This is a genomic window from Pseudomonas sp. GW821-FHT05D12, assembly GCF_059419825.1.
In genome coordinates this window covers 1-55206 of sequence record NZ_JBWKSN010000021.1, presented here as the reverse complement: position 1 = coordinate 55206, position 55206 = coordinate 1, and the positions used below count along the sequence as shown (strand labels likewise).

Annotated in this window: 56 protein-coding genes and 2 pseudogenes (1 of these 58 only partly in view); 36 read left to right on the top strand and 22 right to left on the bottom strand. The window is 62.5% G+C overall.

Annotated elements, in window-relative coordinates; genetic code table 11:
- Positions 1-203, top strand: partial view of an AraC family transcriptional regulator gene (locus tag AC07SI_RS28620; protein ID WP_065908474.1) — the final stretch only. Its footprint begins 796 nt before the window's first position; 203 of the gene's 999 nt are visible here — the last part of the coding sequence; its start codon lies beyond the left edge, outside the window; the stop codon is at positions 201-203.
- Between the two features lie 139 nt (positions 204-342).
- On the opposite strand, the gene AC07SI_RS28615 is transcribed toward AC07SI_RS28620, so the two are convergent.
- A complete protein-coding gene (locus tag AC07SI_RS28615) occupies positions 343-1218 on the bottom strand; it encodes a LysR family transcriptional regulator (RefSeq protein ID WP_106802633.1) in 876 nt (291 codons plus the stop codon).
- 114 nt (positions 1219-1332) lie between these two features.
- On the opposite strand from AC07SI_RS28615, the gene AC07SI_RS28610 reads away from it, so the two are divergent.
- From AC07SI_RS28610 to catA, 3 genes are read left to right on the top strand one after another with little or no spacing between them, the layout of a single operon-like run.
- Positions 1333-2460 (top strand): muconate cycloisomerase family protein, encoded by a 1128-nt coding sequence (locus AC07SI_RS28610; protein WP_065908429.1) that lies wholly within the window; start codon positions 1333-1335, stop codon positions 2458-2460.
- A 12-nt stretch (positions 2461-2472) separates the two neighbouring features.
- Complete coding sequence (gene catC, locus AC07SI_RS28605; protein ID WP_201145871.1) at positions 2473-2763, top strand: muconolactone Delta-isomerase; 291 nt, start codon at positions 2473-2475, stop codon at positions 2761-2763.
- 41 nt (positions 2764-2804) lie between these two features.
- A complete protein-coding gene (gene catA / locus AC07SI_RS28600; RefSeq protein WP_065908436.1) occupies positions 2805-3734 on the top strand; it encodes a catechol 1,2-dioxygenase in 930 nt (309 codons plus the stop codon).
- Positions 3735-3839: 105 nt separating this feature from the next.
- Here the strand turns inward: catA and AC07SI_RS28595 are convergent, their stop codons facing one another.
- Entirely contained in the window at positions 3840-4313 is a 474-nt protein-coding gene (locus AC07SI_RS28595; RefSeq protein WP_003176072.1) for an Lrp/AsnC family transcriptional regulator, read from the bottom strand.
- A 143-nt stretch (positions 4314-4456) separates the two neighbouring features.
- On the opposite strand from AC07SI_RS28595, the gene kynU reads away from it, so the two are divergent.
- Together kynU and AC07SI_RS28585 are read left to right on the top strand one after the other, a co-directional pair.
- Entirely contained in the window at positions 4457-5707 is a 1251-nt protein-coding gene (gene kynU / locus AC07SI_RS28590) for a kynureninase (protein ID WP_495006983.1), read from the top strand.
- A gap of 137 nt (positions 5708-5844) precedes the next feature.
- Positions 5845-7251, top strand: coding sequence for an amino acid permease (locus tag AC07SI_RS28585; RefSeq protein ID WP_201145869.1), 1407 nt, complete (start codon positions 5845-5847; stop codon positions 7249-7251).
- Here the strand turns inward: AC07SI_RS28585 and AC07SI_RS28580 are convergent.
- A complete protein-coding gene (locus AC07SI_RS28580) occupies positions 7197-8087 on the bottom strand; it encodes a LysR substrate-binding domain-containing protein (RefSeq protein WP_495006982.1) in 891 nt (296 codons plus the stop codon). The genes AC07SI_RS28585 and AC07SI_RS28580 overlap by 55 nt on opposite strands.
- A 120-nt stretch (positions 8088-8207) precedes the next feature.
- On the opposite strand from AC07SI_RS28580, the gene AC07SI_RS28575 reads away from it, so the two are divergent.
- The 5 genes from AC07SI_RS28575 (at position 8208) to AC07SI_RS28555 (ending at position 13470) form a co-directional block, all read left to right on the top strand.
- Positions 8208-8972 carry a sulfite exporter TauE/SafE family protein gene (locus AC07SI_RS28575; protein ID WP_495006981.1) on the top strand — a complete coding sequence of 255 codons (765 nt, stop codon included), beginning with the start codon at positions 8208-8210 and terminating at the stop codon, positions 8970-8972.
- 122 nt (positions 8973-9094) lie between these two features.
- Positions 9095-9685, top strand: a complete 591-nt coding sequence (mdaB, locus tag AC07SI_RS28570) for an NADPH:quinone oxidoreductase MdaB (protein WP_495006980.1) — start codon at positions 9095-9097, stop codon at positions 9683-9685.
- A gap of 30 nt (positions 9686-9715) precedes the next feature.
- Positions 9716-10612: a LysR family transcriptional regulator gene (locus AC07SI_RS28565; RefSeq protein WP_065908448.1), complete on the top strand. Its 897-nt coding sequence runs from the start codon at positions 9716-9718 to the stop codon at positions 10610-10612.
- Positions 10613-10715: 103 nt separating this feature from the next.
- Entirely contained in the window at positions 10716-11609 is an 894-nt protein-coding gene (locus AC07SI_RS28560) for an NAD-dependent epimerase/dehydratase family protein (RefSeq protein ID WP_065908450.1), read from the top strand.
- 415 nt (positions 11610-12024) lie between these two features.
- A complete protein-coding gene (locus tag AC07SI_RS28555; RefSeq protein ID WP_106802641.1) occupies positions 12025-13470 on the top strand; it encodes a SulP family inorganic anion transporter in 1446 nt (481 codons plus the stop codon).
- A 23-nt stretch (positions 13471-13493) separates the two neighbouring features.
- Here AC07SI_RS28555 and AC07SI_RS28550 read toward each other — a convergent pair whose 3' ends face one another.
- A complete protein-coding gene (locus AC07SI_RS28550; RefSeq protein WP_495006979.1) occupies positions 13494-13874 on the bottom strand; it encodes a lysozyme inhibitor LprI family protein in 381 nt (126 codons plus the stop codon).
- A gap of 248 nt (positions 13875-14122) precedes the next feature.
- Between AC07SI_RS28550 and AC07SI_RS28545 the strand changes: the two genes are divergently transcribed.
- The 4 genes from AC07SI_RS28545 to AC07SI_RS28530 are packed head-to-tail and all read left to right on the top strand — an operon-like array spanning position 14123 to position 18208.
- Positions 14123-15472: a GntT/GntP/DsdX family permease gene (locus AC07SI_RS28545; protein WP_106802642.1), complete on the top strand. Its 1350-nt coding sequence runs from the start codon at positions 14123-14125 to the stop codon at positions 15470-15472.
- Positions 15473-15484: 12 nt separating this feature from the next.
- A complete protein-coding gene (locus AC07SI_RS28540; protein WP_065908458.1) occupies positions 15485-16345 on the top strand; it encodes a MurR/RpiR family transcriptional regulator in 861 nt (286 codons plus the stop codon).
- 1 nt (position 16346) lies between these two features.
- A complete protein-coding gene (locus AC07SI_RS28535) occupies positions 16347-17810 on the top strand; it encodes an N-acyl-D-amino-acid deacylase family protein (RefSeq protein ID WP_495006978.1) in 1464 nt (487 codons plus the stop codon).
- A gap of 29 nt (positions 17811-17839) precedes the next feature.
- Positions 17840-18208, top strand: coding sequence for a glyoxalase superfamily protein (locus tag AC07SI_RS28530; protein WP_495006977.1), 369 nt, complete (start codon positions 17840-17842; stop codon positions 18206-18208).
- A gap of 235 nt (positions 18209-18443) precedes the next feature.
- Here AC07SI_RS28530 and AC07SI_RS28525 read toward each other — a convergent pair.
- Both AC07SI_RS28525 and AC07SI_RS28520 read right to left on the bottom strand, forming a co-directional pair.
- Positions 18444-19040 (bottom strand): annotated as a pseudogene (locus AC07SI_RS28525) (methyl-accepting chemotaxis protein); the annotation flags it as partial.
- A gap of 258 nt (positions 19041-19298) precedes the next feature.
- Positions 19299-20363, bottom strand: a pseudogene (locus AC07SI_RS28520) (methyl-accepting chemotaxis protein); the annotation flags it as partial.
- A 277-nt stretch (positions 20364-20640) separates the two neighbouring features.
- Between AC07SI_RS28520 and bamJ the strand changes: the two are divergent.
- Positions 20641-21258, top strand: a complete 618-nt coding sequence (gene bamJ / locus AC07SI_RS28515) for a BamJ family beta-barrel-assembly machinery protein (protein WP_065908463.1) — start codon at positions 20641-20643, stop codon at positions 21256-21258.
- 120 nt (positions 21259-21378) lie between these two features.
- On the opposite strand, the gene AC07SI_RS28510 is transcribed toward bamJ, so the two are convergent.
- From AC07SI_RS28510 to AC07SI_RS28500, 3 genes are all read right to left on the bottom strand, one after another.
- On the bottom strand, positions 21379-21636 hold the full coding sequence (locus AC07SI_RS28510) for a PA4570 family protein (RefSeq protein WP_003194088.1): 258 nt from the start codon (positions 21634-21636) through the stop codon (positions 21379-21381).
- Positions 21637-21795: 159 nt separating this feature from the next.
- Positions 21796-22137 (bottom strand): zinc ribbon domain-containing protein YjdM, encoded by a 342-nt coding sequence (locus AC07SI_RS28505; RefSeq protein ID WP_073521882.1) that lies wholly within the window; start codon positions 22135-22137, stop codon positions 21796-21798.
- A 169-nt stretch (positions 22138-22306) separates the two neighbouring features.
- Complete coding sequence (locus AC07SI_RS28500; protein WP_065908467.1) at positions 22307-23275, bottom strand: polyprenyl synthetase family protein; 969 nt, start codon at positions 23273-23275, stop codon at positions 22307-22309.
- Positions 23276-23514: 239 nt separating this feature from the next.
- Here AC07SI_RS28500 and rplU point away from each other — a divergent pair, with 239 nt between their 5' ends.
- From rplU to AC07SI_RS28465, 7 genes are all read left to right on the top strand, one after another.
- A complete protein-coding gene (rplU, locus tag AC07SI_RS28495) occupies positions 23515-23829 on the top strand; it encodes a 50S ribosomal protein L21 (RefSeq protein ID WP_007950961.1) in 315 nt (104 codons plus the stop codon).
- A gap of 34 nt (positions 23830-23863) precedes the next feature.
- A complete protein-coding gene (rpmA, locus tag AC07SI_RS28490) occupies positions 23864-24121 on the top strand; it encodes a 50S ribosomal protein L27 (protein WP_003205738.1) in 258 nt (85 codons plus the stop codon).
- A gap of 194 nt (positions 24122-24315) precedes the next feature.
- Positions 24316-25539: an Obg family GTPase CgtA gene (gene cgtA / locus AC07SI_RS28485; RefSeq protein ID WP_010206489.1), complete on the top strand. Its 1224-nt coding sequence runs from the start codon at positions 24316-24318 to the stop codon at positions 25537-25539.
- 111 nt (positions 25540-25650) lie between these two features.
- Positions 25651-26769, top strand: coding sequence for a glutamate 5-kinase (proB, locus tag AC07SI_RS28480; protein WP_005791305.1), 1119 nt, complete (start codon positions 25651-25653; stop codon positions 26767-26769).
- 15 nt (positions 26770-26784) lie between these two features.
- On the top strand, positions 26785-27249 hold the full coding sequence (locus AC07SI_RS28475) for a CreA family protein (RefSeq protein ID WP_048722903.1): 465 nt from the start codon (positions 26785-26787) through the stop codon (positions 27247-27249).
- Positions 27250-27350: 101 nt separating this feature from the next.
- Positions 27351-27833, top strand: coding sequence for a glutathione peroxidase (locus AC07SI_RS28470; RefSeq protein ID WP_065908472.1), 483 nt, complete (start codon positions 27351-27353; stop codon positions 27831-27833).
- Positions 27834-28549: 716 nt separating this feature from the next.
- Entirely contained in the window at positions 28550-29653 is a 1104-nt protein-coding gene (locus AC07SI_RS28465; protein ID WP_495006976.1) for an NADH:flavin oxidoreductase, read from the top strand.
- Here the strand turns inward: AC07SI_RS28465 and AC07SI_RS28460 are convergent.
- Positions 29622-30824 carry a glycosyltransferase gene (locus tag AC07SI_RS28460; protein ID WP_315416710.1) on the bottom strand — a complete coding sequence of 401 codons (1203 nt, stop codon included), beginning with the start codon at positions 30822-30824 and terminating at the stop codon, positions 29622-29624. The two genes, AC07SI_RS28465 and AC07SI_RS28460, sit on opposite strands and share 32 nt — an antisense overlap.
- Before the next feature lie 54 nt (positions 30825-30878).
- The gene (cysZ, locus tag AC07SI_RS28455) at positions 30879-31643 is read right to left on the bottom strand and encodes a sulfate transporter CysZ (RefSeq protein WP_065908480.1); all 765 of its coding nucleotides are present in this window, start codon (positions 31641-31643) and stop codon (positions 30879-30881) included.
- 294 nt (positions 31644-31937) lie between these two features.
- Here cysZ and trxB point away from each other — a divergent pair, with 294 nt between their 5' ends.
- Positions 31938-32900 (top strand): thioredoxin-disulfide reductase, encoded by a 963-nt coding sequence (gene trxB / locus AC07SI_RS28450; protein WP_016976180.1) that lies wholly within the window; start codon positions 31938-31940, stop codon positions 32898-32900.
- 188 nt (positions 32901-33088) lie between these two features.
- Here the strand turns inward: trxB and AC07SI_RS28445 are convergent, their stop codons facing one another.
- The 6 genes from AC07SI_RS28445 to AC07SI_RS28420 form a co-directional block, all read right to left on the bottom strand.
- Positions 33089-33427, bottom strand: a complete 339-nt coding sequence (locus AC07SI_RS28445) for a HopJ type III effector protein (RefSeq protein WP_120449880.1) — start codon at positions 33425-33427, stop codon at positions 33089-33091.
- Positions 33420-33716, bottom strand: coding sequence for a DUF1244 domain-containing protein (locus AC07SI_RS28440; RefSeq protein WP_065908484.1), 297 nt, complete (start codon positions 33714-33716; stop codon positions 33420-33422). Before AC07SI_RS28440 ends, AC07SI_RS28445 begins: the two co-directional genes overlap by 8 nt.
- 65 nt (positions 33717-33781) lie before the next feature.
- On the bottom strand, positions 33782-34186 hold the full coding sequence (folX, locus tag AC07SI_RS28435; RefSeq protein WP_065908486.1) for a dihydroneopterin triphosphate 2'-epimerase: 405 nt from the start codon (positions 34184-34186) through the stop codon (positions 33782-33784).
- Between the two features lie 2 nt (positions 34187-34188).
- A complete protein-coding gene (gene folE, locus AC07SI_RS28430; RefSeq protein ID WP_025858052.1) occupies positions 34189-34749 on the bottom strand; it encodes a GTP cyclohydrolase I FolE in 561 nt (186 codons plus the stop codon).
- A 20-nt stretch (positions 34750-34769) separates the two neighbouring features.
- The gene (gene folM, locus AC07SI_RS28425; protein ID WP_065908491.1) at positions 34770-35480 is read right to left on the bottom strand and encodes a dihydromonapterin reductase; all 711 of its coding nucleotides are present in this window, start codon (positions 35478-35480) and stop codon (positions 34770-34772) included.
- A gap of 57 nt (positions 35481-35537) precedes the next feature.
- Complete coding sequence (locus AC07SI_RS28420; protein ID WP_065908493.1) at positions 35538-36098, bottom strand: antibiotic biosynthesis monooxygenase; 561 nt, start codon at positions 36096-36098, stop codon at positions 35538-35540.
- Positions 36099-36310: 212 nt separating this feature from the next.
- Here AC07SI_RS28420 and AC07SI_RS28415 point away from each other — a divergent pair, with 212 nt between their 5' ends.
- Positions 36311-37267 (top strand): MerR family transcriptional regulator, encoded by a 957-nt coding sequence (locus AC07SI_RS28415; protein ID WP_495006975.1) that lies wholly within the window; start codon positions 36311-36313, stop codon positions 37265-37267.
- Between the two features lie 2 nt (positions 37268-37269).
- Here AC07SI_RS28415 and AC07SI_RS28410 read toward each other — a convergent pair whose 3' ends face one another.
- Together AC07SI_RS28410 and AC07SI_RS28405 are read right to left on the bottom strand one after the other, a co-directional pair.
- Positions 37270-37875, bottom strand: a complete 606-nt coding sequence (locus AC07SI_RS28410; protein WP_065908496.1) for a hypothetical protein — start codon at positions 37873-37875, stop codon at positions 37270-37272.
- Between the two features lie 57 nt (positions 37876-37932).
- On the bottom strand, positions 37933-38400 hold the full coding sequence (locus tag AC07SI_RS28405; protein ID WP_065908498.1) for a PAS domain-containing protein: 468 nt from the start codon (positions 38398-38400) through the stop codon (positions 37933-37935).
- Between the two features lie 129 nt (positions 38401-38529).
- Between AC07SI_RS28405 and AC07SI_RS28400 the strand changes: the two genes are divergently transcribed.
- Positions 38530-38985: a flavodoxin gene (locus tag AC07SI_RS28400; RefSeq protein ID WP_065908500.1), complete on the top strand. Its 456-nt coding sequence runs from the start codon at positions 38530-38532 to the stop codon at positions 38983-38985.
- Here AC07SI_RS28400 and AC07SI_RS28395 read toward each other — a convergent pair.
- The gene (locus tag AC07SI_RS28395; RefSeq protein WP_201145859.1) at positions 38966-39862 is read right to left on the bottom strand and encodes a LysR substrate-binding domain-containing protein; all 897 of its coding nucleotides are present in this window, start codon (positions 39860-39862) and stop codon (positions 38966-38968) included. The genes AC07SI_RS28400 and AC07SI_RS28395 overlap by 20 nt on opposite strands.
- A gap of 112 nt (positions 39863-39974) precedes the next feature.
- On the opposite strand from AC07SI_RS28395, the gene AC07SI_RS28390 reads away from it, so the two are divergent.
- The 8 genes from AC07SI_RS28390 to AC07SI_RS28355 all read left to right on the top strand — a co-directional run bounded on the left by AC07SI_RS28390 (position 39975) and on the right by AC07SI_RS28355 (position 50298).
- Positions 39975-40361 carry a CidA/LrgA family protein gene (locus AC07SI_RS28390; protein WP_065908504.1) on the top strand — a complete coding sequence of 129 codons (387 nt, stop codon included), beginning with the start codon at positions 39975-39977 and terminating at the stop codon, positions 40359-40361.
- Positions 40351-41037 carry an LrgB family protein gene (locus AC07SI_RS28385; RefSeq protein WP_065908506.1) on the top strand — a complete coding sequence of 229 codons (687 nt, stop codon included), beginning with the start codon at positions 40351-40353 and terminating at the stop codon, positions 41035-41037. The genes AC07SI_RS28390 and AC07SI_RS28385 overlap by 11 nt, the downstream gene beginning before the upstream one ends.
- A 150-nt stretch (positions 41038-41187) precedes the next feature.
- A complete protein-coding gene (locus AC07SI_RS28380) occupies positions 41188-41970 on the top strand; it encodes a class II aldolase/adducin family protein (protein ID WP_262132449.1) in 783 nt (260 codons plus the stop codon).
- Positions 41970-42875, top strand: coding sequence for an alpha/beta fold hydrolase (locus AC07SI_RS28375; protein WP_065908510.1), 906 nt, complete (start codon positions 41970-41972; stop codon positions 42873-42875). The genes AC07SI_RS28380 and AC07SI_RS28375 overlap by 1 nt, the downstream gene beginning before the upstream one ends.
- Before the next feature lie 132 nt (positions 42876-43007).
- Entirely contained in the window at positions 43008-43919 is a 912-nt protein-coding gene (locus AC07SI_RS28370) for an SDR family oxidoreductase (RefSeq protein WP_282397778.1), read from the top strand.
- Positions 43920-44416: 497 nt separating this feature from the next.
- Positions 44417-46183 carry a DUF1302 domain-containing protein gene (locus AC07SI_RS28365; RefSeq protein ID WP_065908514.1) on the top strand — a complete coding sequence of 589 codons (1767 nt, stop codon included), beginning with the start codon at positions 44417-44419 and terminating at the stop codon, positions 46181-46183.
- A 24-nt stretch (positions 46184-46207) separates the two neighbouring features.
- Positions 46208-47575: a DUF1329 domain-containing protein gene (locus AC07SI_RS28360; RefSeq protein WP_065908516.1), complete on the top strand. Its 1368-nt coding sequence runs from the start codon at positions 46208-46210 to the stop codon at positions 47573-47575.
- Between the two features lie 221 nt (positions 47576-47796).
- A complete protein-coding gene (locus AC07SI_RS28355) occupies positions 47797-50298 on the top strand; it encodes a LuxR C-terminal-related transcriptional regulator (protein ID WP_495006974.1) in 2502 nt (833 codons plus the stop codon).
- Here the strand turns inward: AC07SI_RS28355 and AC07SI_RS28350 are convergent.
- The gene (locus tag AC07SI_RS28350) at positions 50295-51170 is read right to left on the bottom strand and encodes a helix-turn-helix domain-containing protein (protein ID WP_495006973.1); all 876 of its coding nucleotides are present in this window, start codon (positions 51168-51170) and stop codon (positions 50295-50297) included. The genes AC07SI_RS28355 and AC07SI_RS28350 overlap by 4 nt on opposite strands.
- Positions 51171-51308: 138 nt before the next feature.
- Between AC07SI_RS28350 and AC07SI_RS28345 the strand changes: the two genes are divergently transcribed.
- Complete coding sequence (locus AC07SI_RS28345) at positions 51309-52211, top strand: DMT family transporter (RefSeq protein ID WP_495006972.1); 903 nt, start codon at positions 51309-51311, stop codon at positions 52209-52211.
- Between the two features lie 37 nt (positions 52212-52248).
- On the opposite strand, the gene norR is transcribed toward AC07SI_RS28345, so the two are convergent.
- Positions 52249-53793: a nitric oxide reductase transcriptional regulator NorR gene (norR, locus tag AC07SI_RS28340; RefSeq protein ID WP_120449865.1), complete on the bottom strand. Its 1545-nt coding sequence runs from the start codon at positions 53791-53793 to the stop codon at positions 52249-52251.
- A 147-nt stretch (positions 53794-53940) separates the two neighbouring features.
- On the opposite strand from norR, the gene hmpA reads away from it, so the two are divergent.
- Positions 53941-55122 (top strand): NO-inducible flavohemoprotein, encoded by a 1182-nt coding sequence (gene hmpA / locus AC07SI_RS28335; protein WP_120449864.1) that lies wholly within the window; start codon positions 53941-53943, stop codon positions 55120-55122.
- The last annotated feature ends 84 nt before the right edge of the window (positions 55123-55206 follow it).

Sequence of the window (55206 nt, the reverse complement as noted above, 5' to 3'; positions counted from 1 at the left end):
CCATGGCCTACCTGAAGAAATACCGCCTGGGCGCCGTGCGCCAGCAAATCCTCGAACACGGCTCAACCCACACCATCTCCGAAATCGCCCTGGGCTGGGGGTTTACCCACCTGGGCCGATTCTCGGCCGAGTACCGCAAGCTGTTCGATGAATCCCCCAGCCAGACGTTGCAACGCAACGACGCCCGGCGCATGCGTGGATGAATACCTTACTCAAAAACAACGGAGATCAACTGTGGGAGCGGGCTTGCTCGCGAATGCGGTGCATCAGCCAACTCATTCGGTGACTGACACTGCGCATTCGCGAGCAAGCCCGCTCCCACATTGGATGTGTGGTGTTCTTTCAGATCAACTCTTCCACCAAGTGCAAACAATGACTCAGCCCCGGCGACTGATCATTCACCCGCCGGCTGAGGATGATCGGCGACGTCGCGGTGGCTTCCACAATCGGCGTGTAGCCGATGTCCGCGCGGTGCAGCACCTGCACCGAGGCCGGTACCAGCGTCACGCCCATGCCCGCGCCGACCAGGCCGATGGCGGTCTGCAATTCGTTGGTCCACTGCGCCACCTTGAGGCTCAAGCCGTGCGCATCGAACAACGCAATCACGTGGTCGGCATAGCTGGGGCGCGGGTTGCCGGGGTACAGCACGATCGGCTCGGCGGCCAGTTGGGCAAGGGTGGCGGGCGCCTCGAGCAGAGGATGGCCGGCGGGCAGCACGGCCACCAGGCGGTCCTCCACCAGCACGCGCTGGACGATGGCCGGGTCGTCGATGCGGATACGCCCGAAACCCACATCAATGCGCCCGGCCTTGAGCGCTTCGACCTGCTGCAGGGTGGTCATCTCCGACAAGCCCAACTCCAGCTCCAGCGCGTCATGGTTGCGCAGGCGCCGGATCAGTTCGGGCAGCACGCCATACAGCGTCGACGGGGCAAAGCCGATGCCCAGCCAGGTCTTCTCACCCTGGCCAATGCGCCGGGTGTTGTCGCAGACCTTGCCCAATTGTTCGAGCAACACATTGGCGTGCTCATAGAAAAACCGCCCGGCTTCGGTCAGCCGCAGGGGCCGGCCGCGTTCGAGCAGGACCACGCCCAACTCATCCTCCAGTTGCTGGATCTGCCGGCTCAACGGCGGCTGGGCGATGTGCAGGCGTTCGGCGGCGCGGGTGAAGTTGAGGGTTTCCCCCAACACCTGGAAATAGCGCAGGTGACGCAGTTCCATGACGGCTCCTTTCATACCTTGAGGGTATTGTGCGAGACCCATTCTATATTGGAAGCCTCGAAAAATAGGGTACAGAATCGGCCAAAACCAATAAAGAACCCAACGGGTATTGCCATGCCGATTTGCGCCATCGAGTCGATCGACACCGTCATCGTCGACCTTCCTACCATCCGCCCGCACAAGCTGGCGATGCACACCATGCAAAACCAGACCCTGGTGATTATCCGCGTGCGCTGCGCCGACGGCATCGAGGGCATCGGTGAAGCCACCACCATTGGCGGCCTGAGCTACGGCAACGAGAGCCCCGACAGCATCAAGGTCAACATCGACCGCCATTTCGCACCGCTGCTGATCGGCCAGGACGCGAGCAATATCAACGCGGCGATGCTGCGCCTGGAGCGCAGTATTCGCGGCAACACCTTTGCCAAGTCAGGTATCGAAAGCGCCTTGCTCGACGCCCTGGGCAAGCGCCTGGACCTGCCGGTCAGCGAGCTGCTCGGGGGCCGCGTGCGCGATGCCTTGCCGGTGGCTTGGACCCTGGCCAGCGGCAACACCGAACAGGACATTGCCGAGGCCGAAAAGATGCTCGACCTGCGTCGCCACCGCATCTTCAAGTTGAAGATCGGTGCCGGTGAAGTCGGGCGCGACCTGGCCCACGTCATCGCGATCAAGAAAGCGTTGGGCGAGCGCGCCAGTGTGCGCGTCGACGTCAACCAGGCCTGGGACGAAGCCGTGGCCCTGCGCGCGTGCAAGGTGCTCGGCGACCACGGTATCGACCTGATCGAACAGCCGATCTCGCGCAACAACCGTAGCGGCATGGCCCGGCTCAACCTGTCCAGCCCGACGCCGATCATGGCGGATGAATCCATCGAGTGCGTGGAGGATGCCTTCAACCTGGCTCGCGAAGGCGCGGCGTCGGTGTTCGCGCTGAAGATCGCCAAGAACGGCGGCCCCCGCGCGGTGTTGCGCACGGCGGCGATTGCCGAGGCCGCGGGGATCGGCCTCTACGGCGGCACCATGCTCGAAGGCGGCATCGGCACCCTGGCCTCGGCGCATGCCTTCCTGACCTTGAACACGCTGGCGTGGGACACCGAACTGTTCGGCCCCTTGTTGCTCACCGAAGACATCCTGGTCGAGCCGCCGGTGTACCGCGATTTCCAGTTGCATGTCTCCACCGCTCCGGGCCTGGGCCTGGCCATCGATGAAGAGCGCCTGGCGTTCTTCCGTCGTGATAAACACTAAGAGGCGCCTGCCATGCTGTTCCACGTAAAAATGACCGTGAACCTGCCCGTCGACATGAATCCCGAGCGGGCCGCCAGCCTCAAGGCCGACGAAAAAGCCCTGGCGCAGCGCCTGCAACAACAGGGCAAATGGCGCCACCTGTGGCGCATCGCCGGGCACTACGCCAACTACAGCGTGTTCGATGTCGACAGCGTGCAAGAGCTGCACGACCTGCTGATGCAACTACCGCTCTACCCCTACATGGCCATCGAAGTGAATGCCCTGTGCCGGCACCCTTCGTCGATCCATGAGGACGACCGCTGAGCCTGTTCTGCACCCAATAATTACAAGATGAGGATTGCACCATGTCCATCCGACTGTCCCAGACTGCCCACGCCCAACAGTTCCTCGAGGAAGCCAGCGGCAACCTCAACGACGGCGGCAGCCCGCGCACCAAGGCGCTGATCTACCGGATCCTGCGTGATACGGTAAACATCATCGAAGACCTCGAAGTGACCCCGGAAGAGTTCTGGAAGGCGGTCAACTACCTGAATGAGCTGGGCAAGAACCAGGAGGCGGGGCTGCTCGCCGCCGGGCTCGGCCTGGAGCATTACCTGGACTTGCTGATGGACGCCGCTGACGAGCAAGCCGGTAAATCCGGCGGCACTCCGCGCACCATCGAGGGCCCGCTGTATGTGGCGGGTGCGCCGCTGTCCAAGTACGAGGCGCGGCTGGACGATGGCACGGACGCCGCGGTGCCGCTGTTCATGCGCGGGCAAGTGCGTGACACCGATGGCAAACCGTTGGCCGGGGCGATCGTGGATGTGTGGCAGGCCAACACCGGCGGCACCTATTCGTGGTTTGACCCGACGCAATCGGCGTTCAACCTGCGTCGGCGCATCGAGACCGACGCCCAGGGCAACTACCGGTTTCGCAGCATCGTGCCGTCCGGCTACGGCTGCCCGCCGACCGGGCCGACCCAGCAGTTGCTTGATCAACTGGGGCGTCACGGGCAGCGGCCGGCGCACATCCACTTCTTTATCTCGGCCCCGGGCCATCGGCACCTGACCACGCAGATCAACCTGTCGGATGATCCGTACCTGCATGATGATTTTGCCTACGCCACGCGGGATGAATTGATCGCCGAAATTCGCTTCAGCGACGATCCGCAACTGGCCCGGGAATTTGGCGTGGAAGGGCGGTTTGCGCAGATTGATTTTGACTTCGAACTGCAGGTGGCTGATGCACCGGTAGAGCAGAAACGCATGCAGCGCGTGCGCGCCCTCGAGGACTGAACGCGGTAAACAATGTGGGAGCTGGCTTGCCTGCGATAGCGGTGGTGAATGACACACCGCCATCGCAGGCAAGCCAGCTCCCACAGTTGATGTGGGGTGTTCGTGCTATTTGCGCACTACCAGATCCAGCACCTCATCCCGGTCCTTGATCTTCTGCAACACGATCTCCGAGCGAATATCCATCACCCCCGCCGTGCGGTTCAGGTGGTTCACGATGAAGTCCGAAAAATGCTTGAGGTTGCGTGCCTGCACCCGCAGCACATAGTTGCTGGCGCCGGTGATCACATAGGCACTGGCGACCTCCGGCCAGCCTTGCACCTTCTTGATGAACGTCTCGTGCCAATCCTCCACATCCTGGCGCAATGACAGGTGGACGATGGCCTCCAGCTCAATCCCCAGCTGCTCGGCATTCAGGACCGCGCGGTAGCCGCTGATGATTCCCTCGCTCTCCAGCAGGCGCAACCGGCGCAGGCAGGCGGAGGGCGACAGGGCGACCTTTTCCGCCAGTTCCTGGTTGCTGATACGCCCATCCTGTTGCAGGAAATGCAGGAGGCGAAGGTCGGTGGCGTCAAGAATCATGGTTAGAATAAATCCGCGTATTTGGAGGTTAAATTCGAATTTCCTACAGCTTAATTAGCCTGTTACCCACCACTTTGCACGAAAATTCTCTAAAGCTTCGTTCATTATTTGGTCCATATTCCTTATAAAAACCAGGACAGCCCATGACCCTTCGAAGCCATTGCCAAGCCCTAGACGGCCAGGACCCCCTGGCGCCGCTGCGTCAACAGTTCGCCTTGCCGGCGGGCGTGATCTACCTCGACGGCAACTCCCTCGGTGCACGCCCGGTGGCCGCGTTGGCGCGGGCGCAGGCGGTGATCGCCGAAGAGTGGGGCAACGGCTTGATTCGCAGTTGGAACAGCGCGGGCTGGGCGGATCTGTCGCAGCGCCTGGGCAATCGCCTGGCACCACTGATCGGTGCGCGCGACGGCGAAGTGGTGATCACCGATACCACCTCGATCAACCTGTTCAAAGTGCTCAGCGCGGCGCTGAGCGTGCAGCGCCAGCGCACGCCGGCGCGCAAGGTGATTGTCAGCGAAGCGAGCAACTTTCCCACCGACCTGTATATCGCCGAAGGCCTTGCCGAACTGTTGCAACAAGGCTATTCCCTGCGGCTGGTCAACAGCCCCGACGAGCTGCCCGAAGCCATCGACCAGGACGTGGCAGTGGTGATGCTCACCCACGTCAACTACAAGACCGGCTACATGTACGACATGCAGGCACTCACCGCCTTGAGCCATGAGTGCGGCGCGTTGAGTATCTGGGACCTGGCCCACTCGGCGGGCGCGGTGCCCATCGACCTGCACGCGGCGGGGGCTGATTACGCGATTGGCTGCACCTACAAATACCTGAACGGCGGGCCAGGCTCCCAGGCGTTTGTGTGGGTGAATCCGGAGTTGGTGGATGTGGTGCGCCAGCCATTGTCGGGCTGGTTCGGGCACACTCGGCAGTTCGCCATGGAGTCGACCTACGCGCCCAGCAGCGGCATTGCACGCTACCTGTGCGGCACGCAGCCGATCACTTCGTTGGCCATGGTCGAATGCGGCCTGGAAATTTTTGCCCAGACCGACATGGCCAGCTTGCGCGCCAAGTCGCTGGCCCTGACCGACCTGTTTATCGACCTGGTGGAAGCCCGTTGCGCCGCCCACGACCTGGTGCTGATCACCCCGCGTGAACACGCTCGGCGAGGCAGCCATGTGAGCTTCGAACACCCTGAAGGCTACGCGGTGATCCAGGCGTTGATCGCCCGTGGCGTGATCGGCGACTACCGCGAGCCGCGCATCATGCGCTTTGGCTTTACCCCGCTGTACACCAGCTTTACCGAGGTGTGGGACGCCGTGGAGATTCTCGGTGAAATCCTCGACAACGCCACGTGGGACCAGGCGCAATTCAAAGTGCGCAACAGCGTTACTTAAGGGCAGCATCTTTCACATGTGGGAGCGGGCTTGCCTGCGATGGCGATGGTGAATTCACCGACGTCATCGCAGGCCAGCCAGCTCCCACAGGGTCCAACACCGGCAGTAACCATCACAATAATAAAGGGGCACCCCACGTGACCACGCCAGACAACGGCTTTGCAGAGATTACCCACCGCGAACTGGGCCTCAGGCGCCAGCTCACTTCCGGCCAGATGAGCATGATCGCCATCGGTGGCGCGATCGGTACCGGGCTGTTCATGGGCAGCGCCTATGCCATCGGCTATGCCGGGCCGAGTGTGCTGATCAGCTACGCCATCGGCGCGCTGATCACCTTGCTGCTGATGGGCTGCCTGGCCGAAATGACGGTGGCCCATTCCACCTCCGGCTCGTTTGGCGCCTACGCCGAGTTCTACATCAGCCCGCTGGCCGGATTCCTGGTGCGTTATGCCTACTGGGCGGCGATTGTGCTGGCGGTGGGCGCCGAGGTCACAGCGGTGGCGATGTACATGAAGTACTGGTTCGCCAACGTACCGGAGTGGGTATGGATCGTGTCGTTTTCCAGCGTGCTGATCCTGCTCAATGCGATCAGCGTAAAGACCTTCGGCACCTTCGAATACTGGTTCTCGACCATCAAGATCAGCGCCATCGTCGCCTTCATCCTCCTCGCCGTCTACGTCGTGTTCGGCTCCGGCAACCCGGAATACGGCGTACAGAACTACACGGCCCACGACGGCTTTTTCCCGCATGGCCTGAGCGGCATGTGGATCGCGGTGATCGTGTCGATCTTCAGCTACCTCAGCGTGGAGATGATCGCTGTCGCCGCCGGTGAAGCGGCTGACCCGGAACAAGCGGTGAAAAAGGCCTTTCGCGCGACCATCGTGCGGCTGGTGGTGTTCTACCTGCTGACCCTGGCGCTGATGCTCGCCATCGTGCCGTGGAACCAGGCGGGCCAGACCCAGAGCCCGTTCGTCACGGTGATGCAGACCATCGGCATTCCCGGGGCGACCGGGGTGATGAATTTCGTGATCCTGATCGCGGCGCTGTCGGCAATGAACAGCCAGCTCTACATCACCACGCGGATGATGTTCAGCCTGTCTCGCGCAGGTTTTGCGCCCAAGTCCATGGGCGCCCTGAGCAAGAGCGGCATCCCGTTGAATGCGCTGTTGCTGTCCAGCTCGGGCATCGCGCTGGCGACCTTGCTTAACGTGGTGTACCCGGAAAGCTCGTTCACCCTGATGATGGCGATCTCGATGTTTGGCGCGATCTTCACCTGGTTCATGATCTTCCTCACGCACCTGTTCTTCCGGCGCTATCGCCAGCGCCATGGCGGCGCGAAGCTGTCGTTCGAACTGCGCCTGTTTCCCTACAGCACCTTGCTCGGCCTGGTGCTGATGGGTGCGGTGATGATTACCACGTACTTCACCGACGCGTTCAAGATGACCCTGGTGTTTGGCGTGCCGTTCCTGCTGATCCTGTCGGCGGTGTATTACGGGTTTTTCCGCAAGGGCAGGGCCAAGGCATCGAACAAGGCCCTGGCGTAACCCGGCAGTTGTTCGAACGAGCGTGCGCATAACAGCAATCGGCGACAGGCCCAGTCCTCTTTGAGCGGCAGGGCCCTGAAGCGGTGCTCCAGCGGCCAGCGTTCCAGCGCGGCCTGGGGTACGATGCCCAGCCCGGCGCCGCCGGCGACCATGCGAATCAGCCCATCAAAGCCATCGGCGCGAATGCGCGTCTGCAGGCGAAAGCCCGCGTGCAGCGCCTGCTCCTCCAGGTACACCGCGAGTGCGCTGTTGGCGGCCAGGCCTACGTAGTCGTATTGCAGGCTGTCGATGAAACTCGCCGTGGTTAACGGATGATCGAGGGGCATGATCAGCACCAGCGGGTCGTCGCGAAACGCCAGCGTCTGCAAACCATGGGTGTCGACCGCATCAGAGATGATTCCCAGGTCGGCCGTGCCTTGGCGCAAGGCCTGGGTGATGCGCAGGCTCGGCAGCTCCTGCAGGTCGATATCCAGGTTGGCGTGTTCGCGCAGGAAATCCGCCAGCAGTTCCGGCAGGTATTCGCTGAGCGCGGTGGTGTTGCACAACAGGCGCACCTGGCCTTTGACGCCATTGGCGTATTCCGCGAGGTCCTGTTGCAGGTGGTCGGCTTGTTGCAACAGCAGGCGCGCGTGGCGGGCCAGGGCTTTGCCGGCCGGCGTTGGGGTGACGCCACGACGGCCGCGCTCGAGAAAGGCGATGCCCAGCGAGGCCTCCATCGCCCGGATGCGCGCGCTGGCCGCTGCCAGGGACAGATGACTGCGCGTGGCGCCGGCGGTGATGTTGCCGGTGTCGAGAATGTGCAGGTAGAGGCGCAGGTCGATCAAATCAAAGTGCATGGCGGCTGTTCTCGGGTGATTGGCTCGCCAGCGATGGCGTCCTCAGCCTCACGCAAAACAAGAGGCTGCCTCAGTATATGGCGAATTTCCCGCCGCATCGAAACCCCTCACAATCGCCCCATGAATACCTTCCTGACCTTCTACCAAAACCTCGGCCCAGCCCTGACGCTGCTGGTGATCGGCACCTTTCTGCTGGCCGGCACCGTCAAGGGGGTGATCGGCCTCGGCCTGCCCACCGTCGCCATGGGCATGCTCGGCCTGGCTATGCTGCCGGCGCAGGCTGCGGCGTTGCTGATCATTCCCTCGACAGTCACCAACCTCTGGCAACTGGCCTTCGGCGGGCACCTGCGCGCGTTGTTCAAGCGCCTGTGGCCGCTGCTGTTGCTGATTTTTCTCGGCACCGGGCTCGGCGGCGTGTGGCTGGGCATGGACGGCGGCCATTGGGTGGTGCGTGCGCTCGGCGGGGCCTTGCTGGTGTACGCATTGAGCGGGCTGTTTTTGCCCACGTTCAAGGTCAAGCCCGAGACCGAACGCTGGCTCGGCCCGCTGTGTGGGCTGATCACGGGGGTGATCACCTCGGCCACCGGTGTGTTTGTGATTCCGGCTGTGCCGTACCTGCAGGCATTGGGCTTGAACCGCGATGAGTTGGTGCAGGCGCTGGGCCTGTCGTTCACGGTTTCGACGCTGGCGCTGGCCGCCGGTTTGGCCTGGCGCGGCAACCTCGGCGGTGGCGAAATCAACGCCTCGATGTTGGCGTTGGTCCCGGCGCTGCTGGGGATGTGGCTGGGCCAGACGCTGCGCCAGCGCATCAGCGCGGTGGTATTCAAACGCGTATTTTTCATCGGCATGGCGCTGTTGGGGGGTCACCTGCTGATTAGCGGATAATTCACGAGTACGCAGTTATTCGTGCGTAGGGGTCAAATGTATTTTGCTGCATCACCGCTTATTCCCAGGGTTGCGAGTCGCTAGTCTGCCGCCAGACATTTCTAACCCCTTGGATCCCTACGATGAAAAAAGTCCTCCTGCTCAACGGCGGTAAAAAGTTCGCCCACTCCGATGGTCGCTACAACGGCACCCTGCACGACGCCGCCGTGGCTGTGCTGGACCGTGGCGGTATCGACGTCAAGGTCACCCACATCGACGAAGGCTACGATGTCGCCGAAGAAGTGGCCAAATTCCTCTGGGCCGACGTGATCATCTACCAGATGCCCGGCTGGTGGATGGGCGCACCGTGGATCGTCAAAAAGTACATCGACGAGGTCTTCACCGAAGGCCACGGCAGCCTGTACGCCAGCGACGGCCGCACCCGTTCCGATTCGTCCCAGAAATACGGCAGCGGCGGCCTGATCCAGGGCAAGCAGTACATGCTCTCGCTGACCTGGAACGCGCCGCAGCAAGCCTTCGACGACCCGAGCGATTTCTTTGAGGCCAAGGGCGTCGACGCGGTGTACTTTGCGTTCCACAAGGCCAACGAGTTCCTCGGCATGACCGGCCTGCCGACCTTCCTGTGCGTGGACGTGATGAAACGCCCGGCCATCGAGGCCGACGTGGCGCGCTACGAGCAGCACCTGGCGCAGGTGTTCAACCTCTCGGTGTAAGCTGGCAGGAATCGATAAAGAGGACAGCCTGTGAAAGCCCGATCCGATGAGCTCCAGATCTTTGTCAGCGTGATTGAATGCGGTTCGATTTCCGCCGCAGCGGAGCAGGTCGGGCAGACGCCCTCTGCGGTCAGCCGCACCCTGTCGCGCCTTGAAGCCAAGCTCGACACCACGTTGATCAACCGCACCACGCGGCGCATGGACCTGACCGAGGAGGGTAAATACTTCTTCGAGCAGGCCAAGGTGATCCTGGCGCAGATGGAGGAGCTGGAAGAACGCTTGTCGTCGCGTCAGAAAAATCCGGCCGGGCGCCTGCGCATCAATGCTGCCGTACCGTTCATGCTGCATGGGATCGTGCCATACATCGACGAGTTTCGCCGTTTGTACCCGGATATCCAGCTGGAGCTGAACAGCGATGACTTGATCATCGACCTGCTGGAACAGAGCACCGACATCGCCATTCGCATCGGCGTGCTGGCCGATTCGACCCTGCATGCGCGCGCCCTCGGCTGGTCGCCGCTGCATATCCTCGCCAGCCCTGAATACCTCAAGCAGCACGGCGCCCCGGCAACGGTGGCCGAGCTGGCCGACCACACATTGCTGGGGTTCACCCAGACCGAAACCCTGAACCACTGGCCATTGCGCCATGTGGAGGGCGACCGCTGGCTGATCCAGCCGGGGATTGCTGCGTCGAGTGGCGAAACCCTGCGTCACCTGGCGTTGGCAGGGCAGGGGATTTGCTGCCTGTCGAATTTCATGACCCTGGAAGACATAAGCGCCGGACGCCTGGTGCCGGTGCTGGAAGCGTTCAATACCGGTTATCGCCAGCCGATCCACGCGGTGTTCTACCGCAACTCGCAACTGGCGCTGCGCATCCAGTGTTTCCTGGACTTCATCCAGGCCAAATTGGCGCGTTATGCCCGTTGATTCGTGACCTGCGCGCAAGAGTGAATTGGGCATCAGGGGCTTATTCGCCAGGGAGGGGTCCGTAACAATGGGCCCATCACTTACCCAGTCAGGAGCACACTCCATGAACGTATTCGTCACCGGCGCTGCAGGTTTTATCGGCGGCTCCATCGCCACGGGCCTGGTCAAGGCCGGCCATCACGTTACCGGCCTGGTGCGCAGCGCCGAGCAAGCGGCTGAAATGAGCGCCCTGGGCATTACCCCAGTCATCGGCACCCTGGATGACGCCGGCGTATTGACCGAGCAGGCCAAGCGCGCCGATGCGGTGATCAACGCCGCGAGCAGCGACCATCGTGCTGCCGTGGAAACCTTGCTGGCCGCGTTGAAAGGTTCGAACAAGCCATTCCTGCACACCAGCGGTTCGAGCATTGTTGGTGATGCATCCGGCGGCAAGGCCAGTGATGTCATCTACTTTGAAGACAACCTGCCGGCGCCGACGGTCGACAAGGCCGCGCGCGTAGCCATCGACAACCTGATCCTGGCGGCTGCCAACGACGGGGTGAATTCGGCGGTGATCTGCAACACCTTGATCTACGGGCACAGCCTGGGTGTGAAGCGTGACAGCGTGCAATTGCCGCGCTTGCTCAAGCAGGCCCGCAAGAGCGGCGTGGTGCGCCACGTGGGGACCGGGCAGAACATCTGGTCCAACGTGCACATTGACGACGTGGTGGCCCTGTATCTGCTGGCGCTGACCAGGAACGTGCCGGGCACCTTCTACTTTGTGGAAAGCGGCGAGGCGGCGTTTATCGACATGACCACCGCGATTGCCGCCGCCCTGAACCTGGGCCAGCCGCAGGATTGGCCATTGGCCGAGGCTGAAGCCGAGTGGGGCTATGAAATGGCCAACTATGGCCTGGGCTCCAACAGCCGCGTGCGCGGCAAACACGCGCGTGAACTGCTGGGCTGGGCGCCGAAGCGTACGTCGGTGGTGGAGTGGATTCGCCACGAGATGGTCTGAGTTTTCTGCCGCTCAACTTGTGGCTGTAGCTGTGGCTCTGGCTGCAGTTGTAGTTGTAGTTGTAGTTGGGCGGGCGGGCGGGCTTTTTGTGGCGAGCGGGCTTGCCCCGCGTTGGGCTGCGAAGCAGCCCCATCCCAGCCACCACCTATATTCCGACAGATATGCGCTGAATGGTTTGGGGGGCTGCTTCGCAGCCCAACGCGGGGCAAGCCCGCTCGCCACATGGAACGCGTCCGCCACACACAATTGCCTATCACACCAAGCCCGTCCGCCACACACGCGTGCTTGTCAGAACGACTCCGTTTGTCACAACCGGCCCGTTCCCCACCGGGGATTGCCTGCCTGAAAAATCTGGTTCTGCCGCGTTCAATTCCGTACCATTCCCGGCCTTATCCCCGCAATGCCCTGGTACCTCATGAACCTCACCCGTCTGCGCGCCGACGCCCTGGCCGGCCTCACCACGTCTTTTGCGTTGCTGCCCGAATGCATCGCCTTTGCCCTGGTCGCCCACCTCAACCCGCTGATGGGCCTCTACGGCGCCTTTATCATCTGCACCCTCACGGCGCTGTTTGGCGGCCGGCCCGGCATGGTGTCGGGGGCGGCGGGCTCGATGGCGGTGGTGATCGTCGCGCTCGTGGTACAGCACGGCGTGGAGTACCTGCTGGCGACGGTGCTGCTGGGCGGGCTGATCATGGTCGCGTTCGGCCTGTTGCGCCTGGGCAAGCTGGTGCGCATGGTGCCGCACCCGGTGATGCTGGGGTTCGTCAACGGCCTGGCGATCATTATTGCGCTGGCGCAACTGGAACACTTCAAAAGCGGTGACACCTGGCTCAGCGGTACGCCGTTGTATGTGATGACCGGCCTGGTGCTGGTGACCATGGCCATCGTCTACCTGCTGCCGCGCATAACGCGCGCCGTGCCGCCGGCCCTGGTGGCGATTCTCGGCGTGGGCCTGGCGGTGTACCTGCTCGGCCTGCCGACCCGCACCCTCGGCGACATGGCCCACATCGCCGGCGGCCTGCCGACCTTTGCCCTGCCGCAGATCCCCTGGACCCTGGAAACCCTCGGCATCATCGCGCCCTACGCGTTCCTGATGGCCATGGTCGGCCTGCTGGAAACCCTGCTGACCTTGAACCTCACCGACGAAATCACCGAAAGCCGGGGCTACCCCGACCGCGAAAGCGTGGCCCTGGGGGCGGCGAATATGGTCTCGGGCCTGTTCGGTGGCATGGGCGGTTGCGCGATGATCGGGCAAACCGTGATCAACCTCAGTTCTGGCGGGCGCGGGCGTTTTTCCGGGGTGTTTGCCGGGGTGATGATCCTGTTGTTCATTCTGTTTCTGTCGCCGCTGATCGAGCGGATCCCGCTGGCGGCGCTGGTGGGGGTGATGTTTGTGGTGTCCCAGCAGACCTTCGCCTGGGCGTCGCTGCGGGTCATTAACAAAGTGCCGTTCAATGACGTGCTGGTGATTCTCGCGGTGACGGTGATCACCGTGTTCACCGACCTGGCCACCGCCGTGCTGTGCGGCATCGTGATTGCCGCGTTGAATTTTGCCTGGCAACAGGCGCGGGAGTTGTATGCCGATGAGCACCTGGAGGCCGACGGCAGCAAGCTCTATCGCCTGCACGGCACCTTGTTCTTCGCCTCGACTACGCCATTCCTGAACCAATTCGATCCAGCCAACGACCCGGCCCAGGTGACGCTGGACTGCCGTCACCTGAGCTTTGTCGACTATTCAGCGATTGCCGCGCTGATGACCCTGCGCGAGCGCTACACCAAGGCCGGCAAGCACCTGCGGGTGCTGCATTTGTCCGAGCGCTGCAAGAAGCTGCTCAAGCGCGCCAAGGTCCATCACGATTAACCTGCCGGCTTCTACAAGGGGAGTTATGGCCCGACCAGGTCTTCGAGTTCCTGGGCGCGGGTCTGGGTCATGTCCAGCACGCAGCCGGAGCCATTGACCTGGTCGATCGTGCCGCCGGTGGCACTGCCCGCGAAGGCGCAATTGGCGTCGCGGTATTTTATCCACAGGCGCTGCACGTCCTGCAGCTGCTGTTTGCGCGCGCCTTCCTGGGCCGCGAGGGCGGTCTTGTAGGCGCGGTTCAGGCGATCGTCCTGCACCTTGGCTTCCTTGGCGTTGCAACCGACCATGTCGGCGGTCGTGTTGGCGCCGTCCATGCATTTTTTCAGCGCCGCGTTATCGTCGGCCGAGGCAGCGCCGCACAAGGTCAGAAACAGCGCGCCGGCGGCGAGGGAGGTGCGAATCATGGTCGATTTTCCTGGGCATGAGTGGATGCGCATTCTATGACTCAACGCCCGCCCCTGAGTTTCCGGCAGTTGCTGATCTTCATGTAAGAACACACCTTGAATTTTCATGCGTGCGTGTCGGGCATATCCCAACGCGACAGCACGTGTCTGTGGGCGAAAATTACTTTCATAAAATTTGAAAATACTCCTCGGTAATGATTTATGAGTTTCACAACCAATTCGACGTGACCCTTTCCGAGGAGTACCGCATGGCCGCATTACCGGGCTTCGGGCTATTGGCATACGCTGCCATTGCCATCATTGCATTGATCGTGCTGATTGCACGTTACCGACTCAACCCGTTTATCGTCATCACCCTGGTGTCCATCGGCCTCGCGCTGATGGCCGGGATGCCGGCGGACACCATCATGGGGTCTTATGAGGCGGGTGTCGGCAAGACGCTGGGGCACATCGCCCTGGTGGTGGCGCTGGGCACCATGCTCGGCAAGATGATGGCCGAATCCGGCGGCGCCGAGCAGGTGGCGCGCACGCTGATCAACCGCTTCGGCGAGCGCAATGCCCACTGGGCCATGGTGTGCATCGCCTTCCTGGTGGGGCTGCCGCTGTTTTTCGAGGTCGGTTTTGTGTTGCTGGTGCCGATCGCCTTTACCGTGGCGCGGCGCGTGGGCGTGTCGATCCTGATGGTCGGGCTGCCGATGGTCGCCGGCTTGTCGGTGGTGCATGCGCTGGTGCCGCCGCACCCGGCGGCGATGATGGCGGTGCTGGCCTATAACGCATCGGTGGGGCAGACCGTGCTCTACGCGATCCTCATCGGCATCCCGACGGCGATCATCGCCGGTCCTGTGTATGCCAAATTCATCGTGCCGCGTATTCACCTGCCGGCGGAAAACCCGTTGGAACGCCAGTTCATCGAGCGCGAGCCTCGCGAGCGTTTGCCGAGCTTTGCGCTGACCATGGGCACCATCCTGTTGCCGGTGGTGCTGATGATGATCGGCGGTTGGGCCAACGTCATTTCGACTCCGGGCACCGGGTTCAACCAATTCCTGTTGTTTATCGGCAACTCGGTGATCGCCCTGCTGGTGGCGACCCTGGTGAGCTTCTGGACCCTGGGCCTGGCGCAAGGCTTCAACCGCGAGTCGATCCTCAAGTTCACCAATGAATGCCTGGCGCCGACCGCGAGCATCACCTTGCTGGTGGGCGCGGGCGGTGGCCTGAACCGGATCCTCGTGGATGCAGGCGTCACCAATGAAATCCTTGGCCTGGCCCATGCGTTCCAGTTGTCGCCGCTGGTGATGGGGTGGCTGTTTGCAGCCCTGATGCGCATTGCCACGGGTTCGGCCACGGTGGCCATGACCACCGCATCCGGCGTGGTAGCGCCGGTTGCCCTGGGAATGGGTTATCCACACCCTGAATTACTGGTGCTGGCCACCGGTGCGGGCTCGGTAATCTTTTCCCACGTCAACGACGGCGGCTTCTGGCTGATCAAGGAATACTTCAATATGACGGTGATCCAGACCTTCAAGACCTGGACCGTATTGGAGACCCTGATTTCGGTGGTCGCCTTCGGTCTCACGTATGGTCTGTCCTGCATTTTGTAACCCGGAGACCCCATGGACATCCTCTACCAGATCCGCGCCCGCCAGGATTCCTTCAGCGCCGGCGAAGGGCGTATCGCCAGGCTGATGCTTGAGGATGTGGCATTTGCCGCGTCGGCCAGCCTGGAAGAGTTGTCCCAGCGGGCCGAAGTCAGCACCGCAACCTTGTCGCGGTTTGCGCGCAGTGTCGGCTGTCGCGACTTGCGCGATCTGCGCCTGCAGCTGGCCCAGGCCAGTGGTGTCGGCAGTCGCTTCCTGGACCCGGCGGGGCTGCCCGAGCAGTCGGCGTTTCATCGGCAGATACTCGGCGATATCGAAACGACGTTGCGTCAGCATTTGTCGGGGTTCAACCAGGCGAGCTTTGTCGATGCGGTCAACCTGCTCGGCAAGGCGCGGATGATTCACGCCTTTGGCATGGGCGGCCCGTCGAGCCTGTGCAGCGACGAGTTGCAGGTGCGCCTGGTGCGCCTGGGGTACCCGATTGCTGCCAGCCATGACCCGGTGATGATGCGGGTCACGGCCGCGACGCTGGGGCCCGAACAGGCACTGATCGTCTGCTCGCTGACCGGCCTCACGCCCGAGTTGCTGGAGGTGGTGAAGCTGGCGCGCAACTATGACGCGCGCATTGTCGCTATCACCCTGGCCGATTCTCCACTGGCCGAATTGGCGGATGTCCTGCTGCCGCTGCAACCGGCCGAAACCAGTTTTATCTACAAACCCACGGCGGCGCGCTACGGAATGCTGCTGGCCATCGACCTGCTCGCCACCGAGCTGGCGCTGGCCATGCCGGACGACAACCAGGAACGCCTGCGCCGGATCAAGCTGGCCCTGGACGATTATCGCGGCGGCCCTGACAGCCTGCCGCTTGGAGACTGATATGAAGTACGACACGCTGATTCGCCAGGCGCTGATCATCGATGGCAGCAACACCGAAGGCTATGTTGCCGATGTGGGGCTGCGCGACGGGCGCATCGAAACGATCGGCGATTTGTCGGCAGCACGCGCCGAGCATGAAATCGAGGCCGCGGGCCGGGTGCTGGCACCGGGTTTCATCGACGTGCACACCCACGATGACACGGTGGTGATCCGCCATCCGCAGATGCTGCCCAAGCTCAGCCAGGGTGTGACCACGGTGATCGTCGGCAACTGTGGCATCAGTGCGTCGCCGGTGAGCCTGCGCGGCGCCCCGCCGGACCCGATGAACCTGTTGGGCACGCGTGAAGCCTTCGCCTATCCGCGTTTTATCGATTACCGCCTGGCGGTGGAAAACGCTCACCCGGCCGTCAACGTCGCCGCGCTGATCGGCCACACGGCGCTGCGCAGCAACCATATGGACGATCTACACCGCACCGCCACGCTCGGTGAAATCGCGCACATGCGGGCGCAGTTGCAGGAAAGTCTCGAAGCCGGCGCGCTGGGCTTATCCACAGGCCTGGCCTACGCCAGCGCGTTCAATGCCGAGACCGATGAAGTGCTGCAACTGAGTGAAGAACTGACGGCCTTCGGTGCGGTGTACACCACCCATCTGCGCAGCGAATTCGAGCCGGTGCTGGAGGCGATGGACGAGGCTTTCCTGATCGGCCGGCATGCCAAGGCGCCGGTGATCATTTCCCACCTCAAATGCGCCGGTGCCGGTAACTGGGGGCGTAGTCCACAGCTGTTGGCGGCGCTGGAGATGGCGGCGAAAACCCACCCGGTGGGCTGTGATTGTTATCCCTATGCGGCGAGTTCTTCGACCCTGGACCTCAAGCAAGTCACCGATGCGTTTCGCATCACCATCACCTGGTCCACGCCGCATCCGGAGATGGGCGGGCGTGACTTGCAGGACATCGCTGCCGAGTGGGACGTTTCGCTGATGGACGCGGCGCGTCGCCTGCAACCGGCAGGGGCGGTGTACTACGGGATGGATGAAGCGGATGTACGACGCATCCTTGCGCATCCGCTGTCGATGGTGGGGTCGGACGGCTTGCCCGAAGACCCGTTTCCGCACCCGCGTTTATGGGGCGCGTTTCCACGGGTGCTGGGGCATTTCAGCCGTGACGTGGGGTTGTTTCCACTGCACACGGCGGTGCACAAAATGACCGGGTTGTCGGCGGCGCGTTTTGGTCTGGCTGAGCGCGGTGAAATCCGTGAAGGGTATTGGGCTGACCTGGTGTTGTTCGATCCCCTGCGGGTGCGCGATGTGGCGGACTTCAAAGCCCCGCAACGTGCCGCCGAGGGCATTGACGGTGTGTGGGTCAATGGCGTGCTGAGCTACAGCGACGGGCAGGCCAATGGTCAGCGGCCGGGACGGTTTTTGGCGCGCAGCGGGGATTTGCGCGGCGGGTTTTCGTCTCTATAGTGGGCGATCTCATACACGGAGCGAGCGCAATGCACTTAGGAAAAGTCACCCCCATCCTGCGGATCTTCGACGAGGCCAAGGCGTTGGAGTTTTACGTCGATTTCCTCGGGTTCAAGGTGGATTGGCAGCATCGCTTCGAGGCCAATTTCCCGCTGTATTTGCAGGTGTCGTTGGGCGACTGCGTGCTGCATTTGTCCGAGCACCACGGCGATGCTTCGCCCGGCTCGGCGGTGCGGATTCAGGCGCAGGGCGTGGACGCGTACCAGCAGCAATTGCTGGCCAAGGATTATCGGTATGCCAAGCCTGGGGTTGAAGCAACGCCTTGGGACTCGCGGGAGATGAGCATCGGCGACCCATTTGGCAATCGGCTGGTGTTTGTCGAGGAAGGCGAGGGCTGATCGGTCAATCGCAGGCAATAAAAAACCGCCTGGGCAGGCGGTTTTTTTTTGCAATCCCAGTGAGTGGCCGGGGTTGCTATCTAAAAAGACGCAATCGACCCGCAGACGGATACTAGGCCGGTTATGTAATCACGCCACTAATCACGTGTGGACATTCCTGCGGGACAGCTTCGATGACCTCTAAGGTCTGAGAAGTGGAGCCGCCTCGGCTTAAACCGAGGCGGCTTTTTGTTGCTTAAACCCGGAAGTGACTGACCATCTGCTGCAATTGGCTGCCCAAACGCGCCAGCTCAACGCTGGACTTGGCCGTCTCGTCGCTCGCCGTTGCAGTCTGCTCCGACACATCACGCACGTTGACAATGCTGCGGCTGATCTCTTCCGCAACGGCGCTCTGCTGTTCGGCGGCGGCGGCGATCTGCTGGTTCATCGACTGGATATTCGACACCGTGCGGGTGATGTTCTCCAGCGACACACCGGCCTTGCGCGTCAGCTCGACGCTGCTGTCGGTGAGGCTGCGGCTGTTGTTCATCACATTGGCGACTTGCTGGGTGCCGTTCTGCAAACCGGCCACCAGGCCTTCGATTTCCTCGGTGGATTTCTGTGTGCGCTGGGCCAGGCCACGCACTTCATCGGCCACCACGGCAAAGCCGCGACCGGCTTCGCCGGCACGCGCCGCTTCAATCGCGGCGTTGAGGGCGAGCAGGTTGGTCTGTTCAGCTACGGCCTTGATCACGTCCATCACGCTGCCAATCTTGTTGCTCTCTTGCTGCAGGTGCGTCATCGCGTCGGTGGAGCGCGCCACTTCGGTGGCCAGGCGCTCGATCTGGGCGATGGCTTCCGCCACGACCTTGTCGCCTTCGCGGGCCTGGCCGTCGGCTTCGGAAGCCGCCTGGGAGGCTTGCTCGGCGTTGCGCGCCACTTCCTGCACGGTGGCGGTCATTTCATGCATCGCGGTGGCGACCTGGTCGGTCTCGATCTTCTGGCTGTTGACGCCGGCGCTGGTCTGCTCGGTCACGGCCGACAGCTCTTCGGCGGCGCTGGCGATCTGGGTGACGCCATCACGAATGCCGCTGATCAGCTCGCGTAGGGTCGTGCCCATGCGCTGGATGCCTTGTTGCAACACGCCCAGTTCATCGCGACGGGTCACCTGGATGTTGTGGCTCAGGTCGCCGGAAGCGATGCGCTCCACCACGGCCAGGGTTTCCTGCAAGGGGCGGGTGATCTGGCGGGTGATCACCAGGGCGGCAATGACACCGACCAGCAGCGCCAGCAACGTGCTGATCAATTGCAGGCTGCGGGCCTGGGCGCTTTCGGCGTCACGGCGATCCAGTTGGATGTCGTACAGCTTGTCGCTGATGGTGACAATGTCGGCGCCTTGGGTGGTCATTTCGGCGCGGGCGGCGACGATGTTGGCGTTGGCAGCCTTGTAGTTCTGCACGGCGCTGCGGTAGTCGCCCAGGGCGGTTTCCAGCGCGCTCAACGCGCTTTGCTGGCCGGCACCGAAAACAGCGCTGAGGCCCTTCAGGCCGTTGATGGCTTTTTCGATTTGTGCGGCGGCGCGGGCTTCGGTCTCCGCGTTGACGTTGCCGGTATAGCCGCGCACTTCATAGCGGGCCAACTGGAATTGCATCTTGGCATCGGCGACGGCCTGGAACTGTGCAAGGTGCTCGGAGCTGTCCGGGGCTTGCTTCACGCTGGTTTCCAGCGCGTTGATTTGTGCATTGGCGATGTCGGCCTTTTCGCCCATCAGCTGGCGAGAGGCATTGCCGTTTCGGTAGGCCTCGCGCATTTTGTTCAACGACTGCTGGTAGGCGGTGATGATGTTTTTCTGCTCGGTGAGCAGCTTGCGGTTTTCCGGGCTCTTGAAGCTGTCCAGCAGTTTCTGCTGTTGAGCCGTGAACGCGTCCAGGTTGGTCTGTACGTTCTGGGCCACGGCTTCGTCGCCGTTGGCGAGCATGTACTGCAGGCGCACGATCCGCAGTTTGGTCAGCGACGCATTGAGCTGGGTGATGTCGCTCATCCAGTTGCTGCGGTCGATCAGGCCGCCCAGGCTGGTCCAGCCGGTCAGGGCCAGGATTGACGTGAGGACCAGCACCAGGCCGAAGCCCAGGCCGAGTTTGAGATTGACGCTAATGTTGCCGAACCAGCTGTTCATCGAATGCTCCGCAAAAATTGATGTCTGTCTGCTGGACGGTGTTGTTCTTTGAGCCAGCCAAGTTGTGTAGGGCTGTATCGGCGGGGGGCAAGGAATCTGAACCTTTATTCGTAAGCCGATAGGCATCGCCGCCGCATAACCGACCAGCGGCGCTCGGTCGGCGGGCTGCGCGCGGCTGATCCCGGACTGACATTCTGTGCTAGTCTGCTGGCCCTTTTAGTTTCGGGCAGTGCAGGAAAACAGTGTTTTCAGCCCTGCCCTACAGCGGAGCCTCTTCATGTCCGAAGTTAATCTGTCCACCGACGAAACCCGCGTCAGCTACGGTATCGGCCGTCAGTTGGGCGACCAACTGCGCGACAACCCGCCACCGGGCGTCAGCCTGGACGCAATCCTGGCTGGCCTGACCGACGCGTTCGCCGGCAAGCCAAGCCGCGTTGACCAGGAGCAAATGGCTGCGAGCTTCAAAGTCATCCGCGAAATCATGCAAGCCGAAGCCGCTGCCAAGGCTGAAGCCGCTGCAGGTGCCGGCCTGGCATTCCTGGCGGAAAACGCCAAGCGTGACGGCATCACCACCCTGGCTTCCGGCCTGCAATTTGAAGTGTTGACCCAAGGTGACGGCGCCAAGCCGACCCGTGAAGACCAAGTGCGTACCCACTACCACGGCACGTTGATCGACGGCACGGTGTTCGACAGCTCCTACGAGCGCGGCCAGCCTGCAGAATTCCCGGTGGGTGGCGTGATCGCCGGCTGGACCGAAGCCCTGCAACTGATGAATGCCGGCAGCAAATGGCGCCTGTACGTGCCGAGCGAACTGGCTTACGGCGCTCAAGGCGTTGGCAGCATCCCGCCGCATAGCGTTCTGGTGTTCGACGTCGAGCTGCTCGACGTTCTGTAAGACCTGCTTCATGTGGGAGCCGGGCTTGCCCGCGATGCAGACGACTCGATCCGAGCTGTTATCGAGTGGAAGACATCGCAGGCAAGCCAGCTGCCACACAGGGCCTGTGTGTTGGCTGGTTCATGGATGGAACTTGCCATTGAGTTCCGTGGCCGGGCGCAACGCTCGGGCATAGCAGAACAGAAACAGATTGCGCACCACTTCCTTGAGTACACCGGGTTCACTCGAACTCAGGCCATTCACGTCCAGGTCGCCCTGGTCCTGCAGTTCATTGAGTGCCTCTTCTTCCAGCACCGCACAGACTTCGCCGGTTTCCCGATGCAGGATCCGCAGGTAAGGGTGTGGACGATCCAGCCAGGCATCTATCAAATAAGTCATGGTCGTTCTCCTTGATGAGTTTCAATGAGAATAATTCTTATTCGTAGAATAGCAAGTGCCTATTGGCGGTTTCCGGGTTTTTCTGTGTGGATATTGCGTTCGATCAACGCAGAGGGCGAAACGCCATCCCGCGGCGGGCGCGGGATGGGGGCAGCAGATTCAGACTTTGCGCACGAACTCGGACTTGAGTTTCATCGGGCCAATGCCGTCGATCTTGCAATCGATATCGTGGTCGCCGTCGCACAGGCGGATGTTCTTGACCTTGGTGCCGACCTTGACCACCAGGGACGTGCCCTTGACCTTGAGGTCCTTGATCACGGTGATGGTGTCGCCGTCCTGCAGGACGTTGCCCACAGAGTCTTTCTTCACGGTTTCATCGCCCGCCACTTCGGCCTCGCCATTGGCGGACCATTCATGGGCGCATTCCGGGCAGACCAGCTGGGCGCCGTCTTCGTAGGTGTATTCGGAATTGCATTTCGGGCAGGGTGGCAGCGTGCTCACTAAAGCTCCTTGAAAGTCAGGGATGGCTAAAAGTCGCACATTATATAGGGATTTGTAGGGGGAGGGGGCGATGTGGTCTTAATGTGGGGGCTGGCTTGCCTGCGATGACTGCAGTGAATTCACTACCGCTATCGCAGGCAAGCCCGCTCCTACATCAAGTGCGGCGCAATCAGTGCGTCCGCGCGACCGCAAACTCACTCAGCTCAACCAGGGCATCCCGGTATTCGCTGGCCGGAAGGGCTTCCAGGCATTTGATCGCACGGGCCACGTAGTCACGCGCCAATTGCGCGGTGTACTCGAGGGAACCGGAGGCTTCCACGGCGACGCGGATGGCCTCCAGGTCCTCGATCCCGCCTTTCTGGATCGCCTTGCGCACCAGGGCGGCCTGTTCCGGCGTGCCTTCGCGCATGGTGTAGATCAGCGGCAAGGTCGGCTTGCCCTCGGCCAGGTCGTCACCGACGTTCTTGCCCAGGGTCTCGGCGTCGCCCTTGTAGTCGAGCAGGTCGTCGACCAGCTGGAACGCCACGCCCAGGTGATCCCCGAAGGTACGCAGGGCTTCGGCCTGTTCGGCCGTCGCGCCACACAGGGCGGCGGCGCTGTGGGTCGAGGCTTCGAAGAGCATCGCGGTCTTGCCGCGAATCACTTCCATATAGGTTTCTTCGGTGGTGCTGGCGTCGCGGACCTTGGACAGCTGCAACACTTCGCCTTCGGCGATGATGCGCGTGGCCTGTGAAAGAATCTTCATCACCGGCATCGAGCCCAGTTCGACCATCATTTCGAACGAGCGCGAGTACAGGAAGTCGCCCACCAGCACGCTCGGGGCGTTGCCCCACATCGCATTGGCGGTCTCACGGCCACGGCGCATGCCGGACATGTCGACCACGTCGTCATGCAGCAGGGTGGCGGTGTGCAGGAACTCGATAGTGGCGGCCAGCAGGCGCACGTCATCGCCTTCGCGACCCAGGGCCTTGCCGCACAGCAACACTAATAAAGGACGCAGGCGCTTACCGCCCGCCGACGTAATATAGTCGCCAATTTTGGAGACCAGCGGCACTTTAGACGTCAGCTGCTGCTTGATGATGCCGTCGACGGCGCTAAAATCGTCCGCGACCGCGCGGTAGAAAGCTTGGGGTTGCATCAGCGACAGTCGCTCCAGAAGGGTTGCGCGGCATGCTAGGACCCTGACCCCCGGGTGTCAAGGCGCGATAGGCGGCCACTTGCAACGTATCAAAGCCTTGCGTACAATCGCGCACCCTGAACTTCCTGGGCAGCACCTGCCTTACGCAATTGCATTCGGGACGTCCATCCCATGCAGCCATGCCAGCCAATACCTCTTCTTATAAAGCGCTGGGTGAGCAGGATTATCGGAGAAATACCATGTCGTACGCAGTAATTGTTACTGGTGGCAAGCAATACAAGGTCGCCCCAGGTGAATACCTGAAGATCGAAAAACTGGAAGTCGCTACCGGCGAATCCGTTACTTTTGATCGCGTTCTGTTGGTCGCCAATGGCGATGACGTGAACATTGGCGCTCCAGTTGTTGCTGGCGCTACCGTTGTGGCTGAAGTGATCTCCCAAGGTCGTCACGATAAAGTCCGCATCATCAAGTTCCGTCGTCGTAAGCACCACATGAAGCGTATGGGCCACCGCCAGTGGTACACCGAGATCAAAATCACCGGTATTCAGGCTTAATTTCAGCCTAATTCCTCACTAGGAGAATTGACTCATGGCACACAAAAAAGCTGGTGGTAGTACCCGTAACGGTCGCGACTCAGAAGCCAAACGCCTTGGCGTGAAGATGTATGGCGGCCAGGCTATCAAAGCGGGCAACATCATCGTGCGTCAGCGCGGCACCCAATTCCACGCTGGCTACGGCGTTGGTATGGGTAAAGATCACACCCTCTTCGCTAAAGTCGAAGGCGTGATCAAGTTCGAAGTAAAAGGCGCCTTCGGTCGTCGTTACGTAAGCGTTATCGCAGCTTAATTGCGAGACCGCTGGAAAAGCCCTGTCTTGCGACGGGGCTTTTTCGTTTGTGGGGTGAGTCTCTTGCAAAGCTGTTTGTAATGGGCGAGAGCAGCTGGATGTGTGGTCGTTGCTTGAGGTCGCTGCGCTCATTTTTGCAAGAGTCTTATGTCTTGGTTTTTTAAGCTCGTCCGTGCGGCGAGAGGCGTTTTGTTATGAAGTTCGTTGATGAAGTTTCCATCCGAGTAAAAGCAGGCGACGGCGGTAACGGTTGCATGAGTTTCCGTCGCGAAAAATTCATCGAAAACGGTGGTCCAAACGGCGGTGACGGCGGTGACGGCGGTTCCATCTACATGATGGCCGACGAAAACCTCAACACCCTGGTCGACTACCGTTACACCCGGCACTTCGATGCCGAGCGTGGCTCCAACGGCGGCAGCACCGACTGCACCGGCAAGAAAGGCGAAGACCTGGTACTGCGCGTACCGGTCGGCACCACCATTATCGACTCCGCGACCCAGGAAGTGATTGGCGACCTGACCAAGGCCGGCCAGAAGTTGATGGTAGTGCAGGGCGGCTGGCACGGTCTGGGTAACACCCGATTCAAGTCCAGTACCAACCGTGCACCGCGCCAGACCACGCCGGGCAAGCCAGGCGAGCAGCGTGACCTCAAGCTGGAAATGAAAGTACTCGCCGACGTGGGCCTGCTGGGCCTGCCGAATGCCGGCAAGAGTACCTTCATCCGCTCGGTCTCGGCCGCCAAGCCGAAAGTCGCCGACTACCCGTTCACCACCCTGGTGCCGAACCTGGGTGTGGTCAGCGTCGACCGCTGGAAAAGCTTCGTGATCGCCGACATTCCCGGCCTGATCGAAGGCGCTTCCGATGGTGCTGGCCTGGGGATTCGCTTCCTCAAGCACTTGTCGCGTACGCGTTTGCTGCTGCACCTCGTCGACATGGCGCCGCTGGATGACACCAGCGCACCGGACGCCGCCGAAGTGATCGTCAGCGAGCTGACCAAGTTCAGCCCGTCCCTGGCTGAGCGTGATCGCTGGCTGGTGCTGAACAAGTGCGACCAGATTCTCGAAGAAGAACACGAGGAGCGCGTCAAGGAAATCGTCGATCGCCTGGAGTGGGAAGGTCCGGTCTACGTGATCTCGGCCATCGCCAAAGAAGGCACCGAGCGCCTGACCCGAGACATCATGCGCTACCTCGAAGACCGTGCCGACCGCCTGGCGGCCGATCCGGTGTTCAAGGCCGAACTGGCCGAACTCGACCAGCGCATCGAAGACGAAGCCCGCGCCCAGCTGCAGGCCCTGGATGACCAGCGTGCCCTGCGCCGCAGTGGCGTGAAGTCGGTCCATGACATCGGCGACGATGATTGGGACGAAGAAGACGTGGATGATGAAGACGGTCCGGAAATCATTTACGTGCGTGACTGATCCGTTGCGATAAACTTGAACGCCGCTCCCTGGAGCGGCGTTTTGGTATCCGGGTATAACGTTATGGGCGGCGCTGGGTCGCGTGCAGCCCTCACTCTAAGGTTGAAGAAGATGCGGAGCAAAGTGACAGGTGCGCAGCGCTGGGTCGTAAAGATCGGAAGTGCGCTGCTGACGGCAGACGGCAAGGGGCTGGATCGCGCAGCCATGAGCGTCTGGGTCGAGCAGATGGTGGCCTTGCATGAGGCGGGCGTGGAGTTGGTGCTGGTGTCGTCCGGGGCGGTTGCCGCCGGGATGAGCCGCCTCGGCTGGACCGCGCGACCCAGCGCGATGCACGAACTGCAAGCCGCCGCCGCCATCGGCCAGATGGGCCTGGTGCAAGCCTGGGAGTCCAGCTTTGCCGAGCACGGCCGCCACACGGCGCAGATCCTGCTGACCCACGACGACCTGTCCGACCGCAAGCGCTATCTCAATGCCCGCAGCACCCTGCGCGCGCTGGTGGAGCTCAAGGTCATCCCGGTGATCAACGAAAACGACACCGTGGTCACCGACGAAATCCGCTTCGGCGACAACGACACCCTGGCCGCCTTGGTGGCCAACCTGGTGGAAGCCGACTTGCTGGTGATCCTCACCGACCGCGACGGCATGTTCGACGCCGACCCACGCAACAACCCCGATGCCCAGCTTATTTATGAAGCGCGTGCCGATGACCCGGCGCTGGACGCCGTGGCCGGCAGCGTCGGCGGTGCATTGGGCCGTGGCGGCATGCAGACCAAGCTGCGCGCAGCCCGTTTGGCCGCACGCTCCGGCGCCCACACGATTATCGTCGGCGGGCGCCTGGAGCGCGTGCTGGATCGCCTCAAGGCCGGTGAGCGCATCGGTACGCTGCTGTCGCCGGAACGCGGCATGCTGGCGGCGCGCAAACAGTGGCTGGCCGGTCATCTGCAGACCCGTGGCACCCTGGTGCTGGATGAAGGCGCGGTATCGGCGTTGTCCCAAGGCAACAAGAGCCTGCTGCCAGTCGGCGTCAAATTGGTCCAGGGCAGCTTCCGCCGTGGCGAAATGGTGGTGTGCGTGGCGCCGGATGGTCGTGAGATCGCCCGTGGCCTGGCCAACTACAGCGCCCTGGAAGCGCAGAAAATTATCGGACAATCGTCTGATGCGATTGTCGGACTCTTGGGTTACATGGCGGAACCGGAATTGGTGCACCGCGATAACCTGATCCTGGTTTAACCAAAGGAATACACGATGCGTTTAATGAAGGGATTGCTCGGCCTGCTGCTGGCCATGCCGTTGCTGGCTTCGGCTGAAGAGATCGGCCAGGTGTCGACGGTGTTCAAGTTTGTCGGCCCCAATGATCGAATCGTGGTCGAAGCGTTTGATGACCCCAAGGTCGACGGCGTGACCTGCTACCTGTCGCGTGCCAAGACCGGCGGCGTCAAGGGCGGCCTGGGCCTGGCCGAAGACCGCGCCGAAGCTTCGATTGCCTGCCGCCAGGTCGGCCCGATCCGCTTCAAGGGCGAACTCAAGGACGGCGACGAGGTCTTCAAGGAACGCACCTCGTTGGTGTTCAAGACCATGCAGGTCGTGCGCTTTCTCGACAAGAAGCGCAACACCCTGGTGTACCTGGTCTACAGCGACCGCCTGATCGAAGGCAGCCCGCAGAACGCGGTCACGGCGATTCCAATTTTGCCGTGGCCGACCGCTCAGTAATCCGCAGGCGAGTTTTGTAATCGGCGTCTATGATTGCAGGCTTGCGGGTTGTAATCTCGATACGTCGCAATGCGAAGAACATGGGATATCTGGAGTTCGTCATGAGTGCTTTCCACGACCTGAAACTCAAAGCGTTGGACGGACAAGAGCTGCCGCTGGCGCCCTTCAAGGGGCAAGTCGTGCTGGTGGTCAACGTCGCCTCCAAATGTGGCTTGACCCCGCAATACGCGGCGTTGGAGAACCTCTACCAGCAGTACAAGGACCAGGGGTTCACCGTGCTGGGCTTGCCTTGCAACCAGTTTGCGGGACAGGAACCGGGCACCGAGGATGAAATCCGCGAGTTCTGCAGCCTCAACTATGGCGTGACGTTCCCGCTGGGCAGCAAGCTCGATGTGAACGGCCCTGAGCGTCACCAGCTGTACCGCCTGCTGGCGGGCGAGGGCGCCGAGTTTCCTGGGGATATCACCTGGAATTTCGAGAAATTCCTGCTTGGTAAAGACGGCCGGGTCCTGGCGCGTTTCTCGCCACGTACCCCCCCGGAAGACCCGTCGATCATCCAGGCCATCGAAAAAGCCCTGGCTTGAACACCGGGCTGGCTTCGAAGAGCGGCTTTTTATGGTGAGCCGGCTTGTTGTGCCTGGCAGGCTTGATGGGGTGAGCAGGCTTGTTGTGGCTAGCAGGCTTGATGGGGTGAGCAGGCTTGTTGTGGCTAGCATGCTTCATGTGGCGAGCGGGCTTGTCCCGCGTTGGGCTGCGAAGCAGCCCCAAACCCTCCACCTCGGGGTCTCTGAAAAACTGCGCTGACTTGATTGGGGCTGCTGCGCAGCCCAACGCGGGGCAAGCCCGCTCGCCACAAGGTGCCTGCTCAATTAGTGGGCTCACCCCAGCCCAACAGCTACTACGCTCCCCTGCTTTTACCCTTTCATCACCCCCATCAATGTTGTGGTGAGCCGGCTTGTTGTGGCTAGCAGGCTTGATGGGGTGAGCAGGCTTGTTGTGGCTAGCATGCTTCATGTGGTGAGCGGGCTTGACCCGCGTTGGGCTGCGCAGCAGCCCCAAAACCCTCCACCTCGGAATCTCTGAAAAACTACGGTGACTTGATTGGTGCTGCTGCGCAGCCCAACGCGGGGCAAGCCCGCTCGCCACAAGGTGCCTGCGCAATAAGCGGGCTCACTCCAGCCCAACAGCTACCACGCTCCCCTGCTTTTACCCCTTAATCACCCCCATCAATAGTGCTACCCAGCGCGGTGCACTGCTCATATTATCTACATCATAAACCCGTCTTTCGTGGAGTGCCCCCATGCCTGTCCAAGCCTTGTTCAAACCGTTCCAGCTCGGCGCACTGCAGCTGTCGACCCGCGTGGTCATGGCGCCGATGACCCGCTCGTTTTCCCCCGGTGGCGTGCCCAATTCCAAAGTGATCGAGTACTACCGTCGCCGTGCCGCTGCCGGCGTCGGCCTGATCATCACCGAGGGCACTGTGGTCGGCCACAAGGCTTCCAATGGCTATCCCAATGTCCCGCATTTCTATGGAGAAGCGGCACTCGCCGGCTGGAAGAAAGTGGTCGATGCCGTGCACGCCGAGGGCGGCAAGATCGTCCCGCAGCTGTGGCACGTGGGCAGCGTACGTCGCATCGGCACCGAGCCTGACGTCAGCGTGCCGGCTTACGGCCCGATGGAAAAACTCAAGGACGGCAACGTGGTCGTGCATGGCATGACCGTCCAGGACATCCAGGATGTCATCGCCGCCTTCGCCCAGGCCGCCAAGGATGCCCAGGGCATCGGCATGGACGGCGTGGAAATCCACGGCGCCCACGGTTACCTGATCGACCAGTTCTTCTGGGAAGGCAGCAACCAGCGCACTGACGAATACGGTGGCAGCCTGGCCAACCGTTCGCGCTTTGCCATCGAGCTGATCCAGGCCACCCGCGCCGCTGTGGGCCCGGATTTCCCGATCATCTTCCGTTTCTCGCAGTGGAAGCAGCAGGACTACACCGCGCGCCTGGTGCAAACCCCCGAGGCATTGGGGGCGTTCCTCAAGCCTTTGTCCGACGCCGGCGTGGATATTTTCCACTGCTCTACGCGCCGTTTCTGGGAGCCGGAGTTCGAAGGTTCCGACCTCAACCTGGCCGGCTGGACGCGCAAGCTGACCGGCAAGCCAACCATCACCGTCGGCAGCGTCGGCCTGGATGGCGAGTTCCTGCAGTTCATGGTCAATACCGACAAGGTCGCGCAACCGGCAAGCCTGGAAAAGCTGCTGGAGCGTCTGAACAACGACGAGTTCGACCTGGTGGCCGTTGGCCGTGCGTTACTGGTCGATCCGGATTGGGCGCTGAAAGTGCGCGAAGGTCGTGAAGGCGACATCCTGCCGTTCAGTCGTGAGGCGTTGACGACTTTGGTTTAAGCGGTGACAGGACGGGCAGCGGATGCCCGTCCTCGCACACCCCGCGCAACTGACGCTCGAATTGCTCGATAATCGCCGGCCAGCCCTGGCGGCTCGCATGTTGGCGCGCATTCAGTCGGGCCCTGCGCAAGGTCTCGCGTTCTTCCAGCAGCCAGATCGCGGCATCGCAAAATGCATCCTCATCCCCGGGCATCGCCAGCACGCCGTTGTAGCCATGGCGAATATGCTGGGTGGCGGCCGCCTGGTCGTAGGCGACCACGCCGAGCCCGGAGGCCATGGCTTCCAGCACCACGTTGCCAAAGGTTTCGGTCAGGCTGGGGAACAGGAACAGATCCCCTGAGGCGTAATGCCGGGCCAGCTCTTCGCCACGCTGGGTGCCGCAGAACACGGCGTCAGGGAGCTCCCGTTCGAGCAGCGCGCGTTGCGGACCGTCACCGACGATGACCAGCTTCAGGCGGCGCCACGGGTAGGTCGCCTGCACTGCATCAAAGCAGCGCTTGAGCAGGCCGAGGTTTTTCTCCTGGGCCAGGCGCCCGACGTGCAGCACTGCGATATCGTCGTTTTCCAGGCCCCAGCTTTCGCGCAGGGCACTGTCGCGCCTGGCCGGATGGAACAGCTGGCTGTCGACGCCGCGCGACAACATCCCCAGCCGCTCGAAATGCCGGCGCTCCAGTTCCAGGCGCTGGCTGGCGCTGGGGACCAGGGTCAGGGTCGAACGGTTGTGAAACCAGCGCAGGTAGTGAGTGACCATGCGGCTCAGCAGGCTCAAGCCGTACTGGTTCGAGTACTGCTGGAAATTGGTGTGAAAGCCGCTGACCACGCTGATCCCCAGGCGCCGCGCGGCACGCAATGCCGACAGTCCCAGCGGGCCTTCGGTGGCGATGTACAGCACGTCCGGGCGCTGGCGCGTCCAGCGGCGCAGCAATTTGTGCATCGACGACTGGCCCCATTGCAGCCCTGGATACCCCGGCAACGGCCAGCCGCGGCACAGCAGCAGGCCATCGTCGCTGGGACGGCTCTGGTCCGCGCCCTGGCGCGGGCGCACCAGTTCGACCTGATGGCCGCGCGCGCGCAAACCGTCGCACAGGCGGCCAAGGGTATTGGCCACCCCGTTGATCTCTGGCGGGAAGGTTTCGGTGATCAGGGTGATGTGGAGCGAGGCTGTCGTCATGACCCACAGTGTCGCCGTGGGCCATGTCGTCATTGTGTCATCCAGATGATGGATTTATGACTTGGCGATCTGCTGCGCCGCCATTGCCTCGGCGCCTTGCTCACGCACCCAGAACAACGTGGCGCCGGCCACCGCCGCCGGCATCATCAGCAGGTTGACCACCGGCACCAGCAGCACCAGGTAGACGATGCCGCCGAAGCTCATGCTCTGCCAGCGTTTCTGGCGCAGCCAGGCGAGCATTTCGTTCCAACCCAGCTTGTGGTTGTCGGCCGGGTAGTCGATGTACTGGATCGCCATCATCCACACGCCGAACAGCAGCCACAGCGGCGCCGCGATCAGGTTGACCACCGGGATGAACGACAGGATAAACAGGCCGATGGCCCGTGGCAGGAAATAGCCCAGCTTGCGCATTTCCCGGGCCAGGGTACGTGGGACCATCGCCACCAGCTCGCCCCAACTGAACGGGGGGAAGTCATCGGTACCGCGCACCACCACTTCGACCTTCTCGGCCAGAAAGCCGTTGAACGGCGCGGCGATGATATTGGCGAGCATGGTGAAGGTGAAGAACACCATCAGCACCACCAGCACCACGAACAGCGGCCACAGGATATAGCTGAGGAAGCTCAGCCAGCCGGGCAGCGTCGGCATCAGCGTGTCGACCCACAGGCTGAACTGATGGCCGGCAAAATAGATCAGGCCGACGAACAGCACCAGGTTGATCGCCAGGGGCAGCAGCACAAACAGGCGCAGGCCGGGGCTCAGGACCAGTTTGAGGCCTTCTCGCAGGTATTGCGGGCCGGAAAGAGCGGGGGCGGGCATGGAGAACTCCGAGCAGGATGACGAACGCGCCGACCTTACCGGCTTTGCATCGACGGCGAAAGCGTGGCCGGTGTGACGACATCAACGGTAACAAAGGCGTCGATTAATCGATCTGACTGCATAGAGACCCGCTATGAGCTGGATTGTTATTGCGTATTTCCTTAATCTTGCCCCCCTCGATACGCTGCACCCATTATTTTTCAGGGCCTGCGAGTTCAAGCCTTCCCCAAGTGCTTCGTGGTCCCTTTTTTATTCCAGCCGCCTTGTTGTCCGGGCGGTCGACAGGAGTGAGTCATGTCTGATACCCGTCATTCGCGAGTGATTATTCTCGGTTCCGGCCCTGCCGGTTACAGCGCTGCCGTCTACGCTGCCCGCGCCAACCTCAAGCCGCTGCTGATCACCGGCATGCAGGCGGGCGGTCAGTTGACCACCACCACCGAAGTCGACAACTGGCCGGGCGATGTCCACGGCCTGACCGGCCCGGTGCTGATGGAGCGGATGAAAGAGCACGCCGAGCGTTTTGAGACCGAGATCGTCTTCGATCACATCAACCAGGTCGATTTCTCGAAAAAGCCTTACAGCCTGACCGGCGACAGCGGCGTGTACACCTGTGACGCACTGATCATCGCCACCGGCGCCAGCGCCCGTTACCTGGGCCTGCCGTCGGAAGAAGCATTCATGGGCAAGGGCGTTTCCGCCTGCGCGACCTGCGACGGTTTCTTCTACCGCAACAAGCCGGTCGCCGTGGTCGGTGGTGGCAACACTGCCGTTGAAGAAGCGCTGTACCTGGCCAACATCGCCAGCACCGTGACCCTGGTTCACCGTCGCGAGACCTTCCGCGCCGAGAAGATCCTGATCGACAAGCTGCACGCCCGTGTCGCTGAAGGCAAGATCATCCTCAAGCTCAATGCCACCCTGGACGAAGTCCTCGGTGACAACATGGGCGTGACCGGTGCCCGCCTGAAAAACAACGACGGCAGCTTCGACGAGCTGAAAGTCGACGGCGTGTTCATCGCCATCGGCCACACCCCGAACACCTCGCTGTTCGAAGGCGTGCTGGAGGCCAAGGACGGTTACCTGGTCGTGCAGGGCGGCCGTGAAGGCAACGCCACGGCGACCAACATCGAAGGCATCTTCGCCGCCGGTGACGTGGCTGACCACGTGTACCGCCAGGCCATCACCTCGGCTGGCGCCGGTTGCATGGCCGCCCTGGACGCCGAGCGTTACCTCGACGGCCTGCAGAACGCTTCGTTCTGAACCCGTTGAAATGAAAAAACCGGCTGCGAGGCCGGTTTTTTTATGCGCGGGATTTGACGATCCAGCGCTATCTCAACGTGGTAATCCAATCACTGTGGGAGCTGGCTTGCCGGCGATAGCGGTGTGTCAGTCACCGACGTCATCGCAGGCAAGCCCGCTCCCAGATTAAATCGGGTTGGCAAATTGAATCAGCGGCGCGTCAATGGCTGCTGAGTGAACTTCACACCGGCCAATCCATGCTCGATCAGTGCACGAATGTTGCCGTGGTCACTGCCCTCTGGCGTGGCCAGTACCGAACGGTAGTGCTCACCAAACGCGAGTAACGCTTCCTGATCGCTCAAGCCTTCCAGCAGGGCCAGGCCCAGGGTCTTGCACGAGCCTTCGTTCTGGCCGGCGGCGTTTTCCACCGGGCCGTTGGTGAAGGCCTGTGGTTGGTAGTCGTAGCCAGCAGCCACAAAAGCCAGGGTATCGGCGAAGACGTGTTCGCCACTGTTGAGGCTGGCGCGCAGGGTGTTCAGGTCAGTCATGGGTTTTTCCTTTGGCGAACGCCGCCTGTTGGTCGGCGCTGGCTTCTTTCTGGTATTGGGCTTTCCACTCGGCGTACGGCATGCCGTACACCACTTCACGCGCGTCATCGAGGCTCAGCTCGATGTGGCGCTCATCGGCCTCGGCCTTGTACCACTTGGACAAGCAGTTGCGGCAGAAACCGGAGAGGTTCATCAGGTCGATGTTCTGCACATCCTTGCGGCTGTCCAGGTGCGCCACCAGCCGGCGGAAGGCGGCGGCTTCGAGTTCGAGGCGTTGTTGGTCGTTCATGACGGTCTCTTCGAGACAGCTTCAAGCGGGTAAGCTTCAAGCTGCAAGTGGGAATGAGGTTGGCTTTAACGTGTGGCCTGAAGCTTATCGCTCGAGGCTGGGCGGCTCGCCGCGAGCGTTATCGAAACCGACTCGGCAAAGCGCAGCGCATGCGGCTTGTCGACTTCGACTTCGGCGTACAACACCGATTCGTTGCTCATCACCAGGTCCAGCAGCTCCTGGGTCAGGCGCTCCAGCAGGGCAAAACGATTGCCTTCGACGTGGGCGATGATCGCCTTGGTGATGGTGCGGTAATTCAGGGCATGGTCGATGTCGTTGTCGCGCACGGCTTCCTGGGCGGCATACAGGATGGTGAGGTTGATCAGCACGTCCTGCTTGTTGAGGATTTCGTCCTCGTTGATACCGATGAAAGTGCGCAGGCACAGGTCCTTGACCCGGATGCGCGCCATGCCTGGTTGAAGTTGTGGCATTGCTACTTGCTCCGTCCAATCAGTTGCAGGAACTCCATGCGCGTGGTATTCGACTCGCGGAACGCGCCGAGCATCACCGAGGTGTTCATGGTTGAATTCTGTTTTTCCACACCGCGCATCATCATGCACATGTGCTTGGCCTCGATGACCACGGCCACGCCGGCGGCCTGGGTCACGTCCTGGATGGCGTCGGCGATCTGCCGCGTGAGGTTTTCCTGGATCTGCAGGCGCCGGGCGAACATGTCGACGATGCGCGCCAGCTTCGACAGGCCGAGCACCTTGCCGGTCGGAATGTAGGCCACGTGGGCCTTGCCGATAAAGGGCAGCAAGTGATGCTCGCACAGCGAGTACAACTCGATGTCCTTGAGGATCACCATCTCGTCGTTGTCGGAGGCGAACAGGGCGCCGTTGACGATTTCTTCCAGGTTCTGCTCGTAGCCATGACACAGGTACTGCATGGCTTTGGCGGCACGCTTGGGGGTGTCGAGCAAGCCTTCGCGTTCCGGGTCTTCGCCCAGGCCCTTGAGGATCTCGCGGTAGTGGTGGGGCAGGGATAAGGTCATACAACATCCTCACAAACGGCTTACTTGATATGCCGCCCGCCGTTGACGGTCAGGGTGGTACCGGTGACATAAGGGTTGTCCAGCAGGTAACGCAGGCTCTGGTAAATCACTTCGGGCCCGGGCTCGATGCCCAGTGCCGACTTGGCCAGGACCTTGGCGCGGTAGGCCGCGTCGTCGTGCTCGTTGAACATCACCATCGCCGGGGCGATGCCGTTGACCTTGATCAGCGGCGCGAACTGCGCGGCAAACGACAGCGTAAGGCTGTCGAGCCCGGCCTTGGTGGCGCAATAGGCGATGTGCTGGCGGCTGCCCTTGCGCACCACATCGTCGCTGATGTGCACGATGTCGGCGGGCGAAGAGCGTTGCAGCAAAGGTGAACAATGCAGGTTGATCAGGTACGGCGCAAGCATGTGCACGCTGAACATGTCGGTAAAGGCGCGGCTTTCGTCGCCGGGTGTTTCCGCGACCCAGGCCGAGGCGTTATGCACGATCGCACGCAGGCGCTGGGTATGCGTGTTCAATTCATCGATGAACGCCAGGATCCCCGCTTCGCTGGAGAAGTCGGCAAACACGCCGATCGCACCGCGTTCGCGCAAGGCCTGCACGCCGGGACGTTCGCTGCGGTAGCTGAAAATCACCGCATGGCCTTCGTCCAGCAGGCGCTGGGCACAATGCAGGCCGACACGCTGGCCGGCGCCGGTGATCAGGATCGGGGCGGGGGTGGATGTCATGGGAGGCTCGAGTCGCTGGCAGAGTGAAACTATACCAGCGACCGGCCGCCCCTGTACTCACGCGGCGGCTTCTGTCGCCTTGCGCGGAGTGGGCGCAGGATGCAGCCAGTTGGCCAGCAGATGCGTGGACAACGGGATGAACCAGTAAACCATCAGTGGCGTCAGCGCCATAGTGCTCACCAGTACGCGCGGCGCCAGCTCCAGCTCGCTGAGCAACGGCCCGAGCACGAAGTTGAACAGCAGCGACACCGGGAAAAACGCCAGCCAGATCGCCACCGCCTGTTTCCAGCGCGGCGGTCGTGCGCCGACCGCGCCGAACCAGCCATCGATACCGCTGACGCGATGTTCGGACGGGTCGGCAAACAGTTCGCTGCCACGGCTCAGCCAGGCACTGCGCGAGGCCGAAAACTCCCAGGCATGCAGGGTTTTCTCGTCGGCGAAGCGGAAAATAATCTGGAATTCATCGTCATTGGGCGGCGGTGCGAGCACGCCGGAACCCAGGTAACCGGGGAAGTCAGTCGCCAATTGCTCGCCTTCGCGCAGCCAGGCCATCAATTCTTCATAGCGACCTTTGGCCACGCGGCGCGCAACCATCAGGGTGACGGGTGAGGTAGACATTGTGTATCTCCAAGTAATCAGGTGCGCTGGGCCGGGTAGGCGGCGCACAAACGTAGCGCCCGGGTAGGGCGGCTACGTAAAAACAGGCAAGGATTATTCCTGTTTCCGCGAAATACGCCAGATACTTTGGTCGGCTCGCGGCACAGCTTGAATCAGAGGCTTGAATCAGCGTTAAATGAGGTCCACATCGACACGGATGTTTTTCAACGCTGATGCCCGAAATTACTGCTCCTCACGCCGAAATGGCGCACGCCAGCGTCATCGATCCCGCTGATCTTTTTCCGATTCGCGAAGTCGCCCGGCTGACCGGCGTCAACCCGGTCACCCTGCGTGCCTGGGAACGTCGCTACGGTCTTATCCAGCCAACCCGCACTGAAAGCGGGCATCGGCTGTACTCAAGCACCGATATCGACACCGTGCACCGCATTCTCGACTGGATCGAGCGCGGCGTCGCCGTGAGCAAAGTGGGCAAGATCCTTGCCCGTGACACCTTGTGCAGCGAACACGCCACGCCTTCGCGCGTCGATACCGAACGCGAATGGAGCCAATGGCAGGTGCAGCTGCGCCTGGCCATCAGCGCTTTTGACGACCGCCAGCTCGACCGCCTGTACGGCCAGATTTTCGCTGCCTACCCGGTCGCGGTGGTGTTCCAGAGCATCATTATGCCGCTGTGGCAGCAATTGCTGCGGCATCAGGGGCACTTCGGCCAAGCCAGTGAGTGGCTGTTCTTCGACGCCTTCCTGCGCGCCCGTGTCGCGCAACGCCTGCACCTGGCCAGCGCCTCGGCAACGCCGCGGATCCTGCTGTCGGCGATTGTCGGTGAATGTCGGGAGCTGGAGCTGTTGGTGGCCGGGGCATTGATCGGCTCCGATGACCTGGCGGTAAAGGTGTTTGCCGTTGGCCAGCCGTTCGACGAGTTGACCCTGGTTTGCGAGAAGACCCGGCCGCAGGCGTTGGTGCTGTTTTCCAATCGCTCGCCCGGCGCCGATTTGCCGCTGCGGCTGCAGCGCCTGGCGCTGACCCTCGATTGCCCGTTGCTGCTTGCCGGTGACGCCTCGGACCTGGCCGAAGCCAGCCTGGCGGGCTCTTCCATCGGCTGCCTGGGCAATGAAGGGCGCTCGATGCAGCACCGCCTGCAGCAATTTCTGCGCGGCAGCCTGGACACCTGATCTCAGGCGTGGACTTCGGGGTGGATCAAGCGATGCTGGTGCAGGATGAACTGGCGCAGGCGCTCGGTTTCACTCACGTCGCTCTGGTCCAGGCGGTAGGCAAACAGGCCACGCGCGGTTTCGCGTTCCAGCGTGCCGCGCAGTGCGATTCGCTCATAACCCGAAGGGCTGAACCACAGGGAAAAGGTTTTCGGCGGCTTGATCCGCCCGCGGATCTCCACCAGCACGCCTTTGAATGACACTTCATGCACCCACAAGGCGCTCAGGTTGCCCCTGATGTTCTCCAGCGCCACCGGAGTTTCCAGGGCCAGGCGCCAAGGCCGGATCATCGGCCCGTCCTCGAAAATCGTCGGCACGCCCAGGCGCAGATGCAGCGCATGAAACTCGTCCTCCACCAGGTGCAGGGGGAAGGTGAGTTGCTGGTTGTCGAACTGCGCTTGAATGGTCAGTTGATCATGGGCGGCCAGGCGCGTGAGCAAGTCGCGAATCTGCGCGCCGCCGTTGACGGTCAGGCTCGACGACGCGTCCCGCAGGTTGAGCTGCGGGTTGTGTTGCATCATCTGAATAAAATCCAGCTCGTCCTGCGTCAGAAGTGTGTCGCGGTGCATGAGGCGTGCTCACGGGGAGGTATTAAAACGCCATTATCCTCTTAATGGCCGGTTTTTCTAAGTTTTGTTCGATCCGCTCGTCGCTTTGAGCGCCGCCAGCTCGGCCTTGACCTGGGCCAGCTCGGCTTCCAACTGGGAAACCCGCTGCTGCGCCTTGACCTGCACGGTGACGTCCTTTTGAACGCCGACAAAATAGGTCTGCTTGTCCGCCTGGTTGCGCACCGTGGACAATGACAGCTCGTTCCAGAAGTGGCTGCCATCCTTGCGGTAATTGCGCAGGGTTTCACGGCACGAACCGCCGCTCTCCAAGGCCTCGCGGATGGCCATCAGTGCCGGCTGGTCACGGTCGCCCGATTGCAGGAAGCGGCAATCCTGGTAGAGGATTTCATCGAGGGTGTAGCCGGTCATCCGTTCAAATGCCGGATTGACGTAGATCAGCGGCTTGTCCTTGCCTTCGCGTTCGGCGACGACGATGCCGTCGTTGGAAGCGTTGATCACCATTTGCATCAGGTGGGCGTTGATCATTGAGCGGTCCATGGCGTGTGGGGGGTGCTGGCAGTTTATGACAGGCGCCGAATGTTGCACGGTGTGCACCGAAATATTTGCCACAGCTGCTAATATCCCACGCTTTCGCTCAACTACAGGATCAGATTGATGAAAGTCGCCATCCTTTCCGGCTCGGTGTACGGCACGGCTGAAGAAGTCGCCCGCCACGCCGCAGGCATCCTCAACGCGGCCGGTTTTGACGCCTGGCACAATCCACGCGCGAGCTTGGCGGACGTGCAGGCGTTTGCCCCCGAGGCGTTCCTGGCGGTGACCTCGACCACCGGCATGGGTGAGTTGCCGGACAACCTGCAACCGTTGTATTCGACCATTCGCGACCAATTACCTGCTGCCTGGCGCGGGCTGCCCGGTGCGGTGATCGGCCTGGGCGACGCCAGCTACGGCGACACCTTCTGTGGCGGCGGTGAGCAAATGCGCGAGCTGTTCGCTGAGCTGGGCGTGCGCGAAGTGCTGCCGATGCTGCGCCTGGATGCCAGTGAAAGCGTGACCCCCGAAGCCGACGCCGAGCCGTGGCTGGCCGAGCTGGTCACAGCACTGCGCGCTTGACCGGAAACTCACGCAGCAGCGCCAGCCAGGCTTGTGCGGCTCTCGACAGATAGGCGCCTTCACGCCAGATAAAGGCAATGTCCCAGCGCAGGAAGTCGGGCGCCTTCAGTGTCAGGCGCACGACGCCCGGTCGCACCAGTCCACGGGCGACCACGCTGGGCAACAGCACCACGCCCTGGCCTGCCGCGACCAGCGCCGCAAGAAAGTCGGCCTGGCCGCTGCGCCCGATTTCCTTCGGGGTAAAGCCCAACTGGTGACACGCCTGCATCAGCCGGTCGTTGAGGACGAAGCTGCGTTGGTACATCAGGAACGGCGTGTCGGCCAATTCCTCCAGGCGCACCTGGGCGTTGTCCGCCAGCGGGTGGTCAATCGGCAGCAGTGCATCCAGCGGCTCATCGCAGAAGGCTTGCCAGGCGAACGCCGGGTCGCTGGGCTTCAAGCTGCCGCCGACTTCCAGTTCACCGCTGAGAATCGCCTGCTCGATATTGCGGCTGCCGCCTTCCAGCAACTGGATGGTGACGTTCGGGTAGCGCCGCCGATACTCGGCAAACAGCCCGGCAAACAACGTATCCCCCGCCAGCAGCGGCAGGCCCAGGCGCAACTCGCCGCGGGTGAGCTGGTGCATATCGTCCAGCTCGCTCAGCAGTTCGGTCTGCAGGCGCAGCATGGCCTCGGCGCGTTGCAGCACCACCTGGCCGGCGGCGGTCAGGCGCACCTGCGAGCCGATGCGGTCGAGCAGCGGCGTACCGAGGCTTTGCTCCAGCTGCGCCACTTGCTTGCTGACGGCGGACTGACTGATGTGCAGGGTTTTCCCGGCCTGGGTAAACCCGCCACGGTGGATCACTTCGACAAAGCTGCGCAGCTGTTTGAATTCCATGGGTGTGCATCCCGCTCGCTATTCCAGGGTGGAATAGCTGGCAGTCTAACAATTCGCTGTGGGGATGGAAGGCGGCTCTCTAAAATGGGCGTACTGCGAGGATCCAAAGCCCATGAAACGTTTCACCTTCAAACACCTTGGCCGTTTGTTGACCGAACTGGTTGTGTTGTTGGCTATCTACCTGCTCGGCACTCAACTGGCGGTGTGGCTGGCCTGGCCGATCCCCGGTGGCGTGGTGGGGCTCGGGCTGTTGCTGGCGACCTTCGCCAGTGGCCTGGTCAAGCCGGCAGCCCTGCAACTGGGCGCCGGGGTGTTGATGGCGGAAATGCTGCTGTTCTTCATTCCGGCGCTGATGAGCCTGCTCGATTACGGCGGTTTGCTGCGCAACGACGGCTGGCGCATCCTGCTGGTGATCGGCTTCAGCACGCTGGCGGTGATGCTGGTGACGGCCTTTACGGTGGAAGCCGTGTGCCGCTGGAGGCTGCGCCATGAAGCTTGAGCTGATGCCGGTGTTCTGGCTCGCGCTGACCCTTGGCGCGTATGTGTTCAGCCGCTGGATCTATCGGCGTACCGGTCGCTACCTGTTGTCGCCGCTGATCCTGGTCCCGGTGCTGTTGCTGGCGGTGGCCGTGCCCATGAAGACCGCCTACGCCGAATACGCCACCGACACCCACTGGCTGATGCTGGTGCTGGGCCCGGTGACCGTGGCGTTCGCCGTGCCGATCTGGCAACAGCGGCGCTTGCTGGCGCGGCACTGGTCGGCGTTGCTGCTGGGCATGGTGGCGGGCAGCGCGGCCTCCATCGGCACCTCGTTCGGGTTGGCCAAGGCGCTGGCGCTGGACAGCTCGGTGACGATGTCGCTGGTGCCGCGCTCGATCACGACGCCGTTTGCCATGCCGGTGTCTTCCGACCTGGGCGGCGTACCGGAGCTTACCGCCGTGTTTGTGATGTTCACTGGTGTCTTCGGCGCAATGCTCGGCGGCGTGCTGCTCAAGTGGCTGCCGCTGCGCACGCCACTGGCGCGTGGTGCGTTGTTTGGTGTGGGCGCCCACGGCGCCGGCGTGAGCCGCGCCCATGAAGTGGGCGGTGAAGAAGGCTCGGTGGCGGGCCTGGTGATGGTGTTGACGGGCTTGCTCAACCTGTTCGCCGTGCCTTTGTTGGCGGCACTTCTCTGACGCGACACGGGCTACTTTCAACTATTCTGCGTAGTGACTCGCTCGGTCATCAAGCTGGCTGCGAAGGCAACTACGCCTGCCATGAGGTCTGACTAGACTGGCCCTTCACCCAAAAAAACAATAAGAAAGCGCGCCAAGGAGGTCATTGCCGTGAGCCTAGCCCCCGTTCTATCGCCACAGAATGTCAAAGACCAGGTCAGTGCTGCCGAATGGCAAGCGCGTGTCGACCTGGCCGCCTGCTATCGCCTGGTGGCGCTGCATGGCTGGGATGACCTGATCTTCACCCATATCTCGGCCAAGGTGCCGGGCACCGATGATTTCCTGATCAACCCGTACGGGCTGATGTTCCATGAGATCACGGCGTCGAGCCTGGTCAAGGTCGACCAGGCCGGCAACAAGCTGATGGACAGCCCCTATGAGATCAACCCGGCGGGCTACACGATCCACAGTGCCATCCATGAAGTTCGCCACGATGTCACCTGCGTGCTGCACACCCATACCGCCGCCGGTGTAGCGGTGGCCGCGCAGAAACAGGGCGTGCTGCCGATCAGCCAGCAATCGATCTTCGTGCTGTCGAGCCTGGCCTATCACGCTTACGAAGGCGTGGCGCTGAACCACGAAGAGAAGGCCCGCCTGCAGGCCGACCTTGGCGACAACAATTTCCTGATGCTGCACAACCACGGCCTGCTGACCTGCGGCAGTACCATCGCCGACACTTTCCTGATGATGTTCACCTTCCAGCGCGCCTGCGATATCCAGGTGCTGGCGCAAAACGGTGGCGCCGAGTTGATCCCTATCGGGCCGCAGATTCTCGCCGGTGCCAAGGCGATGGTGGCTGCTGTCACCAAGAGTGCACAAGGTATGGGGGGCGCGCTGGCGTGGCCGGCGCTGCTGCGTAAGTTGGATGCTCAAGACCCTGGATATAAAAGCTGATGCCACTCGCCGAGATCCCGCTGAGAGCCTGGCGCAAGCGCGGGCAGGAATTCGTCTTTCGTGGCCGCACCATCCGTTATTGGGTGGCGGGGCAGGGCGAGCCGCTGCTGCTGATCCATGGCTTCCCCACCGCCAGTTGGGACTGGCATTACCTGTGGCAACCGCTGGCCCAGCGCAACCTGGTGATCGCCTGCGACATGCTCGGCTTCGGCGACTCGGCCAAGCCTTTGAACCATACCTATTGCCTGCTCGAGCAGGCTGACGTGCAACAGGCTTTGCTCGAACACCTGCGGGTGGAGCAGCCGGTTCACGTGCTGGCCCACGACTACGGGGACAGCGTGGCCCAGGAACTCCTGGCGCGGCACTATGAAGGTCGGTTTCACATGGCCAGCTGCGTGTTCCTCAATGGTGGGCTGTTCCCCGAAACCCATCGCCCGGCGCTGGTGCAAAAACTCTTGCTCAGTCCCCTGGGCTGGATGATCGGCCGCGCCTTCGGGCGCAACGCCTTGTCCGACAGCTTCAGCCAGATCTTCGGCCCCGACACGCGCCCCAGTGAAAGCGCCCTGGATGATTTCTGGAGCCTGATCAACTGCAACGACGGCACGCGCATCCTGCACAAACTGATTGCCTACATCCCCCAGCGCCGACGCCTGCGTGAGCGTTGGGTGGATGCCATGCAGCGCGGCGAAGTGCCGCTGCGTGTGATCGATGGCGAGGTAGACCCGATCTCCGGCGCGCACATGGTCGAGCGCTACCACCAATTGGTGCCCCACGCCGACACCGTGCTGCTGGCCAATATCGGCCACTACCCGCAGATCGAGGCGCCCGTGCAGGTGCTCAAGCATTACCAGGCGTTTCGGGACCAGGTTGGGCATCCGGTGTTGGAACTGGCTTGCCTGCGCTAGGGGCATTCGCCCAGAACCCGCAATCATCCCGCTGCCTTATCGAGCACCATTCAGCCCTGGCCGTATTTATTGTGACCAGGCGCGCCTTGCCGGACACTCGACCCATTCCCATTGTCGCCTTTGGAGTTCGGTATGAGTGAGTCAGTGCAGTTCCAGGATAAGGTCGTGATCGTCACCGGCGCCGGCGGCGGATTGGGCCGCGCCCATGCGCTGCTGTTCGCCCGGCACGGGGCCAAGGTGCTGGTCAATGACCTGGGTGGTTCGACCCAGGGTGAGGGCGCCAATGCATCCGCTGCCGATCGCGTGGTCGCCGAAATCCGCGCCGCCGGCGGTGTCGCCGAGGCCAACCATGACTCTGTCACCGAAGGTGACAAGATCGTACAGAACGCCCTCGACGCCTTTGGCCGCATCGATGTGGTGGTCAACAACGCCGGCATCCTGCGTGACAAAACCTTCCATAAAATGGACGACAGCGACTGGGACCTGGTTTACCGGGTGCATGTCGAAGGCGCCTACAAAGTCACCCGCGCCGCCTGGCCGCACCTGCGTGAGCAAGGCTATGGCCGGGTGATCTTCACTGCGTCCACCTCGGGCATCTACGGCAACTTCGGCCAGTCCAACTACGGCATGGCCAAGCTCGGGCTGTATGGCCTCACCCGTACCCTGGCCCTGGAAGGGCGCAAGAACAATATCCTGGTCAATGCCATCGCACCCACCGGTGGCACGCGCATGACTGAAGGCCTGATCCCGCCGCAGGTGTTCGAGCGCCTCAAGCCTGAATTGGTCAGCCCGCTGGTGGTGTACCTGGGCAGCGAGGCGTGCCAGGAAACCTCGGGGCTGTTTGAAGTGGGCGGCGGCTGGATCGGCAAGACCCGCTGGGAGCGCAGCCTGGGTGTGGGCTTTGATCCAGAAGCCGGTTTTTCGCCGGACGATGTGGCGGCGCATTGGGCGCAGATCTGCGACTTCGAAGGTGCGGCCCACCCCAAGGACAATATCGAGGCCTTGAAGGAGATGATGGCGAATTTGCAGAAGTACAGCCTCTGATCGTTGCCTGAAAAAGATTGAATCCCACGGGGCGCTGATGGCGCCCCGTTTTATTTCGGGCAAAAAAAAGCCGCTGCAAACGCAGCGGCTGAAGTCAGACGTTGGATCAAGGAGCGACAAATCAACGTCAGTGAACACGGGTAACGGACTGAAAACAGGCATCAATCCATTTAAAACTGGCTGTTCTTCCTGTCGAGGAAGCGGGCCGTTTGCCCTGAAAGCCCGGTAAGAATAGTCGCTTGTTACAAAATGAGTAATGCCGGTTCATGACAAGGACTGTTACCGAAGCGGCAATAATCAGTGCCCATGCCATCCATGCGCCTGATAAGCCGCCATCCACCGCGATCATGGCCCGGCCAGGACCCCGGCCAGAGCGCCTCGTCATCCTTTCGAGCGACAACACGAATCCCTCCTTGGTGCGCTTATCGCTCCTGACAGGCGGCAGTAGGGTGGGGCCTTCTGTCACTCACCGGGGAAGACGCATGACAAGAACAACAATGCGCGCCATCTTCAGGCCACAGGCGCTGGCCGCTGCGGTTGCGTTGGGGTGCTGTGCCCAGGCACAGGCTGTTTCATTCAACATTGGCGAGATCGAAGGGCAATTCGATTCCTCGCTGTCGGTCGGCGCGAGCTGGGGCATGCGCGATGCCGACAAGAAGCTGGTAGGCGTGGCCAACGGCGGTACGGGCCAGGCGTCGACCGGGGATGACGGGCGGCTGAACTTCAAGAAGGGCGAGACCTTCTCGAAAATCTTCAAGGGCATCCACGACCTTGAACTCAAATACGGTGACAGCGGCGTGTTCGTGCGTGGCAAGTACTGGTACGACTTCGAACTGCAGGACGAAGACCGCGAGTTCAAGCAGATCAGCAATCACCATCGCGACGAGGGCGCGCGCTCCTCCGGCTACGAATTGCTCGATGCCTTCGTCTATCACAACTATTCCATCGCCGACCTGCCGGGCAACGTGCGGGTGGGCAAGCAGGTGGTCAGCTGGGGCGAAAGCACCTTTATCGGTAACTCCATCAACAGCATCAACCCGATCGACGTTTCCGCCTTCCGCCGCCCCGGCGCGGAGATCAAGGAAGGCCTGATCCCGGTGAACATGCTCTTCGCCTCGCAGAGCCTGACCAACCAGCTGACGGTGGAAGGTTTCTACCAGTTGAACTGGGAAAACACCGTGGTGGATAACTGCGGCACGTTCTTTGGCAACGATGTGGTCGCGCACGGGTGCAACAATAACTACACCGTGGGCAGCGCGGCGGCGGCGGGCTTTCAGCCGGCGGCCAATCTGGTCGGGCAGGGTTTTGAAGTCACCCGGGAAGGGATCGTGGTGCAGCGCGGCAAGGACCGTGAAGCCCGCGACGGCGGCCAGTTTGGTGCAGCGTTGCGCTGGCTGGGGGACGACACCGAGTACGCGTTGTACTTCATGAACTACCACAGCCGTACGCCCACCGTGGGCACCACCAGCGCCGGGCAGGCCACGCTCAATGGCTTGGGCGCGTTGCTGCCCGGCACGCCGGCAGCCCTGCGTCCGTCACTGGTTTCCGCGCTGATGCTCGGCCGCGGCCAGTACTACCTCGATTACCCGGAAGACATTCGCCTGTACGGCGCCAGCTTCTCCACCACCCTGCCCACCGGCACGGCCTGGAGCGGCGAGATCAGCTACCGGCCCAATGCGCCGGTGCAGTTGAACACCACCGACCTGACCCTGGCGCTGGTCAACCCCGCCGTGCCGGGTACCTCGGTGATCAGCTCTTCGGCCGGCGCCGACAACAAAGGTTATCGCCGCAAGCAAGTCACCCAGGCGCAGACCACCTTCACGCAGTTTTTCGACCAGGTCATGGGCGCCGACCGCCTGACCCTGGTGGGCGAGGCGGGCGTCACCTACGTGGCGGGCCTGGAGTCCAAGAGCAAACTGCGTTACGGGCGTGATTCGGTCTATGGCGTCTATGGCTACCAGGGCGATACCGATGGGTTTGTGACAGCGACCTCGTGGGGCTACCGCGCCCGGGCGATCCTCGACTACAGCAACGTGTTCGCCGGGGTCAACCTCAAACCCAACCTGTCCTGGTCCCATGACGTGAAGGGCTACGGCCCCAATGGCCTGTTCAACGAAGGCGCCAAGGCGGTGAGCATCGGCGTCGATGCCGACTACCGCAACACCTACACCGCCAGCCTCAGCTACACCGACTTTTTCGGCGGCCATTACAACACCCTGACCGACCGCGACTTCCTCGCCTTCAGCGTCGGCGCGAACTTCTGATCACGGCTTGAAAAGGATGCTTTTATGCGCAAGATGATTCTGCAATGCGGCGTGTTGGCCCTCAGCCTGCTGGCCGCCAACGTGATGGCGGCGGTGTCGCCGGAAGAAGCGGCGAAGCTCGGTACCACCCTGACCCCGGTCGGTGCCGAAAAGGCCGGGAATGCCGATGGCTCGATCCCGGCCTGGACCGGCGGCATCCCGAAAAACGCCGGCGCGGTGGACAGCAAGGGCTTCCTCGCCGACCCGTTTGCCAGTGAAAAACCCCTGTTCGTGATCACCGCCGCCACCGTCGACAAGTACAAGGACAAGCTCTCCGACGGCCAGGTCGCGATGTTCAAGCGCTACCCCGACACCTACAAGATCCCGGTGTACCCGAGCCACCGCACGGTCAATCTGCCGCCGGAGATCTACGAGTCGATCAAGCGCAGCGCGTTGAACGTGCATGCGATCAACGACGGCAACGGCCTGGAAGGTTTTACCGGCAACCGCTACTACGCGTTCCCGATTCCCAAGAATGGCGTGGAGGTGCTGTGGAACCACATCACTCGCTACCACGGCGGCAACCTGCGCCGCATCATCACCCAGGCTACCCCGCAGACCAACGGCAGCTACACGCCGATCCGCTTCGAGGAGGAAGTGGCGGTGCCGCAACTGATCCCGGACATGGACCCGGCCAAGGGCGCCAACGTGCTGACCTTCTTCAAGCAGTCGGTCACGGCGCCGGCGCGCCTGGCGGGTAACGTGCTGCTGGTGCATGAAACCCTCGACCAGGTGAAGGAGCCGCGCCTGGCCTGGATCTACAACGCCGGCCAGCGCCGAGTGCGCCGCGCGCCGCAAGTGGCCTACGACGGGCCGGGCACTGCCGCCGACGGTTTGCGCACCTCCGACAATTTCGACATGTTCTCCGGTGCGCCCGACCGCTACGACTGGAAACTGGTGGGCAAGAAGGAGATGTACATCCCCTACAACAGCTACAAGCTCGATTCGCCGTCACTCAAGTACGACGACATCATCAAGGCCGGGCACATCAACCAGGACCTGACCCGCTATGAGCTGCACCGCGTGTGGGAAGTGGTCGGCACCGTCAAGCCGAGCGAGCGACACATCTACGCCAAGCGCCACATGTACATCGATGAAGACAGCTGGCAGGTGGCGCTGGTGGATCACTACGACGGGCGCGGCCAGCTGTGGCGTGTCGCCGAAGGCCATGCGCAGTTCTACTACAACCACCAGACCCCGGCCTACACCGTGGAAACCCTGTACGACATTATTGCCGGGCGCTACATCGCCCTGGGCATGAAGAACGAGGAGAAGAGCAGCTTCGTGTTCGGCTTCGATGCCAAGGCGGCGGATTACACGCCAGCGGCGTTGCGCGCCTCAGGCGTGCGCTGACCGACACCTTCATCTGCAGGAGCCGGATTGCCGGCGATAGCGGTCTGTCAGCCACCGATCGGGTGGCTGGTCTATCGCAATCGCCGGCATGCCGGCTCCTGCGGTTTTCGGCGCTTTTTTATGCTTGCCAATCACCCTGCTGAATACTTCTTCAACAACCGCCGGCCACAGGACTAGGGTAGGCGCCAGGTTGCACAACAATAAAAACGCAGGATGCAGCTATGACCGCCATGACACGCTGCCTGGACCGTCCTGGATTCATGCCTCGGCTGTCCGCCCACCATCTGCTGCGCCCCCGCCTGGCCGAGCCTTTGCTGGCGGCGCAGGCCCGGGTCAGATTGCTTTGCGCGCCGGGCGGCAGCGGCAAGAGCGCGCTGCTCGGCGAGTGCGCATTGCAGGCACCACCGGGGTGCCAGGTGTATTGGCTGCCGCTCAATGGCGCGGCCCTCAGCCCATTCGAGTTGTGCCAGCGCCTGGCACAAAACCTCGGCCTGGCGTTCAGCGATGAAGCCACGTTGCTGCTGGACCTCAGCCGCTGGCAATCCCCTGCGTGGTTGTTCCTCGATGATTTTTGCCGCCTGCCCACACCCGACACCGACGCCTTGCTCGACCGCCTGCTCACGGCCAGCAGCCCGGCGCTGACCTGGTGGCTGGGCGCGCGACGTCGCCCGGTGTGCAACTGGCCGCGCCTGCTGCTCGACGATGAGTTGCTGGAGTGTGGCGGTGAGCTGGCGTTCAGTGCGGCGGAAATCCAGCAACTGCTCTGCCAGGCGCCCGGGCAGTCGGTCGACAGCGTGCTGCAGTTCAGCGCCGGTTGGTGCGCCGGGGTGCGTATCGCCTTGCTCGGCGATGGCCACCCCGACAAGACCTTGCTCGACTACCTGCAACACGAACTCTTCAGCACCCTGCCGCCGGAACTCGCCGAAGCCTGGCGGGTGCTGGCCCATTTGCCGCGCTTCAATGCGGGGCTGTGCGAACACCTGTTCGGCTTTGGCGATGGGGTTCAGTACCTGCGGGATCTGCAGGCCCTCGGCGCCTTCATCCAGCCGTGGGAGGACACCGATTGGCTGCAGGTTTTCCCGCCGCTGGCGCAACTGCTGCGCGCCGAACCCTGGGCGGCGAAGCGCTCCTGGCATCGGCGCGCCTGCCAGTGGTTCACCGCCGAGCAGGACTGGCAGGCCGCCTTCGAACAGGCGCTGCTGGCCGAAGAATATGAAGTCGCCGTCAGCTTGTTGCAGCACTTCAGCTTCGAGGACCTGTTCCGCCAGCAGAACGCCGCGTTGTTGCTGCGCCTGCATGAACAGCATGGCGAAGAATTGATGCTGGGCTCGGCGCAGCTGGTGGGCCTGGTCACGGCGGCGTTGCTGTTCGCCGGGCGCTTCGACCAGGCCGCACAGTGCATCGACCAATTGGCCCGCTTTGCCCCGCAACCGACGGCGGCGCAGCAGCGCTATCTGCTCGCGCGTTGGCAGGCGCAGTGGGGCTGGCTGCTGCATTTGGGCGGCGATGCCGAACGCTCGCGCGTCCATTTTCTCGAAGCCCTGCAAGCCTTGCCCGACAGCGCGTGGACCTCGCGGCTGATGTGCCTGTCGGGCCTGACCCAGCAAGCGCTGCTGCGCGGTGAGTTGGACGTGGCCCAAGCGCTGAGCCGCGAAGCCTTGTGCCTGGCACGCGCCCACGGTTCGTTATTGCTGGAGGCGCTGCTCGAACTGGATCACGCGCAATTGCTCGAACAGCGCGGCGCGCCCTATCGCGCGCAAAGCCTGCTGGAGAATGTGCAGGCGATGTTACTCCAGCAGCGGCTCACGGCCGGGCCGCTGGTGGGGCGTATCGCCCTGCGACGCGGGCACCTGGCGCTGCGCCAAGGGCAAGACACGCTGGCCGCCGAGTGCTTTGAAACCGGCCTGACAATGTGCCTGCACAGTCACGACAAACGCGTGCTCTACGGTTTTCTCGGCCTGGCGCTGTTGGCCGCCAACCGTGGTGATTACGCCCAGGCATTTTTCCAGCTGCGCGAGGCCGAGCGGCTGATGCAGCGGCGCCAGGTGCCGGACACGGTGTACCGCGCGGTGCTTTTGTTGGTCAGCGGGCATTTCTGGTTGCAGCAGGGCCGTGCGGAATTGACCGTGGAAGCGGTGCGCCGCGTGCTCCGTCATTTCCGAGGGCCGCAGGCCAAACAGGCGCCGCCGGCCACCCTCGAACTGATCCCGCGTCTTGAATACCTGCTGGTGCTGGCGGAGGTGAAACTGGGGTGCTGCGACCAGCCGGTGGCGCGGCTGACGGCCCTGCTGGACACCACGCACCGGCGCGGCATGCTTTGCCTGGAAACCGAATTGCACCTGGTGCTGGGCGAGGTCGCGTGGCAGGTCGGTGATCCGGTCCTGGCGCGCCGCTCACTGCAGACCGGGTTGGAACTGGCCGCGCGTTGCCAGGTGCAGCAGGCGATTCGCGAGCTGCGTCTGCGCTCGCCGGGGCTGCTCAGCGAGCTGGGGATGGAGCCGCAGGCGTCCACGCCGGGCGCGCTGGAAAATCCGCTGAGCCAACGGGAGCTGGAGGTGCTGCAGTTGATCGCCCTGGGCAACTCCAACCTGGAAATTGCCGACCGGCTGTTTATCTCGCTGCACACGGTCAAGACCCACGCGCGGCGTATCCACAGCAAGCTCGGCGTGGAGCGGCGCACTCAGGCAGTGGCGAAGGCGAAAACGTTGGGCTTGATGGTTTAGGCGCAGAACGCCAGGCGGTATTCACCCGGCGTGGCGCCCATGGCCTGGCGAAAGCGATGGGTGAAGTGGCTGGCGCTGGAAAAACCGCACATCAAGGCAATCTCGCCCAAGGGCAGGGTGCCGCTGCGCAGCAAGGCCTGTGCACGGGTCAGGCGCCGCGCCAGCAGGTATTGATGCGGCGGCAGGCCGAAGCTCTGGCGGAACATCCGCGCGAAGTGGTATTCGGACAGCGCGCACATTCCAGCCAGTTGTCCCAGGCTGATCGGGTCTTCGAGGTGCTGGTCGATGTACTCCACCAACAGCCGCCGCTGGTACGCCGCCAAGCCGCCTTTCAAACGCAATCCGTCGCGCGCGCCGACCTGGCTGAGCAGCGTGTGGCTGAGCATTTCATGCGCCAGGCTGCTGGTCAGCAGGCGCTCGGCGGGCTCGTGCCAGTTGAGCGCGATCAACTGGTGAAAGCGCCGGGCCTGGCTGGCGTCTTCCAGGAAGGTGCTTTCGCGCAGTTGCAAGGTGCGCGGCTCGCGGTCGAGCAGGGTGACGCAGCCCAAGGCAAACTGCTCCGGGCTGAAATACACATGGGCCAGGCGGATTTCGCCGTTGATCACCCATGCCGACTGATGTTCGGCGGGCAGGATGCAGAGTTTGTCGGGCCCGCCCTTGGTGCCCGGTTGATCGCGCCGGAATGTACCGGTACCGCCGCCGATGTAGCACGACAAGGTGTGATGGCTGGGCGCCTGGTAATCCTGGGCGTCGTGGTGGTTGCTCCACAAGGCCGCGGACAAGCCGTCACCGAGCTCGGCGCAGGCTTCCAGGCGTGCGTTGGGCGAGCGGTTAAGGGCTTGAAAGACTTGCAGGGATTCCAGGTCAGGCATGGTGAGTACTCTTGGATGCCTTGCATCCTACTCCGGGAGGCTGGCGCTGTGATCCCACCGCCCGACAAAAGCGCAAGAATCTGCAAGAGCGCGACACCGGTTGAAGGCGACACTGTGGCTCAACCGATGGAGCCCGCTATGAACCTTTTCCTGTATTTACTCACCGTGCTGATCTGGGGCACCACCTGGATCGCCCTCAAGTGGCAGTTGGGCGTGGTGGCGATTCCCGTGTCGATCGTCTACCGCTTCGGTTTGGCCGCGCTGTTGTTGTTTGCGTTGTTGCTGCTCAGCCGCAAGTTGCAGGTGATGAACCGGCGCGGGCATCTGATCTGCCTGGCCCAGGGACTGTGCCTGTTTTGCGTCAACTTCATGTGCTTTCTTACGGCCAGCCAGTGGATCCCCAGCGGGCTGGTGGCGGTGGTGTTTTCCACGGCGACATTGTGGAACGCGCTGAATGCCCGAGTGTTTTTCGGTCAGCGGGTGGCGCGCAATGTATTGATGGGCGGCGGCCTCGGCTTGCTGGGGTTGGGTCTGTTGTTCTGGCCGGAGCTGGTGGGCCACACCGCCAGCCCGCAGACGTTGCTGGGGTTGGGCCTGGCGTTGCTGGGGACCCTGTGTTTCTCGGCCGGCAATATGTTGTCGAGCCTGCAGCAGAAAGCCGGGCTCAAGCCGCTGACCACCAATGCCTGGGGCATGGCGTACGGGGCGACGATGCTGGCGACTTACTGTGCGGTGCGCGGGATTCCCTTCGACATGGACTGGAGTGCGCGGTACATCGGCGCGCTGTGGTACCTGGTGATTCCGGGGTCGGTGATTGGCTTTACCGCCTACCTGACACTCGTAGGACGCATGGGTCCGGAGCGTGCGGCGTATTGCACGGTGCTGTTTCCCGTGGTGGCGTTGAATGTGTCGGCATTTGCCGAGGGCTACCAATGGACGGCGCCGGCACTGGCGGGATTGGTGCTGGTGATGTTGGGGAATGTGTTGGTGTTTCGTAAGCCCAAGCCTGTGAGTTCGGTTCTGAAGCCAGCGCAGGTGTAGGCGCCTGCAAGCCAGCGCCTACAGTGGGAGTGCGGTGTTATTTGAGGTTGAGGCGCTTGGCCAGGCGGCCGAGGTTGGCGCGGTCGAGGCCGAGTTCGCGGGCGGCGCTGGCCCAATTGTGCTGGTGGCGTTCCAGGCAGGCAGTGATCAGTTCACGCTGATAGTGCTCGGTCGCCTGGCGCAGGTCGCTCGTGAGGGCGGCAGGCACCGGTGCCGGTGCTTCGATCACCGGCGCACTGACGTCCGGCAAATCGAGGTCGTGGGCGCTGAGGCTGAGGATCTTCGGGCGCTCGCGACAGTTACCCAGGGCTTTGAGTGCGCTGCGTCCGATCAAATGTTCCAGCTCGCGCACATTGCCCGGCCAGTTATAGGCCAGCAGCGCCGCCTGGGCATCGCTGGTCAGGCGCAGGCTGCCCAGGCCCATGCGTGAACGGTTCTGTTCGAGGAAAAAACCGGCCAACAACAGTACATCGCGTCCGCGTTCGCGCAGTGCCGGCACTTGCAGCGGATACACACTCAGGCGGTGATAGAAATCGGCGCGGTAGCGGCCGTTGCGCACTTCGTCAGCCAGGTCGCGGTTGGTGGCGGCGATCAGGCGCACATCCACCTGATGCTCCTTGTCCGAGCCCAGGCGCTGCAACTGCCCGCTTTGCAGCACGCGCAGCAGCTTGGCTTGTACCGTCAGCGACAGCTCGCCGACTTCATCGAGGAACAACGTGCCGCCGTTCGCCAGTTCAAACTTGCCGCGCCGCTCGTTCAGTGCGCCGGTAAAGGCCCCGCGCACGTGCCCGAACAGTTCGCTTTCGACCAGGGTTTCCGGCAGGGCCGCGCAGTTGAGGCTGATCAGCGGTTTGTCTGCACGCGATGAAGCGGCGTGGATCGCCTGGGCTACCAATTCCTTGCCCACCCCGGTTTCGCCGGTGATCAGCACGGTCAGGTCGCTGCCGCCGACCAGCTTGATTTCCTCGACCAGGCGCTTGTGGGTCTTGCTCTGGCCGATCATCTCCTTGTGCTGCTGGCCGCTGGCCTGGCGATAGATCTCGGCGCGCTGGTGTGCGTCTTCGGCGCGCAAGGCCAGGCGTTCGATGCGTTCGGCCACGTTGACGGTGGCGGCGGCGAGGCTGGCAAAGGCCTGCAGGGCGTCCAGCTCCACGCGTTCGAAGCGTTCGGTGTCAAGCGCATCCAGGGTCAGCAGGCCCCACGGCTGGTCGTCGACAAACAGCGGGCAGCCCATGCAGTCATGCACTTGCAGGTGCCCGTGCAGGCCATCGACCAGGCCGTCGTAGGGGTCGGGGAGCTCGCTGTCACTGTCAAACCGCGTCGGGCCGGGGCTGCCCAGCAGCACGGCGAAGCGCGGATGCTCGCTGACCTTGAAGCGCCGACCGAGGGTGTCGGCGCTCAAGCCGTCGACCGCCAGCGGCACCAGCCAATCGCCATCCAGGCGCAGCAACGCAGCGGCATCGCAGGGCAGCAGTGCGCGCATGGCTTGCAACAGGCGGCGGTAACGCTCGCCTTCGGGCAGCTCGCGAGACAGGTCGGCGACCAGGGGGAGCAGGGTGGTGAGCAGTGATTGCGCAGTCATAATGACTCCTTGTAGTCCTTATGACTATAAGGCGTAGGAGGTCAAACTGACTACAAATTCTTTAAGTCATTGAAAAATAACGATTAATAAGTTGGCATGAATACTGAGTAGAGAAGGGTAATCAGTAAAGAAGCCCAGGAGGCTCCCATGCTTAGTGCCCAAGACCGTGCCATCGTCAAATCCACCGTGCCCCTGCTGGAAAGCGGCGGTGAAGCGCTGATCACCCATTTCTACCGCATGATGCTGTCCGAGTACCCCGAGGTCCGTCCGCTGTTCAACCAGGCCCACCAGGCCAGCGGCGACCAGCCTCGGGCGCTGGCCAACGGCGTGTTGATGTACGCGCGGCATATCGACCAGTTGGACCAGTTGGGCGACCTGGTGGCGAAGATCATCAACAAGCACGTGGCGTTGCAGATCCTGCCGGAACACTACCCGATTGTCGGCGCTTGCTTGCTGCGGGCGATCAGCGAGGTGCTCGGCAGCGAGATCGCCACCCCCGAGGTGATGAGTGCCTGGGGCGCGGCCTACGGCCAGCTGGCGGACATTCTGATCGGCGCCGAGGCGGCGATCTACGAGGAAAAAGCCCAGGCCCCGGGTGGCTGGCGCGGTGCGCGGCCGTTCACGCTGGTCAAGCGCGTGGAGGAGAGCGCCGAGATCATCTCGTTCTATTTTGCCCCTGTGGATAACGGCCCGATCCTCAAGGCTGCGCCAGGCCAGTACATCGGCATGAAGCTGCTGCTGGACGGTGAAGAGGTGCGCCGCAACTACTCCTTGTCGGCCCTGAGCGATGCCGGCCAGTACCGCATCAGCGTCAAGCGCGAGGCCGGTGGCCGGGTCTCCAACTACCTGCACGATCAACTGCAGGTCGGTGCGACTCTCGACCTGTTCCCGCCGTCGGGCGAGTTCACCCTGGCGGCCGGCGACAAACCGCTGGTGCTGATCAGCGGCGGTGTCGGTATCACGCCGACCTTGCCGATGCTCGAAGCCGCCCTGGCCACCCGGCGCCCGGTGCATTTTATCCACTGCGCGCGCAATGGCTCGGTGCATGCGTTCCGCGACTGGGTCGACGGCCTGGCCGCCCAGCACCCGCAGCTCCAGCGCTTTTACTGCTACGCCGAGGACGACGGCGTCAGCCCGGCGGCGGATAAAGTCGGCCTGCTGAGCCAGGAACAATTGGCTGCGTGGTTGCCCGAGCAGCGCGACCTCGACGCCTACTTCCTCGGCCCCAAGGGCTTCATGGCGGCCATCAAGCGCCACTTGAAGGCCCTGGGTGTGCCTGAGAAGCAGGCGCGCTATGAGTTCTTCGGGCCGGCGGCGGCGCTGGAATAACGCGGTAAGAAATGTGGGAGCGGGGGGGGGGGGGGGGGGGGGGGGGGGGGGGGGGGGGGGGGGGGGGGGGGGGGGGGGGGGGGG

Excerpts from the sequence above, each read along its gene's own strand:
- AC07SI_RS28465 (WP_495006976.1), top strand. The coding sequence starts at position 28,550 with ATGCCTGTCCAAGCCTTGTTCAAACCGTTCCAGCTCGGCGCACTGCAG.
- AC07SI_RS28405 (WP_065908498.1), bottom strand. The coding sequence starts at position 38,400 with ATGATCAACGCCCACCTGATGCAAATGGTGATCAACGCTTCCAACGAC.
- AC07SI_RS28395 (WP_201145859.1), bottom strand. The coding sequence starts at position 39,862 with ATGGAATTCAAACAGCTGCGCAGCTTTGTCGAAGTGATCCACCGTGGC.
- AC07SI_RS28510 (WP_003194088.1), bottom strand. The coding sequence starts at position 21,636 with ATGACTTATTTGATAGATGCCTGGCTGGATCGTCCACACCCTTACCTG.
- AC07SI_RS28535 (WP_495006978.1), top strand. The coding sequence starts at position 16,347 with ATGAAGTACGACACGCTGATTCGCCAGGCGCTGATCATCGATGGCAGC.
- folM (WP_065908491.1), bottom strand. The coding sequence starts at position 35,480 with ATGACATCCACCCCCGCCCCGATCCTGATCACCGGCGCCGGCCAGCGT.
- AC07SI_RS28360 (WP_065908516.1), top strand. The coding sequence starts at position 46,208 with ATGCGCAAGATGATTCTGCAATGCGGCGTGTTGGCCCTCAGCCTGCTG.
- AC07SI_RS28540 (WP_065908458.1), top strand. The coding sequence starts at position 15,485 with ATGGACATCCTCTACCAGATCCGCGCCCGCCAGGATTCCTTCAGCGCC.
- norR (WP_120449865.1), bottom strand. The coding sequence starts at position 53,793 with ATGACTGCGCAATCACTGCTCACCACCCTGCTCCCCCTGGTCGCCGAC.
- AC07SI_RS28390 (WP_065908504.1), top strand. The coding sequence starts at position 39,975 with ATGAAACGTTTCACCTTCAAACACCTTGGCCGTTTGTTGACCGAACTG.
- AC07SI_RS28370 (WP_282397778.1), top strand. The coding sequence starts at position 43,008 with ATGAGTGAGTCAGTGCAGTTCCAGGATAAGGTCGTGATCGTCACCGGC.
- catC (WP_201145871.1), top strand. The coding sequence starts at position 2,473 with ATGCTGTTCCACGTAAAAATGACCGTGAACCTGCCCGTCGACATGAAT.
- AC07SI_RS28500 (WP_065908467.1), bottom strand. The coding sequence starts at position 23,275 with ATGCAACCCCAAGCTTTCTACCGCGCGGTCGCGGACGATTTTAGCGCC.
- rplU (WP_007950961.1), top strand. The coding sequence starts at position 23,515 with ATGTCGTACGCAGTAATTGTTACTGGTGGCAAGCAATACAAGGTCGCC.
- hmpA (WP_120449864.1), top strand. The coding sequence starts at position 53,941 with ATGCTTAGTGCCCAAGACCGTGCCATCGTCAAATCCACCGTGCCCCTG.
- AC07SI_RS28350 (WP_495006973.1), bottom strand. The coding sequence starts at position 51,170 with ATGCCTGACCTGGAATCCCTGCAAGTCTTTCAAGCCCTTAACCGCTCG.
- folX (WP_065908486.1), bottom strand. The coding sequence starts at position 34,186 with ATGCCACAACTTCAACCAGGCATGGCGCGCATCCGGGTCAAGGACCTG.
- AC07SI_RS28575 (WP_495006981.1), top strand. The coding sequence starts at position 8,208 with ATGAATACCTTCCTGACCTTCTACCAAAACCTCGGCCCAGCCCTGACG.
- AC07SI_RS28400 (WP_065908500.1), top strand. The coding sequence starts at position 38,530 with ATGAAAGTCGCCATCCTTTCCGGCTCGGTGTACGGCACGGCTGAAGAA.
- trxB (WP_016976180.1), top strand. The coding sequence starts at position 31,938 with ATGTCTGATACCCGTCATTCGCGAGTGATTATTCTCGGTTCCGGCCCT.
- AC07SI_RS28385 (WP_065908506.1), top strand. The coding sequence starts at position 40,351 with ATGAAGCTTGAGCTGATGCCGGTGTTCTGGCTCGCGCTGACCCTTGGC.
- AC07SI_RS28440 (WP_065908484.1), bottom strand. The coding sequence starts at position 33,716 with ATGAACGACCAACAACGCCTCGAACTCGAAGCCGCCGCCTTCCGCCGG.
- AC07SI_RS28555 (WP_106802641.1), top strand. The coding sequence starts at position 12,025 with ATGAACCTCACCCGTCTGCGCGCCGACGCCCTGGCCGGCCTCACCACG.
- bamJ (WP_065908463.1), top strand. The coding sequence starts at position 20,641 with ATGTCCGAAGTTAATCTGTCCACCGACGAAACCCGCGTCAGCTACGGT.
- rpmA (WP_003205738.1), top strand. The coding sequence starts at position 23,864 with ATGGCACACAAAAAAGCTGGTGGTAGTACCCGTAACGGTCGCGACTCA.
- AC07SI_RS28560 (WP_065908450.1), top strand. The coding sequence starts at position 10,716 with ATGAACGTATTCGTCACCGGCGCTGCAGGTTTTATCGGCGGCTCCATC.
- AC07SI_RS28470 (WP_065908472.1), top strand. The coding sequence starts at position 27,351 with ATGAGTGCTTTCCACGACCTGAAACTCAAAGCGTTGGACGGACAAGAG.
- AC07SI_RS28550 (WP_495006979.1), bottom strand. The coding sequence starts at position 13,874 with ATGATTCGCACCTCCCTCGCCGCCGGCGCGCTGTTTCTGACCTTGTGC.
- AC07SI_RS28475 (WP_048722903.1), top strand. The coding sequence starts at position 26,785 with ATGCGTTTAATGAAGGGATTGCTCGGCCTGCTGCTGGCCATGCCGTTG.
- AC07SI_RS28615 (WP_106802633.1), bottom strand. The coding sequence starts at position 1,218 with ATGGAACTGCGTCACCTGCGCTATTTCCAGGTGTTGGGGGAAACCCTC.
- AC07SI_RS28410 (WP_065908496.1), bottom strand. The coding sequence starts at position 37,875 with ATGCACCGCGACACACTTCTGACGCAGGACGAGCTGGATTTTATTCAG.
- folE (WP_025858052.1), bottom strand. The coding sequence starts at position 34,749 with ATGACCTTATCCCTGCCCCACCACTACCGCGAGATCCTCAAGGGCCTG.
- AC07SI_RS28580 (WP_495006982.1), bottom strand. The coding sequence starts at position 8,087 with ATGCACTTTGATTTGATCGACCTGCGCCTCTACCTGCACATTCTCGAC.
- AC07SI_RS28545 (WP_106802642.1), top strand. The coding sequence starts at position 14,123 with ATGGCCGCATTACCGGGCTTCGGGCTATTGGCATACGCTGCCATTGCC.
- AC07SI_RS28355 (WP_495006974.1), top strand. The coding sequence starts at position 47,797 with ATGACCGCCATGACACGCTGCCTGGACCGTCCTGGATTCATGCCTCGG.
- cgtA (WP_010206489.1), top strand. The coding sequence starts at position 24,316 with ATGAAGTTCGTTGATGAAGTTTCCATCCGAGTAAAAGCAGGCGACGGC.
- cysZ (WP_065908480.1), bottom strand. The coding sequence starts at position 31,643 with ATGCCCGCCCCCGCTCTTTCCGGCCCGCAATACCTGCGAGAAGGCCTC.
- AC07SI_RS28445 (WP_120449880.1), bottom strand. The coding sequence starts at position 33,427 with ATGACTGACCTGAACACCCTGCGCGCCAGCCTCAACAGTGGCGAACAC.
- AC07SI_RS28595 (WP_003176072.1), bottom strand. The coding sequence starts at position 4,313 with ATGATTCTTGACGCCACCGACCTTCGCCTCCTGCATTTCCTGCAACAG.
- AC07SI_RS28420 (WP_065908493.1), bottom strand. The coding sequence starts at position 36,098 with ATGTCTACCTCACCCGTCACCCTGATGGTTGCGCGCCGCGTGGCCAAA.
- AC07SI_RS28365 (WP_065908514.1), top strand. The coding sequence starts at position 44,417 with ATGCGCGCCATCTTCAGGCCACAGGCGCTGGCCGCTGCGGTTGCGTTG.
- AC07SI_RS28375 (WP_065908510.1), top strand. The coding sequence starts at position 41,970 with ATGCCACTCGCCGAGATCCCGCTGAGAGCCTGGCGCAAGCGCGGGCAG.
- AC07SI_RS28610 (WP_065908429.1), top strand. The coding sequence starts at position 1,333 with ATGCCGATTTGCGCCATCGAGTCGATCGACACCGTCATCGTCGACCTT.
- AC07SI_RS28530 (WP_495006977.1), top strand. The coding sequence starts at position 17,840 with ATGCACTTAGGAAAAGTCACCCCCATCCTGCGGATCTTCGACGAGGCC.
- AC07SI_RS28415 (WP_495006975.1), top strand. The coding sequence starts at position 36,311 with ATGCCCGAAATTACTGCTCCTCACGCCGAAATGGCGCACGCCAGCGTC.
- catA (WP_065908436.1), top strand. The coding sequence starts at position 2,805 with ATGTCCATCCGACTGTCCCAGACTGCCCACGCCCAACAGTTCCTCGAG.
- proB (WP_005791305.1), top strand. The coding sequence starts at position 25,651 with ATGCGGAGCAAAGTGACAGGTGCGCAGCGCTGGGTCGTAAAGATCGGA.
- AC07SI_RS28345 (WP_495006972.1), top strand. The coding sequence starts at position 51,309 with ATGAACCTTTTCCTGTATTTACTCACCGTGCTGATCTGGGGCACCACC.
- kynU (WP_495006983.1), top strand. The coding sequence starts at position 4,457 with ATGACCCTTCGAAGCCATTGCCAAGCCCTAGACGGCCAGGACCCCCTG.
- mdaB (WP_495006980.1), top strand. The coding sequence starts at position 9,095 with ATGAAAAAAGTCCTCCTGCTCAACGGCGGTAAAAAGTTCGCCCACTCC.
- AC07SI_RS28460 (WP_315416710.1), bottom strand. The coding sequence starts at position 30,824 with ATGACGACAGCCTCGCTCCACATCACCCTGATCACCGAAACCTTCCCG.